General features: G+C 38.6%; 63 protein-coding genes and 1 riboswitch (1 of these 64 running past the window's edge). Of the genes, 41 read left to right on the top strand and 22 right to left on the bottom strand.

Going from position 1 to position 57,144, the window contains the following annotated elements; all coding sequences use genetic code 11:
• A protein-coding gene (locus ACQKN3_RS08345) for a bifunctional metallophosphatase/5'-nucleotidase (protein ID WP_427710726.1) crosses the window boundary here: on the bottom strand, positions 1–501 show its start. 942 nt of this gene lie to the left of the window's left edge; the window shows 501 of its 1,443 coding nt (coding positions 1–501); it begins with the start codon at positions 499–501; its stop codon lies beyond the left edge, outside the window.
• Between the two features lie 121 nt (positions 502–622).
• Between ACQKN3_RS08345 and ACQKN3_RS08340 the strand changes: the two genes are divergently transcribed.
• The 3 genes from ACQKN3_RS08340 (at position 623) to ACQKN3_RS08330 (ending at position 2,236) form a co-directional block, all read left to right on the top strand.
• Positions 623–952, top strand: coding sequence for a heme oxygenase (locus ACQKN3_RS08340; RefSeq protein WP_251689025.1), 330 nt, complete (start codon positions 623–625; stop codon positions 950–952).
• Between the two features lie 119 nt (positions 953–1,071).
• On the top strand, positions 1,072–1,776 hold the full coding sequence (locus ACQKN3_RS08335) for an O-linked GlcNAc transferase (RefSeq protein ID WP_251689024.1): 705 nt from the start codon (positions 1,072–1,074) through the stop codon (positions 1,774–1,776).
• Between the two features lie 28 nt (positions 1,777–1,804).
• Positions 1,805–2,236: an iron ABC transporter substrate-binding protein gene (locus ACQKN3_RS08330; RefSeq protein WP_251689022.1), complete on the top strand. Its 432-nt coding sequence runs from the start codon at positions 1,805–1,807 to the stop codon at positions 2,234–2,236.
• Positions 2,237–2,462: 226 nt separating this feature from the next.
• On the opposite strand, the gene ACQKN3_RS08325 is transcribed toward ACQKN3_RS08330, so the two are convergent.
• The 6 genes from ACQKN3_RS08325 to ACQKN3_RS08300 all read right to left on the bottom strand — a co-directional run bounded on the left by ACQKN3_RS08325 (position 2,463) and on the right by ACQKN3_RS08300 (position 6,170).
• Complete coding sequence (locus tag ACQKN3_RS08325; protein ID WP_427710723.1) at positions 2,463–2,780, bottom strand: acyl-CoA dehydrogenase; 318 nt, start codon at positions 2,778–2,780, stop codon at positions 2,463–2,465.
• 12 nt (positions 2,781–2,792) lie between these two features.
• Positions 2,793–3,422 (bottom strand): response regulator transcription factor, encoded by a 630-nt coding sequence (locus ACQKN3_RS08320; protein WP_251689019.1) that lies wholly within the window; start codon positions 3,420–3,422, stop codon positions 2,793–2,795.
• On the bottom strand, positions 3,415–4,440 hold the full coding sequence (locus tag ACQKN3_RS08315; protein WP_251689018.1) for a sensor histidine kinase: 1,026 nt from the start codon (positions 4,438–4,440) through the stop codon (positions 3,415–3,417). Before ACQKN3_RS08315 ends, ACQKN3_RS08320 begins: the two co-directional genes overlap by 8 nt.
• Positions 4,437–5,111 (bottom strand): cell wall-active antibiotics response protein LiaF, encoded by a 675-nt coding sequence (gene liaF / locus ACQKN3_RS08310; protein ID WP_251689016.1) that lies wholly within the window; start codon positions 5,109–5,111, stop codon positions 4,437–4,439. The genes ACQKN3_RS08315 and liaF overlap by 4 nt, the downstream gene beginning before the upstream one ends.
• A 66-nt stretch (positions 5,112–5,177) precedes the next feature.
• Positions 5,178–5,804: a PspA/IM30 family protein gene (locus tag ACQKN3_RS08305; protein WP_251689014.1), complete on the bottom strand. Its 627-nt coding sequence runs from the start codon at positions 5,802–5,804 to the stop codon at positions 5,178–5,180.
• Between the two features lie 12 nt (positions 5,805–5,816).
• Positions 5,817–6,170, bottom strand: coding sequence for an ABC transporter permease (locus tag ACQKN3_RS08300; RefSeq protein WP_251689012.1), 354 nt, complete (start codon positions 6,168–6,170; stop codon positions 5,817–5,819).
• Positions 6,171–6,407: 237 nt separating this feature from the next.
• Between ACQKN3_RS08300 and ACQKN3_RS08295 the strand changes: the two genes are divergently transcribed.
• Both ACQKN3_RS08295 and ACQKN3_RS08290 read left to right on the top strand, forming a co-directional pair.
• Positions 6,408–6,629 (top strand): YneF family protein, encoded by a 222-nt coding sequence (locus ACQKN3_RS08295; protein WP_008408061.1) that lies wholly within the window; start codon positions 6,408–6,410, stop codon positions 6,627–6,629.
• A 143-nt stretch (positions 6,630–6,772) separates the two neighbouring features.
• Positions 6,773–7,243: an S-ribosylhomocysteine lyase gene (locus ACQKN3_RS08290; RefSeq protein WP_350477421.1), complete on the top strand. Its 471-nt coding sequence runs from the start codon at positions 6,773–6,775 to the stop codon at positions 7,241–7,243.
• Positions 7,244–7,348: 105 nt separating this feature from the next.
• Here the strand turns inward: ACQKN3_RS08290 and ACQKN3_RS08285 are convergent, their stop codons facing one another.
• The gene (locus ACQKN3_RS08285; protein ID WP_251689008.1) at positions 7,349–8,302 is read right to left on the bottom strand and encodes an alpha/beta hydrolase; all 954 of its coding nucleotides are present in this window, start codon (positions 8,300–8,302) and stop codon (positions 7,349–7,351) included.
• 324 nt (positions 8,303–8,626) lie between these two features.
• On the opposite strand from ACQKN3_RS08285, the gene ACQKN3_RS08280 reads away from it, so the two are divergent.
• Positions 8,627–9,805: an acetyl-CoA C-acetyltransferase gene (locus ACQKN3_RS08280; protein WP_251689006.1), complete on the top strand. Its 1,179-nt coding sequence runs from the start codon at positions 8,627–8,629 to the stop codon at positions 9,803–9,805.
• 21 nt (positions 9,806–9,826) lie between these two features.
• Entirely contained in the window at positions 9,827–10,081 is a 255-nt protein-coding gene (locus ACQKN3_RS08275; protein WP_008408065.1) for a YqkE family protein, read from the top strand.
• 54 nt (positions 10,082–10,135) lie between these two features.
• Here the strand turns inward: ACQKN3_RS08275 and ACQKN3_RS08270 are convergent, their stop codons facing one another.
• Positions 10,136–10,618, bottom strand: coding sequence for a VanZ family protein (locus ACQKN3_RS08270; protein ID WP_427710718.1), 483 nt, complete (start codon positions 10,616–10,618; stop codon positions 10,136–10,138).
• On the bottom strand, positions 10,615–11,505 hold the full coding sequence (locus tag ACQKN3_RS08265) for an aldo/keto reductase (protein WP_427710716.1): 891 nt from the start codon (positions 11,503–11,505) through the stop codon (positions 10,615–10,617). Before ACQKN3_RS08265 ends, ACQKN3_RS08270 begins: the two co-directional genes overlap by 4 nt.
• Before the next feature lie 87 nt (positions 11,506–11,592).
• On the opposite strand from ACQKN3_RS08265, the gene ACQKN3_RS08260 reads away from it, so the two are divergent.
• The 3 genes from ACQKN3_RS08260 to ACQKN3_RS08250 all read left to right on the top strand — a co-directional run bounded on the left by ACQKN3_RS08260 (position 11,593) and on the right by ACQKN3_RS08250 (position 13,244).
• The gene (locus tag ACQKN3_RS08260; RefSeq protein ID WP_427710714.1) at positions 11,593–12,144 is read left to right on the top strand and encodes an NUDIX domain-containing protein; all 552 of its coding nucleotides are present in this window, start codon (positions 11,593–11,595) and stop codon (positions 12,142–12,144) included.
• Between the two features lie 58 nt (positions 12,145–12,202).
• Positions 12,203–12,712: a hypothetical protein gene (locus ACQKN3_RS08255; RefSeq protein WP_251688999.1), complete on the top strand. Its 510-nt coding sequence runs from the start codon at positions 12,203–12,205 to the stop codon at positions 12,710–12,712.
• A 64-nt stretch (positions 12,713–12,776) separates the two neighbouring features.
• A complete protein-coding gene (locus ACQKN3_RS08250; RefSeq protein WP_079525722.1) occupies positions 12,777–13,244 on the top strand; it encodes a Fur family transcriptional regulator in 468 nt (155 codons plus the stop codon).
• A gap of 143 nt (positions 13,245–13,387) precedes the next feature.
• Here the strand turns inward: ACQKN3_RS08250 and ACQKN3_RS08245 are convergent, their stop codons facing one another.
• From ACQKN3_RS08245 to ACQKN3_RS08235, 3 genes are all read right to left on the bottom strand, one after another.
• A complete protein-coding gene (locus ACQKN3_RS08245; RefSeq protein ID WP_427710712.1) occupies positions 13,388–13,732 on the bottom strand; it encodes a general stress protein in 345 nt (114 codons plus the stop codon).
• Positions 13,733–13,868: 136 nt separating this feature from the next.
• Positions 13,869–15,185, bottom strand: a complete 1,317-nt coding sequence (locus tag ACQKN3_RS08240; RefSeq protein ID WP_251688995.1) for a hemolysin family protein — start codon at positions 15,183–15,185, stop codon at positions 13,869–13,871.
• 36 nt (positions 15,186–15,221) lie between these two features.
• The gene (locus tag ACQKN3_RS08235) at positions 15,222–15,575 is read right to left on the bottom strand and encodes a MerR family transcriptional regulator (RefSeq protein ID WP_251688993.1); all 354 of its coding nucleotides are present in this window, start codon (positions 15,573–15,575) and stop codon (positions 15,222–15,224) included.
• Positions 15,576–15,808: 233 nt separating this feature from the next.
• On the opposite strand from ACQKN3_RS08235, the gene xerD reads away from it, so the two are divergent.
• From xerD to ACQKN3_RS08185, 10 genes are all read left to right on the top strand, one after another.
• On the top strand, positions 15,809–16,711 hold the full coding sequence (gene xerD, locus ACQKN3_RS08230; protein ID WP_427710709.1) for a site-specific tyrosine recombinase XerD: 903 nt from the start codon (positions 15,809–15,811) through the stop codon (positions 16,709–16,711).
• A gap of 141 nt (positions 16,712–16,852) precedes the next feature.
• The gene (deoB, locus tag ACQKN3_RS08225) at positions 16,853–18,031 is read left to right on the top strand and encodes a phosphopentomutase (RefSeq protein ID WP_427710707.1); all 1,179 of its coding nucleotides are present in this window, start codon (positions 16,853–16,855) and stop codon (positions 18,029–18,031) included.
• 14 nt (positions 18,032–18,045) lie between these two features.
• Positions 18,046–19,350, top strand: coding sequence for a pyrimidine-nucleoside phosphorylase (locus tag ACQKN3_RS08220; RefSeq protein WP_251688987.1), 1,305 nt, complete (start codon positions 18,046–18,048; stop codon positions 19,348–19,350).
• Positions 19,351–19,503: 153 nt separating this feature from the next.
• Positions 19,504–21,276, top strand: coding sequence for a SulP family inorganic anion transporter (locus ACQKN3_RS08215; RefSeq protein ID WP_427710705.1), 1,773 nt, complete (start codon positions 19,504–19,506; stop codon positions 21,274–21,276).
• Positions 21,277–21,507: 231 nt separating this feature from the next.
• Positions 21,508–21,870: an anti-sigma F factor antagonist gene (spoIIAA, locus tag ACQKN3_RS08210; protein WP_427710703.1), complete on the top strand. Its 363-nt coding sequence runs from the start codon at positions 21,508–21,510 to the stop codon at positions 21,868–21,870.
• Positions 21,855–22,295 (top strand): anti-sigma F factor, encoded by a 441-nt coding sequence (spoIIAB, locus tag ACQKN3_RS08205; protein WP_079525739.1) that lies wholly within the window; start codon positions 21,855–21,857, stop codon positions 22,293–22,295. Before spoIIAA ends, spoIIAB begins: the two co-directional genes overlap by 16 nt.
• Before the next feature lie 12 nt (positions 22,296–22,307).
• On the top strand, positions 22,308–23,075 hold the full coding sequence (locus tag ACQKN3_RS08200; RefSeq protein WP_079525741.1) for a SigF/SigG family RNA polymerase sporulation sigma factor: 768 nt from the start codon (positions 22,308–22,310) through the stop codon (positions 23,073–23,075).
• A 61-nt stretch (positions 23,076–23,136) separates the two neighbouring features.
• Positions 23,137–24,582, top strand: a complete 1,446-nt coding sequence (locus tag ACQKN3_RS08195; protein WP_251688983.1) for a spore germination protein — start codon at positions 23,137–23,139, stop codon at positions 24,580–24,582.
• Between the two features lie 103 nt (positions 24,583–24,685).
• On the top strand, positions 24,686–26,005 hold the full coding sequence (gene lysA, locus ACQKN3_RS08190) for a diaminopimelate decarboxylase (protein ID WP_427710700.1): 1,320 nt from the start codon (positions 24,686–24,688) through the stop codon (positions 26,003–26,005).
• A 194-nt stretch (positions 26,006–26,199) separates the two neighbouring features.
• Positions 26,200–26,559 (top strand): GNAT family N-acetyltransferase, encoded by a 360-nt coding sequence (locus tag ACQKN3_RS08185; RefSeq protein WP_251688979.1) that lies wholly within the window; start codon positions 26,200–26,202, stop codon positions 26,557–26,559.
• Between the two features lies 1 nt (position 26,560).
• Here the strand turns inward: ACQKN3_RS08185 and ACQKN3_RS08180 are convergent, their stop codons facing one another.
• Positions 26,561–27,061, bottom strand: a complete 501-nt coding sequence (locus ACQKN3_RS08180; RefSeq protein ID WP_427710698.1) for a DUF309 domain-containing protein — start codon at positions 27,059–27,061, stop codon at positions 26,561–26,563.
• 146 nt (positions 27,062–27,207) lie between these two features.
• Here ACQKN3_RS08180 and ACQKN3_RS08175 point away from each other — a divergent pair, with 146 nt between their 5' ends.
• The 13 genes from ACQKN3_RS08175 (at position 27,208) to brnQ (ending at position 41,338) form a co-directional block, all read left to right on the top strand.
• A complete protein-coding gene (locus ACQKN3_RS08175) occupies positions 27,208–27,990 on the top strand; it encodes a segregation/condensation protein A (protein ID WP_251688975.1) in 783 nt (260 codons plus the stop codon).
• On the top strand, positions 27,956–28,546 hold the full coding sequence (gene scpB / locus ACQKN3_RS08170) for an SMC-Scp complex subunit ScpB (RefSeq protein ID WP_251688973.1): 591 nt from the start codon (positions 27,956–27,958) through the stop codon (positions 28,544–28,546). The genes ACQKN3_RS08175 and scpB overlap by 35 nt, the downstream gene beginning before the upstream one ends.
• Before the next feature lie 12 nt (positions 28,547–28,558).
• Positions 28,559–29,533 carry a D-alanyl-D-alanine carboxypeptidase family protein gene (locus ACQKN3_RS08165; RefSeq protein ID WP_251688971.1) on the top strand — a complete coding sequence of 325 codons (975 nt, stop codon included), beginning with the start codon at positions 28,559–28,561 and terminating at the stop codon, positions 29,531–29,533.
• A gap of 357 nt (positions 29,534–29,890) precedes the next feature.
• A complete protein-coding gene (locus ACQKN3_RS08160) occupies positions 29,891–30,634 on the top strand; it encodes a pseudouridine synthase (protein ID WP_251688969.1) in 744 nt (247 codons plus the stop codon).
• Between the two features lie 107 nt (positions 30,635–30,741).
• Positions 30,742–31,275: a thiol-disulfide oxidoreductase ResA gene (gene resA / locus ACQKN3_RS08155; protein WP_251688967.1), complete on the top strand. Its 534-nt coding sequence runs from the start codon at positions 30,742–30,744 to the stop codon at positions 31,273–31,275.
• A gap of 13 nt (positions 31,276–31,288) precedes the next feature.
• A complete protein-coding gene (locus tag ACQKN3_RS08150) occupies positions 31,289–32,947 on the top strand; it encodes a cytochrome c biogenesis protein ResB (protein WP_251688965.1) in 1,659 nt (552 codons plus the stop codon).
• Positions 32,944–34,128 (top strand): c-type cytochrome biogenesis protein CcsB, encoded by a 1,185-nt coding sequence (gene ccsB / locus ACQKN3_RS08145; protein WP_251688963.1) that lies wholly within the window; start codon positions 32,944–32,946, stop codon positions 34,126–34,128. The genes ACQKN3_RS08150 and ccsB overlap by 4 nt, the downstream gene beginning before the upstream one ends.
• A gap of 189 nt (positions 34,129–34,317) precedes the next feature.
• Positions 34,318–35,034 carry a response regulator transcription factor gene (locus ACQKN3_RS08140; protein ID WP_353056557.1) on the top strand — a complete coding sequence of 239 codons (717 nt, stop codon included), beginning with the start codon at positions 34,318–34,320 and terminating at the stop codon, positions 35,032–35,034.
• Entirely contained in the window at positions 35,027–36,802 is a 1,776-nt protein-coding gene (locus tag ACQKN3_RS08135) for an ATP-binding protein (protein ID WP_427710693.1), read from the top strand. Before ACQKN3_RS08140 ends, ACQKN3_RS08135 begins: the two co-directional genes overlap by 8 nt.
• 162 nt (positions 36,803–36,964) lie before the next feature.
• Positions 36,965–37,498, top strand: a complete 534-nt coding sequence (locus ACQKN3_RS08130; protein ID WP_251688958.1) for an RNA polymerase sigma factor SigX — start codon at positions 36,965–36,967, stop codon at positions 37,496–37,498.
• On the top strand, positions 37,495–38,712 hold the full coding sequence (locus ACQKN3_RS08125; RefSeq protein ID WP_427710691.1) for a hypothetical protein: 1,218 nt from the start codon (positions 37,495–37,497) through the stop codon (positions 38,710–38,712). The genes ACQKN3_RS08130 and ACQKN3_RS08125 overlap by 4 nt, the downstream gene beginning before the upstream one ends.
• Before the next feature lie 104 nt (positions 38,713–38,816).
• Positions 38,817–38,990: riboswitch (FMN riboswitch) on the top strand.
• 242 nt (positions 38,991–39,232) lie between these two features.
• Complete coding sequence (locus ACQKN3_RS08120; protein WP_427710689.1) at positions 39,233–39,808, top strand: ECF transporter S component; 576 nt, start codon at positions 39,233–39,235, stop codon at positions 39,806–39,808.
• Positions 39,809–39,985: 177 nt separating this feature from the next.
• Positions 39,986–41,338 (top strand): branched-chain amino acid transport system II carrier protein, encoded by a 1,353-nt coding sequence (gene brnQ, locus ACQKN3_RS08115; RefSeq protein ID WP_251688952.1) that lies wholly within the window; start codon positions 39,986–39,988, stop codon positions 41,336–41,338.
• A gap of 50 nt (positions 41,339–41,388) precedes the next feature.
• Here brnQ and ACQKN3_RS08110 read toward each other — a convergent pair whose 3' ends face one another.
• Together ACQKN3_RS08110 and ACQKN3_RS08105 are read right to left on the bottom strand one after the other, a co-directional pair.
• Positions 41,389–42,246, bottom strand: a complete 858-nt coding sequence (locus ACQKN3_RS08110; RefSeq protein WP_427710687.1) for a YitT family protein — start codon at positions 42,244–42,246, stop codon at positions 41,389–41,391.
• A gap of 137 nt (positions 42,247–42,383) precedes the next feature.
• A complete protein-coding gene (locus tag ACQKN3_RS08105) occupies positions 42,384–43,802 on the bottom strand; it encodes a DUF6612 family protein (protein WP_427710685.1) in 1,419 nt (472 codons plus the stop codon).
• A gap of 564 nt (positions 43,803–44,366) precedes the next feature.
• On the opposite strand from ACQKN3_RS08105, the gene ACQKN3_RS08100 reads away from it, so the two are divergent.
• The 3 genes from ACQKN3_RS08100 to ACQKN3_RS08090 all read left to right on the top strand — a co-directional run bounded on the left by ACQKN3_RS08100 (position 44,367) and on the right by ACQKN3_RS08090 (position 46,690).
• Positions 44,367–44,762 (top strand): MerR family transcriptional regulator, encoded by a 396-nt coding sequence (locus ACQKN3_RS08100; RefSeq protein WP_008408113.1) that lies wholly within the window; start codon positions 44,367–44,369, stop codon positions 44,760–44,762.
• A gap of 40 nt (positions 44,763–44,802) precedes the next feature.
• Positions 44,803–46,149, top strand: coding sequence for a type I glutamate--ammonia ligase (glnA, locus tag ACQKN3_RS08095; RefSeq protein WP_427711643.1), 1,347 nt, complete (start codon positions 44,803–44,805; stop codon positions 46,147–46,149).
• A 130-nt stretch (positions 46,150–46,279) separates the two neighbouring features.
• A complete protein-coding gene (locus ACQKN3_RS08090) occupies positions 46,280–46,690 on the top strand; it encodes a VOC family protein (RefSeq protein ID WP_427710682.1) in 411 nt (136 codons plus the stop codon).
• A 178-nt stretch (positions 46,691–46,868) separates the two neighbouring features.
• On the opposite strand, the gene ACQKN3_RS08085 is transcribed toward ACQKN3_RS08090, so the two are convergent.
• Positions 46,869–47,045, bottom strand: a complete 177-nt coding sequence (locus tag ACQKN3_RS08085; RefSeq protein WP_251688944.1) for an aspartyl-phosphate phosphatase Spo0E family protein — start codon at positions 47,043–47,045, stop codon at positions 46,869–46,871.
• 375 nt (positions 47,046–47,420) lie between these two features.
• Between ACQKN3_RS08085 and ACQKN3_RS08080 the strand changes: the two genes are divergently transcribed.
• From ACQKN3_RS08080 to ACQKN3_RS08070, 3 genes are read left to right on the top strand one after another with little or no spacing between them, the layout of a single operon-like run.
• Positions 47,421–48,536, top strand: a complete 1,116-nt coding sequence (locus ACQKN3_RS08080; protein ID WP_427710680.1) for an ABC transporter — start codon at positions 47,421–47,423, stop codon at positions 48,534–48,536.
• 11 nt (positions 48,537–48,547) lie between these two features.
• Positions 48,548–49,762: an ABC transporter permease gene (locus tag ACQKN3_RS08075; protein ID WP_427710679.1), complete on the top strand. Its 1,215-nt coding sequence runs from the start codon at positions 48,548–48,550 to the stop codon at positions 49,760–49,762.
• Between the two features lie 13 nt (positions 49,763–49,775).
• The gene (locus ACQKN3_RS08070; protein WP_251688940.1) at positions 49,776–50,687 is read left to right on the top strand and encodes an ABC transporter ATP-binding protein; all 912 of its coding nucleotides are present in this window, start codon (positions 49,776–49,778) and stop codon (positions 50,685–50,687) included.
• 103 nt (positions 50,688–50,790) lie between these two features.
• Here the strand turns inward: ACQKN3_RS08070 and ACQKN3_RS08065 are convergent, their stop codons facing one another.
• Together ACQKN3_RS08065 and ACQKN3_RS08060 are read right to left on the bottom strand one after the other, a co-directional pair.
• Complete coding sequence (locus tag ACQKN3_RS08065) at positions 50,791–52,035, bottom strand: CynX/NimT family MFS transporter (protein ID WP_427710676.1); 1,245 nt, start codon at positions 52,033–52,035, stop codon at positions 50,791–50,793.
• Positions 52,036–52,101: 66 nt separating this feature from the next.
• Positions 52,102–52,839, bottom strand: coding sequence for an SDR family NAD(P)-dependent oxidoreductase (locus ACQKN3_RS08060; protein WP_427710674.1), 738 nt, complete (start codon positions 52,837–52,839; stop codon positions 52,102–52,104).
• Positions 52,840–52,975: 136 nt separating this feature from the next.
• On the opposite strand from ACQKN3_RS08060, the gene ACQKN3_RS08055 reads away from it, so the two are divergent.
• Entirely contained in the window at positions 52,976–53,857 is an 882-nt protein-coding gene (locus ACQKN3_RS08055; protein ID WP_251688934.1) for a LysR family transcriptional regulator, read from the top strand.
• Positions 53,858–54,373: 516 nt separating this feature from the next.
• On the opposite strand, the gene ACQKN3_RS08050 is transcribed toward ACQKN3_RS08055, so the two are convergent.
• Together ACQKN3_RS08050 and ACQKN3_RS08045 are read right to left on the bottom strand one after the other, a co-directional pair.
• The gene (locus ACQKN3_RS08050; RefSeq protein WP_251688932.1) at positions 54,374–54,883 is read right to left on the bottom strand and encodes a DUF3231 family protein; all 510 of its coding nucleotides are present in this window, start codon (positions 54,881–54,883) and stop codon (positions 54,374–54,376) included.
• A 314-nt stretch (positions 54,884–55,197) separates the two neighbouring features.
• Entirely contained in the window at positions 55,198–55,701 is a 504-nt protein-coding gene (locus ACQKN3_RS08045; RefSeq protein WP_251688930.1) for a CarD family transcriptional regulator, read from the bottom strand.
• Between the two features lie 175 nt (positions 55,702–55,876).
• On the opposite strand from ACQKN3_RS08045, the gene ACQKN3_RS08040 reads away from it, so the two are divergent.
• Positions 55,877–56,290: a MarR family winged helix-turn-helix transcriptional regulator gene (locus ACQKN3_RS08040; RefSeq protein ID WP_427710670.1), complete on the top strand. Its 414-nt coding sequence runs from the start codon at positions 55,877–55,879 to the stop codon at positions 56,288–56,290.
• An 85-nt stretch (positions 56,291–56,375) separates the two neighbouring features.
• Here ACQKN3_RS08040 and ACQKN3_RS08035 read toward each other — a convergent pair whose 3' ends face one another.
• Positions 56,376–56,939 (bottom strand): nitroreductase family protein, encoded by a 564-nt coding sequence (locus ACQKN3_RS08035; RefSeq protein ID WP_251688926.1) that lies wholly within the window; start codon positions 56,937–56,939, stop codon positions 56,376–56,378.
• Positions 56,940–57,144 lie beyond the last annotated feature (205 nt).

Raw genomic sequence — 57,144 nt, 5'->3', positions numbered from 1 at the left:
TAAAATGACAAGCTGTACCTGTTCCACATCGCGAACATATTTTACAGTGTTTTTCGCACTTTCAAATGCGTTTTCGAAATCCAGATACTTTGTTGATCCACATTCATCCCAGTTTTTTGTGAAATGTGTCACAACTCCTATGACAGCAATGCGCAACCCGTTTATTTCTTTAATGAAATACGGTTCGGCAAACCCTGGAATATTGGCGGCAATCCATGGGAAATTCGAGGCGTTGCGGATCGCTTGGATTTTTTCGGGAGAATAGTTGAATTCATGATTGCCGAAAACTGCAACATCATAGCCGAGTGTGTTTGCAAGTTCGATTTGCGGGTGCTGTTTTTGGACAATATAATCGTAATAATAGCTTAAATGACTCCCGTGCAAAAAATCCCCGTTATCGATTAACAGTGCGGGCTGCCTTGCGGAAACCATTTGCGCAAGCTGTGAAAAGCGTTCGGTATGTCCATGGATATCGCTTGTCGCAATAATAGTAAATTTCATTGAGAAAACTTCCTTTAATATTTCATTTTCCTTATTATAGCGTGAATTATTGCGCAACAGTTCTGAAAGTGATTAAATAAATATATAGGCAGTTTATGCTAAATTATAGGAGTTGGTAATTATGATAACAGTAACAAACCGTATCAAAGTAAAAAAAGGTTTTGCCGAAAAAATGGCCCCACAATTTGTACAACCAGGACCATTACAAGAATTCGAAGGTTTCCAAAAAGTGGAAGTACTAGTTTCTACACAATTTGAGGAATATGACGAAATGAGCGTTGTGATGTACTGGGATTCAAAAGAAAGCTTTGCAGTATGGCGTGAAAGTGATGCATTCAAACAATCACACAAACGTCCATCTCAAGGTGAAGGCGGAGGCCACCAAGGCGAATCTCCAATGCTAGGTTCAGAAATCGTAATCGCCGAAGTAGCAGGCACAATCTCAAAATAGTGTTAAGGGGTGTCCTAATGTATTCGTTAGGGCACCTTTATGCTATACATACTATTGGTTGAAATACATATAGGTTATGCTTTAATAAATTGTGAATGAAAAACAGAAAGGTGTTTTTAATGTCGAACATGGTGCAGTATTTTTATGATGGACAGTTTTTAAAATGCTATGAAGAAGCGAAACGCCAATTACAGGGCGGAGAAAATGAAGAACAGGCAACGCAATTCCTAAAGATCTTTGAAAAATACGAGTATGAAAAATTCCCGAAGCCGACAGAACAAATTTCGCAGAGTGTCGAACGTGCTAATGAAAGCTATCCGGAAAATGATGAAGTTGAACAACTACGGGCGATCAAAGATGAACAACAGTTTTCGGAAAAAGTGAAACAGCTTGAACATGATGCACGGACAGCGGATGCTGAACGGAAAGCACAGTCGTTTTATGTACAGGGACACCTTTTTTTAATGTCGCATCATTATGATGAAAGTGTGCACTGCTTTATGGAAGCGGTGAAGCATCATCCAAATAAGGCATTGTATTACGGGATTGCAGGGCAGACGATGAACCGCTTTAACTGGTCTCCGTTTGATGTGATGGTCTATATTGAGCGGGCGATCGACATGGATTCGGATAACTCAAGATGGTACTGGAATAAGGCGCTCGTTTTAACACAGTTGTACAAAGATTTAAATGCCGAGCCGTTTTTGGAAAATGCTTTAATTGCAATTGAGAAAGCAATCGAGACGAGCCGCGAAGATCAAGTATCACTGCGTTCAGGCATCGATTCAACATTGGAAAATTTGAAAGAATATCTTTTCAATTAATGAAGCACCGTTAAATGGAGGAAAAAGCATGAAGTTTTTATCTTGGAAAGGTATTTCGATATACTTAACGATTATTCTATTTTTACTCATTTTTATTCAGATTCTGGACTGGAATAAAGGGAATGACAAAGAGGGTCAATATGCGGTAGAGCTGGAAAAAGCGTATACGGATTTAGTTGAGTTCCAAACATATATTTTGAACGATGAAGTGCAGATCGATGACAATAAGCATGTGCTGACGATGTACGATAAAAACTTTCAATATCAGCTAAGCATGTTCATTGATATTTTCGGCAATAAAAAAGTGGATGATGCGAACCTATTTGATTCTTATAAACAAATTGAAGAAGCATTGGCAGCTTTTTATGAAGCGGAAAGCGCGGAACAGCAAGGGCAGGCACATGAGCAGTTACTCGACGCGAAAAAATCGCTGTTTACGATATTGAATGACCTGAAATAATATGGGCTCACGAACGCTTTGAGGGAAGCCGGACGTGGGCTTTTTTTGTGGGAGGGAGTGGGCTGCAGGGCGGAAAAGTTCTAATATTCTTGCCGGAAGTTCTAATAAACCGGAAAAACTTCTAATAATTCAAAGCCGGACACACTCCATAACAACCCCAACCCCAAAAAAAGCCATCCCAAAGTTATCTACCAACTTTCAGGACAGCCTCAGCTATTCACATTCCTTACTTTTTCTTCTTTTTCTCCTTCACAAACGCAAACACGATTAACGCAACCCAAATCATAACGATCGCTATAAAAATGTAAAAGTTTTTCGAGGAGCTGGATAAATTCAATTCATCTGCCAAAATTCCTGTAATCGACTGCAATTGTGCACTTAATAAAATAATCAGCGCGCCAATAAATAGCATGATTTTAGGATTGATCGCAAAGCGCAGCAGCACGATGATGAACAAAGCTGAGAAAATCAGCAATAGGGTGAACAGGGGATCCAGTAATGTAAGTGTCCCGTCGTTTGCAAAGTTTTCGTACGTAAATGTCATGAATAATTCTCCTTACTTTACTAAGCCATTTTGAAATGCATAGACGACAGCCTGTGTGCGGTCCTGCACTTCAAGTTTACTTAAAATGTTGCTGACATGGGTTTTCACTGTTTTTAATGCGATAAACAGCTCTTCCGCGATCTCCTGATTGGCAAGGCCGCGCGCCATACATAACAGTACTTCCATTTCCCGGTCTGTTAAATGGTTATGCAGGGCAGGGGCGGTACCGCGCATACGGGCCATTACCCGTGTCGTGGCTTCCGGCTCCAGAACGGTTTCCCCGGCCATCGTTTTCCGGATCGCGTCAGCAATTTGTTTGGCATTGCTCGTTTTCAGTATATAGCTGACAGCACCTGCTTCAAGTGCCGGGTATAATTTATCGTCATCGATAAAGCTCGTGACAATCATAACTTTTGCTTGCGGCCATTGTGCCAGAATTTCGGCAGTCGCTTCAGCACCCGTTTTTATCGGCATCACATTATCCATCAGCACAATATCCGGCTTTAGCGAAAGCACTGTTTCAATCGCTTCCTCGCCGTTTGTTGCTTCGCCGATGACTTCGATATCGGGTTGTGCCGATAAATAGGCTGCAACACCGATTCGAACCATTTCGTGATCATCTACTATGACAACTTTAATCATTCATTTGTTCCTCCTTTTTAAGCGGAACTTTCACTTCGACAATTGTTCCTTCATCCGGTACAGAGACAATCTTATACGTACAGCCAATTTCGACAGCGCGTTCGGCAATATTGCGCAGCCCGTACGATGTCGTTTTATCTCCCTCCAAATTAAAGCCAAGGCCATTATCCTGAATGCGCAAAATCGCAAGCTGATCACGTGCGATTAATAACAGCTCGACTTCTGTTGCTTTTGCATGCCGTAAAGTATTTGATAAAGCTTCTTGGGCAATACGGAATAAATGATCTTCCTCCGCTTTCGATAATCCGATTTCCTCGATCTGGTAATCAATATTGAAATACACTTTTTCCTGTAATTCTACAATTAGATCTTCTAAACCTTCTGCCAAGCTTTTATTATGCAAAGCAACAGGTCGTAAGTGAAGGAGAAGGGCGCGCATTTCGAGCTGTGCCTGCTGGACGATTTTCTCCACCTGCCCCAGCTGCTTTTGTGCAAGATCATCTTGACGCTGTTCTGTAAGCGCGGAGAGAAGCATGGATGCCGCAAACAGCTGCTGGGAAACAGAATCATGCAGTTCCCGTGCAAGACGCTGACGTTCTGCGAGAAGCCGCTCCTGGACGATGGCGTCATTTGTTTCCACCTTTTCATTGGAAAGTCGCTGTAAAGATGTCCGCTGTGTTTCAATTAATTCGTTCGTTTCGCGCAAGGCCTTTTTTAAGGAACCATTTGCTTTCTTGAATTTTTGTGCAAAATCTGGCTCTGCTACTTTTTTCACGATGCGGGTCATCTGATTTTCTTTTATTTTTAATGATATCGATATCCATAAAGAAATAAAGAAGCTGGTCGTTGTTGCGGTAATGGCGATAACAGCGACAATCGGTATTGAATACTCATCGCTTTCCCATAAAAAACGCCAAGTCTCTTCCTGGGGCTGACCGAGCAGGAAAACAAAAATATTCAGAGCAAATGTCGCAAAAACCATCATCAATATAAAAAATCGTATTATAAATGCAATCATCCGCGCTGCACCTCCACATCGCCAATCCAAGATGTCACATAAAGTACTAGGACACGTTTTGCATCCATTTCTCCATCCTCAAAATGGAGCTGTTCATTAATACACTGCTTTGGCGCATAGTGCAGGTATGCTGCTTCTCCGTATATAGTGGAGTAATGGAGCTGAATCGTCACTTCATAAGGTACAATAACCCGTACTTTACCTAAAGATTGATGGATAACAATAATCGATTTCCCGTTTGGTAAAATAGTTTCGGTCGTATCGATTGTAATATCGCCGATAAAGCGTTGAATATGAACATCTTTCCAATGATAGCTTTCTGTCGGAGCACTAGTTGTTCCGATCAACTGATTTTGATTTGATGTATTGGCAAAGTGGCTTTTGATTTCCATCACTTGCTCTTTTTTCGTTAAGTATTGGTATAAAAGAAAGACAAGAACACCAATGATTAATAGGCGCAGTGTCCAAATATTAATAATAGCAAAGAATAATAGAACGAGTCCCGTCCATAATAAGTAACGTTTCTTCTTTTTAAAGCTGAAAAAGAGAAACAGTGCACCTAAAATCAGTAAAAACACGGTGCCGTTATTGAAAAGTGTCAATTCGATCAATACGACAAGTGCCATACTAATCGTGATAATTGCAAGCTGATCAGATGTAATTTTCGGCATAGTGCCTCCCCCTATAACGTGCAAAATGGAGAAAGCACGATGCCTTCTCCTTTAAGCATTATATCATTATTTTGGTTGTTCTATGAGCTTTTGTTCTTTTTCAAGCTGTGCCAATCGAGCTTCAAAAGAGGTTACTTCATATTTACGCTCAATATTTTGAGATAATTCATCAATATAAGTTGATAGTTCATCGAAATTACCGGCATTGTCCGAAGTGAGAACTTTATCCATCTGGTGGTTGGCACGCACGACATTTTCTTTGCCCATCAGCTGTAGTTGGCGCACTTTCATGTCTTTGATTTTATGTTTCATCGTTTCGAATTTGCGTTCCAGTGCAAAATATTCTGTATTCGCAGCATCAATGCTTGAAAGAAGGGCATGCTTTCTGGCAGTGTAAGCCGTTACTTCTTCCTGTGCAAACGCAATCAGTTCAGACTCTTCAGTTGACTGAGCCAATAAAAGCTGTTTTTCACGCTTCTCAAGCATTTCGATTGTTTGTGAAAGCTGCAGTTCCAGCTCTTTTTTCAGCTGTGCCTGACGTGCAAGTAATTTTCCTGTTTCTTCCGTTTGTTTTTCTGCTTCACGAATATAGTGGTTCAGCATTTTAATCGGGTTTTTATCGACCTTTTTGTCAAACATATCATGTAAATCCGCCTGTATTGAATATTTAAATTTTGTCAATAAATTTCTCATTGTCCATCGCTCCTATTTGTTTAAATTTGCCCATTCACGTTCAAAGTTTGTAAATGGATCTTCTTCCTCTTTTTTGCCTGGTAAAAATTCAAGCTTTTCATTTTTACGTGCTTTGTATAGATAAAACAATCCACCGATTGCAGCTAAACCGATAAAGCCTGGGATGTTTGATAAGGCACTTACTAAACCGGCTAAAGCGACAACTAGGCTCATTACTTTTCCGAAAGTAGATTTACTTTCTGTGTAATAGTGAAGACCTGCTGCCAGAAGCGCTCCTGAGATTAATAAGCCGGCTACTGGTGCGAGCAGGCAAAGTGCGATGATCGCTGTGATAAAAGCCGCTGAATATAAGAAAAACTTTTTCATTATGTGTTCCTCCTTGTCGTTGATATGTTCATGTTACAGTGGATTTAAAAATCCGATAACGACCTGTTACTGTATTTTCATCTAGGTCTCGAGGCTGAGATGGACTCAGACAGCTATTTGTATGGCTTAACTTCTGTCAGGAGAAGTTAAAATATATAGAAACGTAATAACTTTTATTGTATAATGCTTGATGGAGAGTTTTTCTCGGTACATAAGTAGTGGAGGAGGTTGGACAAAATGGCTTTATGGTTAGGAATTACACTTATCGTCGTAGCTCTTATCGGGGGCGTGGCAATTGGGTTCTACGCAGCTCGTCAATATATGATGAAGTATTTAAAAGAAAACCCGCCAATTAATGAACAAATGATTCGCGTGATGATGGCACAAATGGGACGTAAACCGTCTGAAAAACAAGTGCGTCAAATGATGGCACAAATGAACAAATTCCAAGATAAATAATAAAAAGTTGGACTACCTTTTGCATTCTATTGAGTGAAGAAGGTAGTTTTTATTTTCTGTAAAAAAATTCAGAATATTTCGTTGAAAAGAACAATAATCTAGTCTATCCTTATATAGATTGTAAGTATTGGAGGGACGAAAAAATGGCAACAGAGAAAACGAATGTAGAGAGCTTTGATTTAGACCATACAATAGTGGTCGCACCGTATGTACGTTTAGCGGGTACAAAAGAAGGGGCGAAGGGCGATGTCGTGACGAAATACGATATCCGCTTTAAGCAGCCGAATAAAGAGCATATGGAAATGCCGGCACTTCATTCACTGGAACATTTAATGGCAGACCGTATTCGCAATCATAGTGACGCGGTTGTCGATATCTCGCCAATGGGCTGTCAAACAGGCTTTTATGTCTCCTTTATGAACTATGATGACTACGAAGGTGTGCTGGCGATTTTAGAAAAGACCGTTCAGGATGTGTTGGCGGCGACTTCTGTTCCTGCCTGCAATGAAGTTCAATGCGGTTGGGCGGCAAGTCATAGTTTAGAAGGCGCGCAACAGTTGGCAAAAGAATTCTTAGCCAAACGCGGTGAATGGCATATCGTTTTTAATGATTAATAAGAATGTGCAGTGCCCCCATTAAATTGGGGGCATTTTTATTCCCGACATCAAACCAAAAAGCACTTCCTGTTCAATGAAATGAACAGAAAGTGCGTATATCTTTTATATTAAAGAATCCGTTATATTGCGGTATGCCGGTACATAATCATGCAGGAACTTGGCTACCGTTTGCTCATAGTCACCCTGGTTATCGTTGAATGATTTCGCATGCTCTCCTTTTTCAAACAGTTTCAGCATTTTAGGTTCCGGTTTTTGTTCGTACAGTTCTTCGGTCATTGAGGAAGGAATGAAATCATCCGGTGTACTGTGAATAAAGAGGACGGGCTTTTGAATTTGTTTTACAGCATCAATCGGCATCACTTCTTTTACGGAATAGCCATCGCGGATTCGCATGAAAAAGTCGGCGAAAGGAAGTGTATATTTCGAATCAATCGGTACAACACTTTCAAAAATTTGTTTCAATAGCTCGGGGAAATTCGAGAAAGCACAGTCGGAAACATAGAAATCCGCATTATCTGCTAACGTTCCTGCATAGAGCAGTGTCGTTGCCGCGCCCATTGATTCCCCGTGAATACCGAGCAGGGCATCTTCCCCGGTCATATTTCGGATTGTCTCAACTACTGCCTGTAAATCGTATTTTTCATAATGGCCGTAGCTTGTTGTTTTCCCTTGGGATTCTCCGTGACGGCGGTGATCGTATACAAATGCATTAAAACCAAGCCGTTCAAACATTCGGGCATAGCGCATCGAGTTAATTTTATTTTCAGTGACACCATGACAGATGATGACTGTATTTTTCGTTTCCAAAGGTTTTAAATAGATGCCGCTTATTTTATAGCCATTTGGAGAATCGATCAATAAAATTTCTTTCGGACAGCCTTCATACCATGCTTCATCAAAGCGTTTTGCCGCAATTTCGCGCTCGCGGATGAAAGCATCGTCCTTTTTCTTTATATACATAATGTGATTTGTCATCACGACACCAGTGATCGTTGTAGCAGCTGCCAGCAGGGTTGTTACAATACTGCCAGATAAAAACAGGGTACGTTTTTTCATGAAAATCACTCCTTAATTAATTTAATATTCGATGAATTTTTGGGATAAATCAACTAATATGTATCTATTTATTATTGGAAACTTTTGTGTGAAAAATGCGAAATATTTGATAAAATCTTTGTAAGCAAGTAATTAATTTCAGCGGATGACAAAGATTCGGCAATGAGTTCTAAAAATGAAGTCAGCCAAATAACGTAGCATCGTGCGACAATGACTGACCCACATCGTGTGGACCTAAAGCCGAATCCTGACGCAATTACGCCAAGGCGTAATTGATTATATTTGCTCACAAAGGGACCATTCACAATAAAGGGGGATATATTCATGACAGAAGTTGTAATAGTAAGTGCAGTACGTACGCCAATTGGTGCTTTTCAGGGAGCATTAAAAGATATTTCGGCTCCGACTTTAGGGAGTATCGTAATAAAAGAAGCATTGAATCGTGTTCAATTAGATCCATCAACAGTTGATGAAGTTATTATGGGGAATGTTCTTGCAGCAGGTTTAGGTCAAAACCCGGCAAGACAGGCAAGTATACAAGCTGGTTTACCATACACAGTTCCAGCGATGACAATTAATAAAGTATGTGGTTCAGGCTTAAAGACCGTTCATTTAGCAGCACAGGCAATCATTGCCGGGGATGCGGAAGTTGTTGTCGCTGGAGGCTTTGAAAATATGAGTCAAGCACCTTATATTATGCGAAATGCAAGAGAAGGTTTCCGCATGGGAGATCAAAAGATTATCGATACATTAATTCAGGATGGCTTATGGTGCGCATTTAATGATTACCATATGGGGGTAACTGCTGAAAACCTATGTGATCAATATGACATTTCTCGTCAGGAACAGGATGAATTTGCAGCACGTTCTCAAGCCCGTGCATCGGAAGCAATTTCCGCAAATAAATTCGCTGAAGAAATTGTCCCTGTAGAAATTCCTCAACGTAAAGGGGAGCCGGTTATTTTTTCACAAGATGAATATGTAAAACATGGAACAACAGCAGAGAAATTAAATGGATTACGTCCTGCTTTCAAGAAAGATGGTTCGGTTACTGCTGGAAATGCTTCGGGTATTAATGACGGAGCTGCAGCAGTTGTCGTTATGTCAAAGCAGCGTGCTTTTGAATTAGGCCTTACACCACTTGCTACAATCGTCGCAAATGCCAGCGCAGGGGTTGATCCATCTGTAATGGGTATCGGACCGGTAACTGCAGTGAAAAAAGCCTTGGCGAAAGCGAATGTAACATTGGATGACATGGATTTAATTGAAGCGAATGAAGCATTTGCTGCTCAGGCGATTGCAGTTGATCGCGAATTGGCGTTCAATCATGATAAACTAAATGTAAATGGCGGGGCAATTGCACTTGGTCACCCAATCGGGGCAAGCGGTACACGCATTTTGGTAACATTATTACATGAAATGCAAAAACAAGATGCAAAATTAGGTCTTGCAACATTATGTATTGGTGGCGGGCAAGGTGTTGCAACAATTGTACAACGCTAAAATTAATTGTAGGTGAGAATGATGGCAAAAAAGAAACAGCAAAGAACGACGAATGAATTTGAGCTTCCAAAAGATAAGGCAGCAACATTGGCCGATCAATTAGGCGGCGATGTATTGGCCAAGCTAAAGGCAGCGAAGCAGGAAATGGTGGCAGACGAAAAGGCGAAAGAAGAAGAGCGTCTGGCGAAAGCAGCATTCGAACGCAAACAACGAGAAAAAAATATGAGCTTTGAAGAACTGTTAAATCAATACGGCGACAAAGGTTCGAAATTTTAACAGTAATCCAAAACGGATTATAAAGAAGCTTAATAAATATGAAAAGATAGCACACTATTTTTGTGTGCTATCTTTTTTAAATACAACAATAATAAGTTTTGCAACCACTAACAATGTGAACGCACCACATGCATCAAGCACGACATCTTCTACGAGGCCGCTGCGACCTGGTATCATACTTTGGCGGTATTCATCAAGGCTTGCGATTATTATGGCTGTAACAAAGGCAAGAACTATTGGAAAGTGCCATTTCAGTTTTCGGTATAAAGTATAGAATATAACCGCTAATAAACCGTATCCGAAGAAATGGGTTGCTTTCCGGATAAGAAACTCAAGAAATTGAAAATAGCCCCGTGTTTCGACCGATATAATTTTTCCCCAATAAGGAATTTCAAACTGACTTAACCATGCTTCAAAAGGTTTGTCTTTTAATAGATCTTTTAACGCCGGAACAATCGTTTGCTGTTCATAGCTCATATTGGACATTACCATCACAACGATTATCCCGATGATGACGAGAACAATCCATTTTTTCATCTATGCTCAGTGTAACGGTCGGTTTTTGTCCAGCTGTCGATCTCTGAAATATTTTGTATTGATTGCGCTTTTTCGTAAGCATCCAGATTTTGCTGCAGTTGCGCAACTGTACGCGCCCCAATAACAGTTGAAGCAACCGCTGGGTATTGTAAATTGAAAGCGAGGGCAGTTGCATGAACATCACCGAATTGCTGTTCAATTTTTTGCAGCACATCTTTTGCTGCCGCTTCATCATAGTTCATAAAGGACTTTAAGCGTGTGCGCCATTCATTCGTCAGCAAACCTTTTGCAATCGTTCCGCGTGTTACGACAGAAGCTCCTGTCTGTTGAATCGGTTCAAAAAATTCGCTTGCCCGTTCATCAAAAATATTAAACTGCATCATATTGCTGATTGCATTACTGTTTTGTAAATATGGCATGAAAACATTCGGTCGGATGGAGGAAATGCCATATTCGCGGATAAGTCCTTCTTTTTTCAAACTTTCAAATGTGTCGGTAATTTCCTCCCAATTATCTTCGGTCGTACCGCCATGTAACTGGTAAAGATCCAAGTAATCTGTCTGTAGTCGTTGCAGGCTGTCACGTACCGCCTTATTAATATAATTTGCGGATGTATCCCAGCTCCAACCTTCTTTTCCTTCTTCCCAACGATTCCCGACTTTAGATGCCAGGTAAATATTGTTGCGGTGTTGCTTCAGTGCCGCGCCAACAACCTTTTCGTTGTCTCCCTGATTATACAGATCGGCGGTATCATAATAATTAATGCCCGCGTCAATTGCAGCATGAATGACCTCTTCTGCTTCTGCTGGATTTGGAGGTAATGACATACAGCCTAAACTAATTTCAGAAATATGAAGATTGCTTGTACCTAATTGTCGTTTTTTCATGTGAATTCCTCCCTGGTTCAATATTTTAGAAAAGCTCTTACTAATGGTACAATGAATATAAGCAAGAGAACAAGTGGAGGCATGGTCATGAAAAAATTTGAAGAGAAAACAATTCAATCCCAACCCATCTATTCAGGGAAGGTTATTTCATTAAAAGTAGACGATGTATCGCTTCCGAATGGTGAAACAGGGAAGCGTGAAATTATTAATCATCCAGGAGCAGTTGCAGTAATTGCCATCACAGACAACAATAAAATTTTACTTGTTGAGCAGTACCGTAAAGCTCTTGAACGTTCCATTATAGAAATCCCTGCCGGTAAGCTGGAAAAAGGGGAGGAGCCAATTGTAACGGCCCGCCGCGAATTGGAGGAAGAGACAGGGTATACGTCTGATCATTTCGAATTTATTCAGGCTTTCGCTACTTCACCGGGTTTTGCGGATGAAATTATTCATATTTACGTAGCAGAAAAGTTAAAAAAATTAGACATTCCTGCTGAATTAGACGAAGATGAATTTGTGGAGTTAATGGAAGTATCACTGGAAGAAGCAGAAGCGATGGTTGCGGACGGCCGTATTTACGATGCCAAAACGGCTTTTGCGATTTTATGGCTGAAAATTAAAATGAAATTAAATCAATAATTGTTTACGCATAAGGACAATTTATGTGCATAAGTTGTATGGACAAGGAGGCGTCCAAATGCGTAAATATCTATATATTCAATATACTTCGATGATCGTCGTATGTTTCATTTGTGGTGTAGTTTGTTATCAGTTATTCGATATTGGACAAGTGCAGCAAATTATTAAATATAGTGATCGTAGACTGCTCCAAATGGAAAAACCAGAATTGCTTTGGAGTGTAGTTCCTTTCATAGTTGCCTTAAGTATTGTATTATTCTTTTCGACACATAAATATTTGCCGCGTATAGGCCTTATTTTTATTGCAATAAAAGTAACGTTTTTAGGCTTTAGCTCGGTTTATTTACTAGTACAGCATGAATCTATTAAACTCTATGCATTTTGGTGGTTTCCATTTCAGTTAATATATTGTGTATTATTAATTATGCTCTATCAAATAACTACTAAAACTACGAGTAGACGAGCCTTGAAAACGGTGATGCCATGGAAAAAGATTATGTTCCTGATAGTCGTGATGATAATTGTTTTTGCAGTCGAAAATTTAGCAATTACTTATTTATTTAAATAATCATTGTCTTGTAATGAGATTTACTCATTTGGTATAATGAAAAGAGTTTAGGAGGGCGTCACATATGGAGAGCCGTATTGATCGAATTAAAAAGCAACTGCATAGTGCGAGCTATAAGCTGACGCCACAGCGAGAAGCAACAGTAGCGGTTTTACTGGAGCATGAGGAAGATCATTTAAGTGCTGAGGATGTTTACTTATTAGTAAAAGAAAAGGCACCAGAGATTGGACTAGCTACTGTATACCGTACATTGGAGCTTTTAACAGAGCTGAAAATTGTCGATAAAATAAATTTTGGTGATGGGGTGTCCCGTTATGATTTACGTCAAGAGGGCGCGAAGCATTTCCATCATCATCTAGTTTGTATCGAATGTGGCGCAGTAGATGAAATTCAAGAAGATTTACTAGAAGATGTAGAAGAAATTGTGGAGAAACGTTGGAACTTTATAATCAAAGATCACCGTCTTACATTCCATGGCATCTGCTGGCGTTGTCATGATAATAATGACAACTCTGGAGACAGCAATGCATAATCTATAATCAAAAAAAGGGACAGCATATTTTGCTGTTCTTTTTTTGTGCGCTATTTTGTTATTGCCGGGCAATTATTAGCGAGCATTGCACAAAAAAACTCTATTTCCCTCAGTTGAGAGAAATAGAGTTTTACTATTTTTAATTATTTCCCCGGATGATGGGCAACAATTAGGATCTTACCTGCATCCAGATCATTCTTTGCAGTTGCATGTTCATTTTCGCCTACACCGATGTCAGCAAGCTGATGGTGAAGATCTTCCGGAGTACTTTGGAAGAAATTTTTAATTGATGCCAAGAAGCCTTTATCATTTTCTGTTGTTCCAGGTGTTTTGCTCGCATCAACATCGAAAAAGTCAGCAATATCTTCCGCACGTTTATTGCTGTTTGCGAAAATATGAATATGATCGCGTTCATAGCCCTCTGTAATAAATGATTCGATTACTGATTTTGCTTGCACACCGTTTTCTACTGATTTGATAATTGCCATATATATACACTCTCCTTTGTTTGAATACTTATGTTATTCCCGAACTCATACAATTAAAACGTTAAGAGATTCATACAGTCGTAATTCAGCTTTCAGGAGAACGTGCATACAGATGAGAATTATCTTGTTTAGACGGCTACTGTTCTATAAGATCATGCATTTTTTTGATTTCTAAAAATTGCAGCTGATGGCCGTCAATTTCATGGATTTTAAACGCATAGTTTTCAAAAATAAATGTATCTTCAATATTCAGGTCCGGCATGTTTGTGAAGTACCAGCCCCCGATTGTATCAACATTCGGATCTTCAATATCAAGAAACAGCAATTTAGAAATATCTTCAAGCAATACTTTTGAATAGACTAAATAATGGTCTTCACCGATTTTACGAATATCTGAAACTTCATCATCGTCAAACTCATCGCGAATTTCACCGACAAGCTCTTCCAGAATATCTTCAACGGTAATCATACCGCTCGTTCCGCCGTATTCATCAAGCAGGATCGCAATATGAATACGCTTTTTCTGCATAATTTGAAGCAGACTTTGAATTGGTGTTGTTTCAATTGTGCGAACGACCGGATTAATATAGTCTTCCAATTTAAATGTTGCCGGATCGATCCGGTTATTCATGCCAAGTGTTAAAAAGTCTTTAATATTTAAAAAACCTAATATATTATCGCGGTCCCCATCGTAAACCGGGTAGCGTGTATAGCGTTCCTCTGAAACTTGTGTTAAAACTTCTTCGAACGTTGCAGTCACATCAAAGCCGATAATATCTGTACGGGGAACCATAATTTCGCGGGCGATTTTATCATCGAATTCAAACACATTGTTTACATATTTTAATTCGTTGACATTGATCTCACCGGATTTATAGCTCTCGGATAGAAGCAGGCGCAATTCCTCTTCCGTATGAGAGAGTTCATGTTCGCTCGCTGGTCGCATCCCGAACAATTTCAATAATAAACGTGCTGAACCATTTAATAGCCAAATTAACGGGAACATAAGTTTATAGAATAATTGAATAGGCTTCGCGAATGCCAGAGTAATCGCTTCTGCTCTTTGAATAGCAATCGTTTTAGGTGCAAGTTCACCTACTACAACGTGGAAGAAAGTCGCTAAAAAGAATGCGCCACCTAATGTAAACCAATGAATATATTCTGTGCCAATTCCCATAGATTCGAATAGCGGGTGAAGTATAAACTCAAATGTGGATTCACCGACCATCCCGATTCCCAGGGCTGTTACCGTAATACCTAATTGACAGGCAGATAAATATTCATCAAGGTGGGTTGTTACATTTTTAGCTGAAATGGAACCGGCTTTACCTTCAGCTACAAGTTGGTCAATACGGGATTGACGTACTTTTACGATCGCAAATTCCGTTGCAACGAAAAAGGCCGTAAAAGCGATTAAAACCGAGAAAATAATTAAGTTAATGATTGTGGTCAAACGAGCGTCCTACTCACGAAGTAGAACGTTCACCTCCTAGTTATTTAAAATTAATAATAGTGATTGCATGAGAGCAACACTTTCAGGCGAAACTTTTTTGCGGAGTTTCTGCCGCTCTTTGTCATCTAAGTGTTCCATTAATACCGTTACATCATGTTCAAGCTTGCGCATTTGCAATCGAATATCCTGAACATCGATTTCTTCGGGTTCATCTTTTGAAGGGCCAAGCGAGCGGTGAATTTCTTCAAGGCACTTGCCAAGCTTCTTTTGCTCTTCAATCCAGTGTATACGTTCAATCATCTCTTTATCATAGTAGCGATAATTGGATGCCGAACGTTCAACTTTTAGAAGGCCCAAATTCGTATAATAATCAATAGTTCGTTTTGTCACGCCAGTTGCTGCAGCAAGCTCTCCGATTTTTAGTTTGTCGATCCCAAATTATCACCCCAATCTGTCACGTTTTACTTTCAAGAATACCGTATATAGTACGTTTTGTAAATGGGATGCTATCATGTGGGGATGCTGAGCGGCATTGAAAAAATGAATGAACGAAGGATAAAACGTCACTTCAATTGTACGAAAATGGTAATATAAATGTATAGAATGCAAGAGGGGCGATTAATATGCAAGCTTTAAATGATTCAATAGAAGATTATCTACATTTTATTAAAGTCGAACGTCAGCTATCTGATAATACATTACAATCCTATAAGCGTGATTTAGTCGCATATGCCCGTCACATCCATCATGAGCAGCAGATCATGGAATTTGATAAAGTTATGCGCGAACATATTTTGCTTTATTTGGACAGCTTAAGGTCTGTAGGAAAATCATCGAAGACGATATCGAGACAGATTTCATCGATCCGTTCATTTCATCAGTTTTTATTGAGGGAAAAAGTGACGAATCAAGATCCTACCGTTCATTTGGAAATGCCTAAAAAAGAACTGTCTTTACCAAAAGTATTATCAATAGAAGAAATTGATGCACTTTTAACAGCACCATCTGTCGAAAAACCACAGGGAACTCGGGATATTGCCATTTTGGAAATGATGTACGGTTCCGGAATGCGTATAAGTGAACTGATTGAACTGAACTTGGAGGATGTCCATATGACAATGGGATTCGTCCGTGTATTTGGTAAAGGCGGAAAAGAACGTATTATACCGCTTGGGAGAAGTGCGATTTCTGCATGTGTAAATTATTTGGAGCAGGCGAGACCTCAACTTTTAGGCAATGCACCTAAAAATGATGCGTTTTTCATTACGCAGAGAGGGAAAAGATTCACGAGACAAGGCTGCTGGAAAATCATTAAGGAACATGCAGCAGAAGCTGGCATTTCCAAAGAAATTACACCGCATGTTCTGCGCCATTCCTTTGCGACACATCTGATTGAAAATGGTGCCGATTTGCGTGCAGTACAGGAGCTTTTAGGACATGCAGATATATCAACGACACAAATTTATACACATGTAAGTAAAATTCGTTTATCGGAAGTTTATAAACAATTCCATCCGCGTGCTTAAAATCAGCATAATCGCGTAAGACTAATGGGGTGCTTAACTTTTTTCTATTAAAAATAAATCTTTTGAAATCGGATGTCTGACCTTTACTTTGTTTAGACGTTTTATGTAAAATAGAATGGAAGAAGAGGAGTTGAAAGCATTATGCAACCGTTTAAGAAAGTACATGTAATTGTAATGGATTCTGTTGGTATCGGTGAAGCACCGGATGCCGATAAATTTGGCGATGCTGGCTCAAATACATTAGGACATATCGCAGAAAAAATGAATGGCTTAAATATGCCGAATATGGAGAAAATGGGTTTATCGAATATCCGTGAACTTCAAGGCATTAATAAAACTGAAAAACCTGCTGCATTTTACGGCATGATGCAAGAAGCATCTGTTGGTAAAGATACAATGACAGGTCACTGGGAGATCATGGGGCTGAACATCGATACTCCGTTTAAAGTATACCCGGAAGGCTTTCCCGCAGAACTGATTTCTAAGCTGGAAGAAGCAACTGGCCGCAAAGTACTATGTAATTTACCTTACAGTGGAACCGCTGTCATTGACGATTATGGTCCGGAACATATGGAAACAGGTGCAATTATTGTGTATACATCGGCAGACCCGGTTATGCAAATTGCAGCACATGAAGAAGTTATTCCAGTAGAAGAACTTTATAAAATTTGTGAAATTGCACGAGAATTAACATTGGATGCTGAATTTTTAGTAGGTCGTGTTATTGCCCGTCCGTTCGTTGGCGAACCAGGTAACTTTACACGTACATCAAACCGTCATGATTATGCATTGACGCCATTTGGACGCACGACAATGGCTGAAATGAAGGACGCAAATCTTGATGTCATTGCGATCGGTAAAATTTCGGACATCTTTAATGGTGACGGGGTAACGGAAGCGATTCGTACGAAAGACAACACGGATGGCATGGACAAAATGGCGGAAGTTGTTCGTCGTGATTTCCATGGTATCAGCTTCCTGAACTTAGTGGACTTTGATGCGAACTTTGGACACCGACGTGATCCGATTGGCTATGGTCAAGCATTGGAAGAATTTGATCGTCGTTTACCGGAAGTTATGGAAGCGTTATCAGACGATGATTTGCTGATTATTACGGCAGACCACGGGAACGATCCGACATTCCCTGGTACAGACCATACACGTGAATACGTACCGTTAATTGTTTACTCACCGCGCTTTACAGCAGGATCAGAATTGCAGTTACGTGAAACATTTGCGGATATTGCTGCAACAATTGCAGATAATTTTAATATTGCAGCACCGCAATTCGGAAAAAGCTTTTTATCAGAGCTGAAATAAGGGGGATTTTCCACATGAGAATGGTAGATATTATTGAAAAAAAACGTAACGGCGAAGAATTGACAACAGCTGAAATTCGTTTCTTTGTAGAAGGATATACAGATGGCACGATCCCTGATTATCAGGCAAGTGCGTTATGTATGGCAATTTACTTTAAGGATATGACAGATCGCGAACGCGCGGATTTAACAATGGCGATGGTTGAATCAGGTGACCAGATTGACCTTTCTTCAATTGCAGGCGTAAAAGTGGACAAACACTCAACAGGCGGAGTTGGCGATACAACGACATTGCCGTTAGCTGCAATGGTAGCAGCTGTCGGTGTTCCGGTAGCAAAAATGAGTGGTCGTGGTTTAGGGCACACAGGCGGTACGATTGACAAGCTTGAAGCGATTGAAGGTTTCCACGTTGAATTAACAAGTGAAGAGTTTTCAAAACAAGTAAATGAAATCGGCATGGCTGTTATCGGTCAATCGGGCAACTTAACACCAGCGGATAAAAAGCTATATGCGCTACGTGATGTTACAGGAACAGTTTCAAGCATTCCGCTAATTGCCGGCTCTATTATGTCGAAGAAAATTGCTGCAGGTGCAGATGCCATTGTTCTTGATGTTAAAACAGGTGACGGCGCATTTATGAAAACGATTGAAGATTCAATTAAACTTGCTGAAGCGATGGTGAAAATCGGAAATAACGTTGGCCGTAAAACGATGGCAATTATTTCGGATATGAGTCAGCCTTTAGGTTATGCAATCGGAAATGCTCTTGAAGTTCAAGAAGCAATCGATACATTAAAAGGTAAAGGTCCGGCTGATTTAAATGAACTTTGCTATACATTAGGATCTCAAATGGTTGTTGTTGGCGGCAAAGCAAAAACAATCGAAGAGGCTCGAAAAATGCTGGAGGAAGTTGTAGATAACGGGGCAGCATTGGAAGTACTGAAAAAATTCATCGCTGCACAAGGCGGAGATGCTTCAGTCGTTGATGACCCATCTCGTTTACCTCAGGCGAAATTCAAATTTGATGTACCGGCAAAACAGGCTGGCTATGTCTCAAAAATTGAAGCGGATGATATCGGAACAGCTGCAATGCTTCTTGGTGCAGGTCGTGCAACGAAGGAATCTGAAATTGACTTAGCGGTAGGGCTTGTCCTTCATAAAAAAGTAGGCGATCAAGTCGAAGTAGGCGAATCGCTAATGACAATCCATGCTAATACAGAAAATGTCGACGCAGTATTAGAAAAGATTTATGCACATGTATACATTTCTGCTGAAAAAGTCGAATCACCAAAATTAATCGAAGCAATTATTACACAATAATAATAATTAGGAGTCTTCCGCAATCAAGAATGGATTGCGGAAGACTTTTTTTGTTCTTTAAATATTTTAAGAATATGTTACACTAGGAAGTGTATTACTGCCTAATGTAATAAAAATTCTGTTTTATGAATATTTATAAGAAGAAGGGATACTATGAAAGTTAAGTGGTCTGGAAGATTTGAAGGCTATTCATTCGCCCATTTCAAAAAGGATTTATTATCTGGGACGATTGTCGGGATTATTGCTGTACCGTTGGCGATGAGTTTTGCCATTGCCTCAGGGGTCAAACCGGAATACGGAATTTACACAGCAATTATCGCAGGTATTTTAATTTCCTTACTAGGAGGTTCAAAATTCCAAATTGGCGGTCCGACAGGTGCATTCGTTCCGATTTTGCTTGGAGTTGTGCTCGTTTACGGGTATGAAAACTTGCTCATCGCAGGTTTAATGGCGGGGGTTATGCTGCTGCTGATGGGGATTTTCAGGCTGGGGTCCCTGATTAAATTTATCCCGAGGCCCGTTACAGTCGGTTTTACAGCAGGGATTGCCGTCATTATTTTTACCGGACAAATCGGAAATTTTTTAGGGTTAACAAATATGGAGCAGCATGAGAAGTTTCATATGAATGTTCTTGAAATTGCTTCCCATATTGAAAGTGTTAATTTTTATAGTTTATTCGTTGCAATTATAAGCTTCGCATTAATACTTATGGCACCGAAAGTTTTACCGAAAGTGCCCGGTGCCCTTATTGGAATTCTTGTGTCATCCGTTGTAACGGTGCTTTTTTTACAGGGGCATGTTGCGACAATTGGCTCCACATATGGTGCAATACCGAATACACTTCCTCAGTTCCATATTCCGGAAATTACATTTGAGCGAATTTATATGCTAATCGGGCCAGCGTTTGTCATTGCAATGCTCGGCGGAATTGAATCGCTGCTATCGGCGGTTGTTGCAGACGGCATGACGAACAGCAAACATAACAGTAACCGGGAATTGATCGGGCAAGGGGTTGCCAATATTGTGACACCGTTTTTTGGAGGAATACCTGCTACCGGTGCAATTGCACGAACGGCTACTAATATTAAATCCGGTGCTGTTTCGCCAATGTCAGGGGTAATCCATGGTATCTTCGTTTTAATCACGTTATTATTGCTCGCGCCATTAGCGGTACATATTCCACTTGCGAGTTTAGCACCTGTACTCATGATGGTCGCATGGAATATGAGCGAACGTCACCATTTCGTACACATTCTAAAATTGAAATCCGGAGATTCGCTTGTTCTATGTATTACATTTTTATTGACTGTATTTATGAGCTTAACGGTTGCTGTAATGGCTGGACTCATTTTAGCGGTGATTCTTTTTGCGAAAAGTATGAGCGATAGCCTGACTGTTTCCAAAGTGCTGCCGAATATGGAGAGAGCGAACGGAAAGTTGCAGCCTCAGATTGTATCGGATTTTCATGATTGTCCACAAATCAGTATTTATACAATAGAAGGTCCTCTATTTTTCGGTGCTGCTGAAAAGTTTGAACAGACGCTGCTGAATACAATACAGGAACGTCCGAAAGTGTTTATCCTTCGAATGCGAAAGGTACCGTATATCGATTCGACAGGGGAAGAGTATTTCCGCAATATCCTTCAACATATAAAGTCATTTGGCGGTAAAGTTTTCGTAACAAATGTTCAGCCGGGATTAGAGCAGATGCTAAAGCGAAGCGGGTTATATGATTTAATGGAAGCGGAACATTTTTATCATACGACAAGTGACGCAATATCAGCGGCATGCCAGTATATCGAGTTAAATAAATGTATTGGATGCACGCACTATGCGTTTAAAGAATGCCAATTGCTAGCAAATGGCATCCCACCATCGGAGCATGAAGTGCAGGTACAGAAAAAATTGACCGAAGCAACAATATAACATGTATAAAAGTAAAAAAAAGAACAAAGAATAAGAGACTGAATGGAAAGGTAAAACTTTCTGTTCAGTCTCTTTTTTCATGTTAGGAATGATTAAAAATAGACCGCGCTACCTATACTGATTTTAGTTGTCGCACGAGCACTACTTTTAACGAATGAGCACTAGTTTTGTCAGCTAGATAGGATTATTTCTCAACTTGCCGAATTTGCATGCAAGAAGGAGGCGATGTAGGTGAACTTTAATTTAACGATGTATCCAAATGATGTATTGATTGTCCAACTATTTGGCGAACTGGATCATCATGAGACAGAAAAAGTGAGAACACATATATCGAAAGCTATTTTACAAGGAAATGTAAAATTACTCGTTTGGAATTTAGAGCAATTGCATTTTATGGACAGTTCCGGAATTGGGTTAGTGCTTGGCAGAATGCGAGAACTCCGAGCTGTCGATGGACAAACAATTTTGTTAAATCCGTCAAAAACGATGCAAAAAATATTCCAGTATTCCGGTTTAGGAAATCTCATACAATTTGCATCTGAACAGCAAGTTATTTCACATAGCGAGGGGGATTGTCAATGGATAACGAAATGACGCTAACTTTTTTGGCGCGCAGTGAAAATGAAGGGTTGGCACGTATTGCCGTTACAAGCTTTATGGCACAACTCGATCCGACAATTGAAGAACTATCGGAATGTAAAACAATCGTATCAGAAGCTGTATCGAATGCCATTATTCATGGTTATGCCGATAATCCGCATGGCATCATTACGGTTTATGCGGTTCGTTACGGTTCAGAAGTAAGTGTGACAATTAAAGATGAAGGTTGCGGAATTGAAGATATCGAACAAGCACGTGAGCCATTATTTACAACGAAGCCGGAGCTAGAACGTTCCGGAATGGGCTTTACAATCATGGAAAGTTTTTCGGATTTCCTGCAAGTAGAATCCGTACTAGGAAAAGGCACAGTCGTAACATTCACAAAACAAATTTTGCCAATAGGGACACTCGTGACATAACGAAATAAGGGGATGGGGAACATCGAGCAGTCATCTGAAACGTTATTAACGCAAGCTTATATGCGTGAACTAATCGCAAAGTCACAACAAGGCGATCAAGTTGCGAGAAAAACGATGATTGAAGGAAATACTAGACTTGTTTGGTCTATCGTTCAACGCTTTGCGTCAAGAGGTGTTGAACTGGAAGATTTGTTTCAAATTGGCTGTATTGGCTTAATGAAATCGGTTGATAAATTCGACTTGTCCTATGAAGTGAAATTTTCCACATATGCAGTGCCGATGATAATTGGGGAGATTCAACGTTTTTTAAGAGATGACGGCATGGTAAAGGTAAGTCGTTCTATCAGGGAATTGAATTACAAAATTCGTCATGCGACTGATGACTATTTAAAAACGAATGAAAAACCTCCATCTGTTGCAGAATTGGCTGAAATATTGCAAGTTTCACAAGAAGATATTTTATTGGCAACTGATGCAATGCGTGATCCGGCAAGTTTGCATGATCAGCTCTTTGAAAATGATGGAGATTCCATTACATTAATGGATCAGATGCGTGACGATAAGTCTGAGCTTGCATTTGATTATGTGCCATTGAAAGACATGTTGAAGAGACTAGGGAAACGGGAACAATCGATTATTTATTTCCGCTATTATCTGGATTTAACCCAAACGGAAATTGCCGATCGTCTCGGTATCTCACAAGTACAAGTATCACGATTGGAAAAGAAAATACTAGCCCAGTTGAAATCATGGATGGATCAGTCTACATTAAGCAGATAAGTTAAGTGACCCGCAATTACTCCATGGTGCATTAGACTAAATATGAATAAGCGGTGAAAAAATGACAAATCAGCTTTTTACATCAATGAAAATTGCAGAAGGATTTTTTAATTCACAATTTGAACCAGATAAAAATTTTGATTTATGTATTAAAGAAATTATGATCAAAAATTTGCCGACATTAACGGTATATGTGAGCGGGCTCGTAAATGGAGACAGTTTGACAGAAATTCTCTCGGAATTACAGCGTGACAATGAGGAAGAAGAAATTCTGGATGAACAGGACTATTTTCACGCCCACTTCAATTATTATGGGGTAGATTTAGCGAAATCGATTGATGACTTTATGCTCGGCGTATTAAGTGGCCGGGTAGGCTTTGTAACGAAGAGCGGTTATTGTTATTTGGCGGAATTCCGGAATTATCCGGGTCGGAATCCGGAAGAGCCGGATAATGAAAAGGTTATTCGGGGTTCGCGCGATGGTTTTGCCGAAAATATTATTTTGAACACGGCATTAGTTCGTCGACGAATTCGAAGTGAAAAGCTGCGATTTCAAATGCACCATGTAACGACCTATAGTCAAACAGATGTCGTTCTTTCCTATATGAGTGATTTAGTCAATGATAAGCATCTTAACTGGCTTGTTGAACGACTTCAGCAAATTAGGCATGATGGGTTAACGATGAGTGACAAATCGCTGGAGGAATGGCTGTTTAAACAGAAATATCACCCGTTGCCTTTTGTGCGTTATACGGAGCGGCCTGACATTGTAGCTGCCCATATTTTAGAGGGGCATATTGCGATAATGGTCGATACATCGCCTTCTGTAATGCTTATTCCTGTCACCATGTTCCATTTGCTGCAGCATGCGGAAGAATATCGCCAGGCGCCGTTAGTCGGTACGATGATGCGGTTTCTTCGTTTTGGAGCGGTTATTTTAAGTTTTCTTTTACTTCCTTTTTGGTATTTACTCGTTACACATCCAGAGTTACTCCCCGATAAGTTAGCATTTATCGGGATAAATGAAAGTGGTGAAATTCCTATATTCCTGCAAATATTAATTGCGGATATCGGAATTGAATATTTGCGAATTGCTGCGATTCATACACCGACACCGTTATCGACTGCAATGGGTTTAATCGCCGGTATTATCATCGGACAAATTGCGATTGACGTTGGACTATTTTCAAGTGAAATTGTTTTATATACCGCGATTACCGCAATTTTTACATTTGCTATTCCGAACTACGAATTGAGTATTTCAGTGAAAGTTTTCCGTTTGATGTTGTTAAGTGCGACGGCGTTATTTGGTATCAATGGATTCTTTATTGGCGGATTCCTGATTTTTACGTACTTATGCTCATTAAAGCCGATGAATGTTCCGTATTTATGGCCTCTTGTTCCGTTTTTCCCAAAGGCGTTCGCACGTGTCATTATTCGGACACCTATGTCGGAGGATGCTCCAAGACCATTTATAGTGAACGCAAAAAAGCGAAAACGTGTATAAACATGAATTGCATCACTTTGACACCTATGTTAAAGTTCTCATATAATATTTTGTGATTTTTGAGAATATTAGCGAGGATTAGCTAAAGTCAGGGGAGAATACGATGCATTTATATGGAACACAGCAAATTAATGAACTCGGCCATTTAACAATTGGCGGAGTAGATACAATTGAATTGGCAAAACAATACGGGACACCGTTATTCGTTTATGATACAGCGTTAATTCGTAAACGTTCACGCGACTTTATCGATACATTTGAACAATTAGGTGTAAAAGCGCAAGTTGCTTATGCCTCTAAAGCATTTGCCTGTGTTGCGGCATATCAGTTAGCTGCGCAGGAAAACCTGTCGCTGGATGTTGTATCAGGAGGAGAACTTTATACAGCGATTAAAGCTGGATTCCCGGCAGATCGCATCCATTTCCATGGCAATAATAAATCGGTTGCCGAACTTGAATTGGCGTTTGAAACGGGAATCGGTTGTATTGTAGTCGATAACTTTTACGAGATTTCGTTAATTAAAGAAATTGCACAGCAGAAAAATCAGCAAATGAAAATTTTATTACGTGTAACACCAGGTGTTGAAGCACATACACATGATTTTATTACAACAGGTCAAGCAGATTCTAAATTTGGCTTTGACTTAAATAATGGACAAGCTGATGAGGCATTTAAGCAAGTAGTAAACGATGAACATATCGAACTATTAGGTTTACATTGCCACATCGGCTCTCAAATTTTTGAAACAGAAGGCTTTAGTTTGGCAGCAGGTAAAGTAATGCAAAAAATGGGTGCATGGAAGGAACAGCACGGTTTTATTGCACAGGTACTGAATCTTGGCGGTGGCTTCGGAATCCGTTATACAGAAGAGGACAAGCCTTTAGAACCTCATGAATATGTTGCGGACATGATTCGAACAGTGCAGGATGAAAGTAAAAAACTTAATTTGGCAATGCCGGAAATTTGGATAGAGCCAGGCCGCTCTCTAGTTGGAGATGCTGGTACATCACTGTACACAATCGGTTCTCAGAAAACAGTACCAAATGTGCGTGAATATATTGCTGTTGATGGCGGGATGAGCGATAATATCCGTCCAGCACTTTACGATGCAAAATATGAAGCGATAATTGCCAATAAAGCAAATGATCCAAAAACAAGTACATACACTGTTGCAGGTAAGCTATGTGAGTCAGGAGATAAGTTAATTATTGATGCGTCATTACAAAATGCACATACCGGTGATATTTTAGCGATGTTCTGTACAGGGGCATACGGTTATTCGATGGCATCAAACTATAACCGTGTTCCAAGACCGGCAGTTGTGTTCGTTGAAAATGGAGAGCACCAATTAGCGATTAAACGTGAAAGCTATGAAGATTTAGTGACAAATGATTTGCCGTTAACATTTACAAAGGGTGAATAGCCGTTGAAATTATCAAAGCAAGCTAAATGGGGTTTCGGTCTATTAATTGGAATTGTGATTTGGTCGCTCTTGTTTATTTACATTATTAGTCCGCTAATTTACAAATTTTCAAACTGAACGTTGGAAAATTGTGTTATTGCATTTCGGTCGATCTTTTGATAGGATGTGCAATGGTAGAATTGAGGGAATGTAAAATGTTAGTTCGATATAAAAAAGCACTTGAAAAAATTGCAATGGGATTAATTTCGTTAATGCCACAAGAAAAAGATATTAAACGCTTAATGGAAACCATTCAACATTATGATCAAAATGAAAATTGGACACTTTTCTTATGGAAAAATGGCGAAGAATATGTAGGGGCTATTGGGATTGCAGAAGAAAAAGATGCTGCAATCGTCCAACATATTACAGTCATCCCATCGTATCGGGGTGAAGGTGTCGCATTAAAGATGTTACATGAACTGCGGAATATGGGGTATGAGCATATTCAAGCGAATGAAGACACAAGTGCATTTGTCCAGAAATGTATACCTATATTAAAAGAAGTCGACTAATTTACTGTCGACTTCTTTTTTTTAATTCTCTAGCTTCAAGTATTTCAGTCCGGTCCCGAAGCATATGTTTATTGAAAATAAAGTGTGAATCCATTAGAGGAATCGACTTTATTCTTTCATGTACCAATTCTTGAAGCTGTCGATCTGTAATAGGCAGTGTAAAGTGTGCGAATGGTTCATTTTCCTGCATTTTTCGAAGTTGGTTTTTCATTAGGCGAAGCAGTTGTCTTACATCGATAAACTCGAAAAATTGACTATTATCATTCAGCTCAAAGTTAACAATGGCTTTCTCCATTATGCGTGCAGCGCCAGTAACATTTGCCCGCCGAAAGTGGTACATACCTGTCGCAAGCTGGACATAGCCTACTAACGGATGGAGCTTTTCTTTTGGTGCAATTTCTTTCCAATATTCTTCTAAAACTTCATGGCATTCAAAATAGTCATTATTGCCATTAAAATAGGCGCAATAATCGATAAATAGTGGATGAAACAAAGGATGCATTGTTGTCCCCTTTCCTCTATACTAATTAGATAGGTTCTGCTATATTTTGTTGAATTTTGACGAATAAAGTAACTAGCAAAACGTAAAATTAATCATAGCGAATTAGATGCTAATGATAATTTCCGATTAACGATAGGTGGTATTTTATGTCTTACGAAGTGAAACTAGACGCCTTTAGCGGGCCACTAGATTTATTATTGCATTTAATTCATCGTTTGGAAATTGATATATATGATATTCCAATGGCGGAATTAACGGAACAGTATATTGATCATATCCATGCGATGCAAACATTGGAACTGAATGAAGCAAGCGAGTATTTAGTAATGGCCGCAACATTATTGGCGATTAAAAGCCGTATGCTCATTCCGATTAATGAAAACGAAATCGATGCAGAGGAGCTCGAAATAGATGAGGTCGATCCACGGGAAGAGCTTGTTGCACGTTTAATCGAATATAAAAAGTATAAAGAAGCAGCTGTTCAACTTCAGGAATTGGAAACAGAACGCGGGCAAGTGTTCACGAAAGCGCCGGCAGACTTGTCGGAATTTATGCCGGAAGAACAATTAGCGCTTTTTGATCAAAATGTAAATGTTTACGATATGTTAAGTGCGTTCCAAAAACTGATGCGTCGTAAACAGTTGAAAAAACCATTGTCAACGCGTATCGCAAGACAGGAAATTTCAGTGAAGGAACAAATGCGTTCCGTTGTGAACATTTTAAAAAATGCAGGCGGAAGAGTGATGTTCTCGCAATTGTTTGAAGCAGAGGATAAGCCAATGCTTGTATTGACGTTTTTAACATTACTGGAATTAATGAAGCGCCAAGTGATTTTTGTCGAACAGCAAAATAACTTCGATGATTTATCTGTATTACTGACAAAAGAGGAGATCAATGATGAATTCGAACAACTTACTGAGCCGAATTGAGGCACTATTATTCGTAGCTGGTGATGAAGGTATGACCGTTAAACAACTTGCACAATATATAGAAGTAGAACCAATGGATATTGAAGCGGGATTAAGCGAGCTCCTGTCTCATTACAATGAGGAGGAAATGCGGGGAATTACATTAAAACAGCTTGCCGGTACATATCAGTTAACAACAAAACCGGAAGTGACGGACACATTGAAAAAATTAATTGAAAACCCGACAAATCAAGTATTAACCGCAGCTTCATTAGAGGTTCTGGCAATTATAGCGTATAAGCAGCCGATCACGCGCGCGGAAGTGGAAGATCTGCGAGGGGTGAAAAGCGAACGCCCGATTGCGACACTCGTTTCTAGGGCGCTCGTACAGGAAGTTGGCAGGGCGGAAGGAACAGGACGGGCAATCTTATATGGTACGACAAAAGAGTTCCTAAATTATTTTGGCTTAAAAAATATTAAAGAATTGCCGCCTTTACCGGAAGAAGTCGATCAGGAAGATGATCAGCCGACTGATTTATTTTTAACGAAGTTCCAGGAAACATTTAACCAAAACTAAAGGAGTGGCCTGTTGAAAAAGTGGTTTGTTTCTATTGTTGTATTGTTCGTATTTTTGAGTAGTTCGTCACAAATTCAGGCGGCGTATAATAGCTATGTTGTTATCGATGCGGAAAATGGACGGACATTAATGGGTGTGAATGAACATGCACGCCTGCCGATTGCCAGCCTGACAAAAATCTGGACGGCCCTGGTTGTTTTAGAAAATAGTGAGCTTACCGATGAAGTTGTCATTTCGAAGGAAGCCTCGCTTGTTGAAGGCTCATCAATTTATTTATTGGAAAACGAGACGTATACGATTGATTACTTGCTTCATGGTTTAATGATGCAATCAGGAAATGATGCCGCTACTGCGCTGGCGGAACATATTGGAGGATCTGTAGAGGGCTTTGTTCAGCTTATGAACGAGAAGGCAGAGCTTTATCAATTGAATGAAACAACTTTTACAAATCCTACAGGGCTGCACAATGAAGCCCATTTATCCTCTGCCTACGATACGGCAAAGATGCTGCAAATTGCGATGATGAATCCACAGTTCAGAAAAATTGCATCTACTCAAAATTTTTCGGATGGCAGGCAGTGGAGAAATAAACACCGGCTTATGCATGAGAAGATAGGAGCCGTTGCAGGGAAAACAGGCTATACAAAAGTGGCTGGAAGAACATTGGCAACTTATTTTGAACGGGAACAAAAGTCATTTGTTGTCGTTACTATTAACGAAGGAAATGATTGGAATATCCACCGGAACTTGGCGGATTTTGTCGACAATAATTTTGAACATAAAACGATTGTGAAAAAAGGGAAATATAATGCGAACGGGTTGGCAATCGAGTTAGATGAACCGTTCCAAATGCTGCTTCATAAGAAAGAACGACCGAATTTTGAGCATATTGTTAAAGTTTCACGGCTGAAAGGGTCGGATCGAGGGGTTTGGCTTTTATACGCAGATGAATCGCTCGTATCATCAAAACTCGTTACAGTAAAATAATCCATAAAGTGAAATACTTTAACTTCAGGATTGAAGTTAAGCCCCCGGAGATGTCATGGATTCGAAAAAGAGTTCTTAAAAGGAAGTCAGCTTTAAAGCGTCGCATCATGAGACAACGGCTGACTGACCCACATCCTGTGGGCCTCAAAGCCGAACAAGACGCAATTACGCCAGAGCGTAATTGATTAAGTTCTAAAAGTATGACATAATTTTTATTCGTTAAGGATTTATTTTCGCTCGTATTTGTGGATTACAGCAATAGTATTTAATAATTAACAGAGCAGTAAATGAAAAGTGCAGGGACGAATGCTGAAGAAGTATGCGTCTTTGCAGTTTATCAATCAATGAGGTGAACTTATGGAAAGATTACAAAAAGTGATTGCCTATGCAGGCGTTGCATCACGACGTAAAGCAGAGCAATTAATCGTAGAAGGTAAAGTAAAAGTAAATGGAGTCGTAGTTAAAGAGCTTGGTACAAAAGTATCCAACTCGGACACGATTGAAGTTGAAGGCGTAAAGCTGGAAAAAGAAGATAAAGTTTATTTCCTGCTATATAAACCACGTGCCTATATTTCAGCAGTAACTGATGATAAAGGTCGAAAAACAGTAACTGATATTTTTAAAAAGCATGTTCACCAACGTATTTTCCCGGTAGGTCGTTTAGATTATGATACGACTGGATTATTGCTTTTAACGAATGACGGCGAGTTTTCAAACTTAATGACACATCCGAAATTCAAAATCGATAAAACATATATTGCACGTGTTAAAGGGATTCCAACAAAACAAGGTTTAATGAAACTACAAAACGGAATTAAGCTGGAAGACGGAAAAACGGCTCCTGCAAAAGTTAGCATGACAAGCTTTGATGAGAATGCTGGTAAAGCGATTTGTGAGATTACCATTCATGAAGGGCGAAATCGTCAAGTCCGTCGTATGTTTGAAGCAATCGGTACACCTGTCGTGAAATTAAAACGTGAGCGCTTTGCATTTTTAGATTTAACTGGACTTAGCCCAGGCGAATACCGTCAGCTGACAAAACATGAAGTAAAACTACTACGTGTATTAGCTGAAACAGGAAAAATTGAGTATAACAATTAATAGTTTAAGAAATTCATAAATCATTCTGAAAGAAAAGAATTTAAATTTTGTAATAATTTGCTATAATAGGCAACAGTAGTTGCTGAAGTGGAAGGGGGTTTTTTATTTTGGAAAAAAAGAAACAACGTTCTGTGACTCGCGGTATCATTTTAACCATTTTAGCAATCGCAATCGGATATACAGTTTACGCTGCCGTAACGAAAGATAAAATTAATATTGTACAAGCCGGGGCACAGGCGCCTGATTTTGAAGTAGTAGATTTGCATGGTGAAAAGCATAGATTGAAAGACTACGAGGGAAAGGGTGTCGTACTGAATTTCTGGGGTACATGGTGTGAGCCGTGTGAACGCGAATTCCCTGCAATGACTCGTCAATATGCGGAATTTAAGGGCCAGGATGTTCAAATTATTGCCGTTAACTTCGCACAGTCTGAATTCGAAGTAAAAAAATATGTCGCGAATATGGGGATGACGTTCCCGGTTGCGATCGATAAAACGAAAAGTGTTTTCACTGCCTATAATATTGGACCCCTGCCTACATCAATTTTCATTAAACCCGACGGTACAATAGACCGTATTATTACTGGAGAAATGACCGAAGGAGAAATTGTGCAATATATGGGGTCAATAAAGCCGGAATAGGAGTTTTTACGCAATGAATAAACTACTTTGTGAATGCGGGCATGAAAATCCTGAAGGTACAACACTCTGCCAAAAATGCGGTTCTCCATTATCCGCAGAGGAAAAAAGCAAAAAAATTGCAGATATGCGGTACGAAGGGACAGCCATTCGTTCAAAAACTTATAACAAGTCAGTTATTGATAAGGTTTGGAATTTTTTCTCAAGTGTAAAAGTCGGAATTACGCTCATTATTATCAATTTAATAGCAGCATCAATTGGTACAATACTGCCTCAGGAGTTTTACATAAGCGTAGCAACAGACCCGGAGAAGGAAAAGTACTATTCAGATGTTTATGGATGGTTCGGTGAAATATACTACGCGTTAGGTTTATCGGATCTTTATTCATCCCTATGGTTCCAATTACTTGTATTAATGTTAGGTGTGTCCATTATTATTGCAAGTATTGATAGAGGAATTCCATTACATAAATCTTTAAAAAATCAACGAGTGAAACGACATACAAACTTTATGAAGCGTCAGCGAATTATCGGTGAAGGGAAACCAAGTGAAACGCCTGAACAAACGCTCCAGCTCGTTGAACAATCTTTAAAAAATTTAAAATACAATGTGCGTCGTGAAAATGATTCCATTTTAGCGGAACGCGGGCGTTTTTCCCGCTATGGTGCTTACGTAAACCATGTTGGATTAATTGTCTTTCTGATTGGGGTCATGCTCCATCTAGTACCGGGCATGTACGTGGATGAATCGATGTGGCTTCGTGAAGGCGAGACACGTGCTGTACCAGGTATGGACGGGTACTTTCTGAAGAATGACAAATTTATTCTTGAAACTTACGACAATGTTCCCCAGGGCGAGCAGATCAAACAAGGGGTCAATGTAGTCGCGAAAAACTTCCAGACAGACGTGACATTGTATAAACAGAAAGAAAACAGTGTGCCGGGACAGGCGGAAAACCTGGAAGAAGTAACGAAATACGGAATTCAGGTAAACCATCCGCTGAAGCATGAGGGTTATGCATTTTATCAGATGGATTTCCGTTTAAATGAGATTAAAACAATGGTGTTTGATTTAACGAATAAGGAATCGGAAGAATCGCTTGGTCAAATTAGCATTGATTTAACGAACCCGCAGGAAGTGTATACGCTCGAAAATGGCGCACAAGTCGAATTAATGGGTTATTATCCGGACTTTTCAGGTTTTAAAGAAGGCGTACCGCAAACTGTGTCCCAAACACCGAATAATCCGGCATTTATTTTTAAAATGATTACTCCTGAAACACCTGAAGGAGAAACAAGCTTTGTTGCGATTCAGCAAACACTTGAGCCTGAAGGTGACAATATTTATAAAATGAAGTTTTCAAATGTGGAAACACGCCATATGTCTGGTTTAACGATCCGTTATGATCGGACAATCCCTATTCTAATCGTAGGGGGTATTATCTTTATGATTGGTGTTGCAATCGGTTCCTATTGGAATCATCGCCGTATATGGATTGAACAGTTGGCGGATGGAACAATACGTCTGGCGGCACATACCAATAAAAACTGGTTTAGTATGAAAAAAGATTTAGATGCATTAACGAAGCATGCTCATTTACCGCAATACGTAGATCAACAGGAAATAGAAAACAATGAACATGTTGAAACAGAAAAGGATGGTAAAACCTTATGAGTTTAATCGATTTAAGCGGTTATTTACTGTATGCTGCATTCATTTCTTACTTAGTTGGTACATTTTTATTTGCAGGCGCAATTAAAGTGAAAAATGACACGGCAGCAACACGGGCGGATAAATACGGTAAAATTGCCCTTGTTGTTACAATTATCGGTTTTGTTGCACAGTTAGGTTATTTCATTACGCGTTGGGCGTATACAGGACATGCACCGGTTAGTAATATGTTTGAATTTACTACAGCATTCGGTATGTTCATAGTACTATCGTTTATCGTCATTTACATTACGTATAAAGTTGCGGCATTAGGTGTTGTTGCTTTACCAATTGCATTATTGATAATTGCCTTTGCCTCTATGTTCCCGACAGAGGTAAGTCCTTTAGTACCTTCACTGCAAAGTCATTGGCTGACGATACATGTTACGACTGCAGCACTAGGGCAATCGATTTTTGGGATTAGTGCGGTAGCCGGACTTATTTACTTGCTCAGAAATGTGAATATGGACGAGCGCTCAAAAGAAAGCTTTTGGCTGGAAACAGTCATGTTCTGCTGTGTACTAGTCGTAGGATTTGTTGCAGCAACGGTTACATTCAACGCCATGGGTTATGAAGCAAAGTATGAATACGTTGATACATTGGATCAAGTCAATACATCTACGTATTTGATGCCGGCTGTTTTCGGTATGAATGAATATGTGGAACTGTCTGAAGACCGTATGACACCATTATTTGAGTTGCCTGCATTGATTGATGCACGAAAGCTAACAACTGTTTTCTGGTCTGTTCTATTCGGTACAATCATTTATATCTTGATTCGACTGATCTTTAGAAGAAAGATAGCGAAAATGTTCCAGCCATTAGTGAAACGGGTGAACTCGACGCTGATGGACGAAATCGCCTACCGTTCAATCTTAATTGCTTTTCCGATTTTTACATTAGGCGCGCTTATTTTTGCGATGATTTGGGCACAGGAAGCATGGGGCCGATTTTGGGGCTGGGATCCAAAAGAAGTATGGGCACTTATTACATGGCTGTTTTATGCAGCATTTTTACACCTTCGCCTCTCAAAAGGTTGGGAAGGAAGAAAGAGTGCATGGCTTACGGTAATCGGTTTCCTTATTATTTTATTCAATTTAGTCGTAGTTAATCTAGTTATCGCTGGATTGCACTCTTATGCATAATGTGACAACAATTTGCTTTTTACACTATTTTTAAAGCAATTTTGATAGTTTCCAATTCTATGCAAAATAAATAATAAACTGTCATAAAGTTAGAAAAGTTCAATCAGAATGATTGGGCTTTTCTTTTCAATCGTTCGCTAAAAAGGTACAATAGAGAAGAGAAATAGAGTTTTGAAAGGGGCAACACCAGTGTCTGAAAATATTTCTGTGTTAATTGTGGACGACGAGGATCGAATTCGTCGTTTGTTAAAAATGTATTTAGAGCGTGAGGGCTATACAGTAGAAGAAGCGGAAAATGGAGAACAAGCACTTTCGATGGCACTTGAAAAAGATTATCATTGTATTTTGTTGGATATTATGATGCCTGAAAAAGATGGTTTGGAAGTTTGTGCTGAACTGCGCGAAAAGAAAACAACGCCTATTATATTGTTGACGGCAAAAGGTGAAGAAGCAAACCGTGTACAAGGTTTTGAACTTGGTGCGGATGATTATATTGTGAAACCATTTAGTCCGCGAGAAGTCGTATTACGTGTAAAAGCAATATTACGACGCTCAGCAGTATTTTCACCTGTTTCAAATGCTTCATCTTCTAAAGATTTAGTTGTGTTCCCGCATTTAACAATCGACCATGATGCACATCGTGTGACAGCAGATGGAACGGAAGTAAATTTAACACCGAAAGAATATGAATTATTATACTTTTTGGCGAAGTCACCCGATAAAGTATTCGACCGTGAGCAATTATTAAAAGAAGTATGGCATTATGATTTCTTTGGTGACCTGCGCACAGTTGATACACATGTAAAGCGCCTGCGTGAAAAGCTGAACCGTGTCTCTGAAAATGCAGCAAAAATGATTGTTACGGTTTGGGGAGTAGGCTATAAATTCGAGGTCGTAAATGATTAGAATAGCAACAAGTATTGTCGGGAAGCTATGGGTAACCATTTTGCTTCTCGTTTCATTTGTCCTGTTTATTTTTACAATTTTCATGTTGGAGTTTCTTGAAAACTATCATAACGAACAGTCCGAGATTTCATTAAGGCAAACAGCCGCAGCCATTGCGAGTATTATCGATGAAGAAGAGATCGATGATAAGCAGTTTGCAATCATCTCGGAGTTATTGACGGAAACGACAAACGTACTTATCGCCAAAAGTTCAGATGAAATATTGTATGCAAGACAAGAAGGCATTAATAAAGAAGAAATTCAGCAAAAAATTATAAGCAGCAAAGCATTTGAAGAAGTATATGCATCAGCAGAGCCAATAGTAAAGGAACTGACGCTACCTTCGAATCGAGAAGAAGCGAACAGCTCCAATTATATTGTATTAGGCTTCCCGCTTAAAAGTGTTGAAGATCTACATGGGGCCGTCTTTATTTACAAAAACCCCGATGCTTTACACCAGACTAGTAATGAAACGACGAAAATTGTTGTGTTAGCTGCGGCTATTGCATTTATATTGACGACAATTTTTGCATTTTTCCTTTCTTCTAAGATAACGCTTCCATTGCGTAAAATGAGAGAGCATGCATTTGAATTGGCAAAGGGGCGTTTCGATTCAAAAATTGAAACGAAGCAAAATGATGAAATTGGTCAGCTTGCCGTCGCCTTTAACCAGATGGGCCGTCAATTGAAGCATCATTTGGAAGTGATCAACCAGGAAAAAGAACAATTATCGAGCATTTTAACATCGATGACCGATTCTGTTATTACATTTAATCGCGATAAGACGATTTTAGTGAGCAATCCTCCTGCAGAGCGACTACTGCAAAAATGGTTCGTCGAAAAAGGATTGGATAGCTCAAAGCCGATACCGGATGAACTTTATCAAATGCTTGACCATGTGTTGAATTTCGAGGATCAGCTGGACGAAGAGTTTGAAATGGGTAAATCCTATTACAGTATAACGATTAGTCCTTTGTACAGCAGAGACTCCATTCGTGGTGCAGTCGCTGTTATACGCGATAAAACCGAGGAAACGAAACTGGAAAAACTGAAATCGGATTTCATTGCCAATGTTTCACATGAGCTCCGGACACCAATCGCGATGCTACAAGGCTATTCGGAGGCAATTATTGATGGGGTTGTGACAACAGAGGAAGAACGTATTGATATGATCCGGGTAATTTACGATGAATCACAGCGTATGAGTCGTCTCGTAACAGATTTACTTGACTTGGCGCGGATGGAATCAGGACATATGAGTCTGTATAAGGAAGACGTGCCATTAGTAGCGGTTATTGAACGGATGACACATAAGTTTGACCAAACAGCGAAAGAAAAGCATGTGCAACTGCAGATTGAAACTGACTTTTCGGATGAAACGCTTATTTCGATTGATGAGGACCGTATCGAACAAGTATTAACGAACTTGATCGACAATGCGATTCGCCATACACCAGCCGATGGATCGGTAACTGTTTCTATGGCAAATGAGCAAAACTATGCAAAAATTCAAATTAGGGATACAGGGCAGGGCATTCCGCAAGATGATTTGCCATATGTATTCGAACGGTTCTACAAAGCAGATAAAGCACGTACTCGTTCGAAAGGCGGAACGGGCTTAGGCTTGGCCATTACGAAAAACATTGTGGAAGCACATAACGGCAGAATCTCTGTTGATAGTGTGGAAAAGCAAGGAACAACCTTTACATTTTACTTGCCATTATCTTAAAAAAGTGGGGTAATGGAATTATGAGTATAAAAAAGTTTATCATTTTGAATCGTTCAAAGTGATAAACTTTTCTTTTTAATAGACTAATTCGTTCGTAAAAGGATGATTACTGTAACTTTTCTGTTTCGAAAACGACAAATTACGTGAATGGAGGTGGGATGGGTGCAGCAATCCATTTTCCATCGATTATACGATACGTATCATCAGGATGTTTTTAATTTCTTATTTTACTTAGTGAAAAATCGTACCGCAGCTGAGGATCTTGCCCACGAAGTATACGTTCGTGTATTAAAATCATACGAGCGATTCGAAGGGAAAAGCTCGGAAAAAACTTGGCTGTTCTCTATAGCAAAAAATGTGGCGATTGACTATTTCAGAAAAAAACAAGTTCGAGATAAACATGCATTTACAGCTTTTGATTGGGAGACAGAGCAACTCGTAAGCCCAATCCCTTCACCTGAACAATTCACCGAATTAAATGACCAGCTCCATCAATTACTGGTTGCATTGGAGGAATGTTCAGGTGATCAGAAAATGGTGATTATTATGCGGTATATTCAGGAACTTTCAATTCAGGAAACAGCGGAGATATTAGGATGGACGACAGGAAAAGTTAAAACGACACAGCACCGTGCTTTAAAGAATCTGCGGCTGCTATTGGAAGCGCAAGAAGGAAGGGAGGCGAATCCATTATGAAAAAGGAGCATTGGGATGAAAAAGAGATTGAAATTTTTCTGAAAAAAGCACCGAAAGTAACTGATCATCGTTCAAAAGATGAGGTATTTAATCGTTTAATGGATGAAGGAGCATTTAATGAAGATCCGCCTCACATAGAGCAAAACAATCAAAAAGGTATACGTTGGGCGCCATTATTCGTCTCGATTGCATCAATATTTATTATTGTTTTAATCAGCGCGCAATTTATAGGTAATAATGAATCGGTTACTATGCAGAATGAAACATTCGATCTTGCCACTCCGGAATCGGAAGAAAGTATGACAATGAGTGCGAAGGAAGATGCATCTACACAACGCTCCATGATTAATAGTTTTTCGACGGAAGCTCAACCGGAGCAAACATTAGTTTATGAAAGCGAGCTAGAGGAAAACACATTATTTGCAATTGGTCTTGCAGGGGATGATGCAGAAAGTGTACCTGTAAGCATATTGATTCCAAATGAGATTGTTGCCGAAAAAACGGGTACAGAAAATCCGACGAAGCTGGAACTTTATAACACGTTCAGTCCGTTGCTTGACGAACAGTCGTTAGGCTTTAATGAATACCATCCTTACAAGGGCGAATTGCGTGAGGAAGGGAACAGGCTTGTTCATATGTTGCCGGAAGATCACCAATATGATGCGGGAACTGCTTCCTTATCAAATTATCTCGGTTCCCTTGTCGACACTTTCAGAGATGAATATATGGAAGTAGAAATACAAAATACGGCCGGAAAACCAATTTACTTTGACCATATTGGCGACGTAAAAGAGCCGTTTTTATTAAATGATGAGAACGCTCAATATAATTATTTTATGTATCAGATGCGGAATGGAGCGGTATATTTAAGTCCCAATTTCCGAATGAGCTTTAAAGATGTGCAAGAAGCAATCAAAAATATGACGGTGGAAGCGAATGATATATACAGAACGGTTATATTGCCGGGTGTATATTTAAAAGTTGAAGACGCTAAGTCGATCGTAACAATTACATTTGAAGAACCTTTAAACTTGGACAATTATGAACCAGCTCAAGGAATGCGAATGATTGAAGGATTAATAATGACAGCAGCAAGTTTTGATAAACAGGTAAAATTTGAAAATATCGTACAGGAACAATGGGGCGGTTATGACTTCACAAAACCGGTAGATAAGCCGATCGCGGCGAACCGTATTCATTATGAATTTCAATAATTCAAATAATTTTACTAGGAATTGTAAGCAATGGGCTTTACAATTCCTTTTTTTTATATATAATAATAGTTATAGCAAGGTAATTGCTACATAATTTCATATTGATTCATCTTCGGGGCAGGGTGTAACTCCCGACCGGCGGTAATAAAAGTTATAACTTCTGACCATTTACTTGGAGGAATTTATGTCGAACTTTTCGAGCCCGCGAGCCACTTTTGTGTGCAGGATTTGGTGCAATTCCAAAGCCGACAGTATAGTCTGGATGGGAGAAGGTGAAGGTACGGTCGTCATTTTTTGAAAATGCCGTGCTTTGCAGTACTTATTTCTAATTCCTTATTTGTAAACGGAATATTTTTCGTATACAAAAAACAGGAATTGCTGCAAATGCACAGATAGACCCTTTATTTAAGTGTGCCTATTTCTCCCTTATGCTCTAGTTTAGCATAAGGGTTTTTTCATGGAATGATTTGATACGTCCTTTCTTCTTGCGAGATGGAATCAGCAAAGAGGAGAGATTTATATGCAAAAAAGAAGTTTAAAGTTACGATCATTCGTAACAATCGCAATGCTGAGTGGGGTTTCATTTGTGCTAATGTTGTTAAACTTCCCACTACCATGGTTCCCGGTGTTTTTACAAATTGATTTCAGTGATGTGCCAGCATTGATTGCGGCAATTACGATGGGACCTGTTGCAGGTATCCTAGTTGAACTTGTTAAAAATGTGCTTGACTGGATTTACACAGGGGCTCCTGAAGGAATTCCGGTAGGTCATATGGCTAACTTCGCTACAGGTGTATTATTCATTTTACCAGCTTACTATATTTATAAAAAATTCCCTTCTGCAAAAGGGTTAATGACAGGCTTAGTTGTTTCTACAGTTGTAATGTCACTTGGAATGGCGGCATTAAACTACGTGGCGTTCTTACCGCTGTACACGTACTTACTAGGCTTCGAATATAATATGTACGAAACAATCGTGTTAGGTATTTTACCGTTTAATATTGTTAAAGGAATTATGATGTTTGTGGTCGTGACGATGCTTTACCGTTCAATGCGTGTATGGATTGAAAATCAGCGCAGACAATATTTAGCTTAATTAAATAATAAATTATGGAGCGATGTCATAAAAGTGTTAACTTTATGACATCGCTCCTTTTATATTTACTCTTACTATTGTCATTCTGTTATAGGGCTGATATGATATTGTACATTGTTAAGAAAATTAGGACGTTTCATTAAAACACCATGAAATGACATCTTGGGAGAGAATATGATGGACAAGAAAATACCATTTTCAACCTATGCAGTAATCGGAACGATGCTGTTTGGGATGTTTTTTGGAGCAGGAAATTTAATATTTCCGATTCAAATGGGGCAATTGGCAGGGACAAACTATTGGTTTGCGCTAATTGGCTTTTTAGTTACGGCAATTGGTTTGCCGTTTTTAGGAATTCTGGCAATCGGATTGTCGGGAAGTAATGGATTGCGCGATTTGGCAAGTAAAGTACATCCGATGTTTGGATTGTTTTTTGCATTGGCTTTATACTTAACGATTGGGCCATTTTTTGCAATTCCGCGTACAGCAACAGTACCGTTTGTTGTTGGATTTGAACCGTTTATCGATCCTTCACAGGCGACATTGTGGCTTGCGGTATTCAGTTTTATTTTCTTCGCGATCGTTTTTTATTTTTCACTAAATCCGGCGAAGATCATGGACATTATAGGGAAGTACTTAACACCGGCATTTTTAGTATTTTTATTTGTGCTAATCGGTATTAGTCTGTTTTCTCCAATGGGGAAATTCGTTGAGCCTGCTGGAACTTATATTAACGAGGCGTTTATGACAGGTTTTAAAGAAGGCTATAATACGATGGATGCACTTGCTTCGCTTGCGTTTGGTATTGTTGTCATCCATGCGATAAAGCGAACAGGGATTACAGATAAGAAAGAAATTGCAAAAGCGACTTGGAAATCAGGTATTTTCGCAATGGCATTAATGATGCTGATTTACGGTCTGATTGCTTACATGGGAGCATCGAGTATAACGGCGATTGGTACATTTGACAATGGCGGTCAAATTTTTGCTGCGGTTGCCGATCATTATTTCGGCTCATACGGAGCAATTTTGTTGGCGATTATTATTGTACTTGCATGTTTAAAAACGAGTATTGGGCTCATTACTTCATGCAGTGAGTTTTTCCATGAAGTGTTTCCGAAAATCAGCTATAAAACATTTGTAGTCCTATTATGTGTTGTTTCATTTATCATTGCAAACTTTGGATTAACAAATATTATTACATATGCAATTCCAGTGTTGATGTTCCTTTACCCTCTGGCAATAGTGTTAATAATACTGGCGCTTCTAGGACCGCTATTTCACTACAAAAGGACTGTATTTGCAGGGTCAATTTTACTCGTATTCTTTATTAGTATAATTGATGGGTACAATGCGTTAATCGGAAGTGTGCCGGCATTTGAAGTGAGTGTGCTGTCTTCTATTTCAGCTTTTTACGCAGATTACCTACCGCTCTATTCCATTGGTTTAGGGTGGATTGTTCCGGCGTTAGTAGGAGCGGTTATCGGATTATGTATTCCGAATCGCACGAATGAAATCAATACGGATTAAAAAATGGTTGTGTAAAAGGAAAATTTCCTTTTACACAACCATTTTCTGTTTTAGTGGATATTTTGCTTTTTAAAGCTTCCACCTTTAACTTCGACTACTTCGTATACTGTCACAAAGGCATTCGGATCGATTTCTCGAATAATACCCTTTATCTTACTTTCTTCCATCCGGTTGATTACACACGTAATTTCTTGAAATTCCTGATGGGAGTATGCACCGTATACTGTGCTGAAAGTCGCGCTTCTTCCTAAACGATCTCGAATTGTTTCGACCATTTTAAGCGGCTCTTTTGTAATGATTTTATATGTTTTAGAGCCGCTAAGTCCTTCTTCAACAATCAAGATAACTTTTGATGCGATATAATAAGCAATTGCCGATAACAAAGCACCTTTAAAGCCGAATACAAACGATACAATGATGAAAACGAAAAAGTTTAAAAACAAAATGAGATCACTTGTACCGAAAGGCAATTTTCTCGATAGTAACACTGCAAGCATGTCTATCCCATCAAGAGCGCCACCATTACGAAGCGCTAACCCCATACCAATACCTAAAATAATTCCCCCTACAACTGTAATAAGCAATGCATCGCCAGTAATAATAGTTGGAACATGGTGCATAAGCGAAGTACCAATTGCTAATGATGTGATACCGATAACGGAGTTGATTGCGAAGGTTTTTCCAATCTGTTTATATCCTAAGTAAATAAACGGAATGTTTAGTATGGCGATCAGCAGGCCTAATGATACTGGTGTTAGCTGAGAGATGACAATACTAATCCCCGTGATTCCACCATCCGATACGTTATTTGGTATTAATACTGCTTCTAATCCGTAAGCAGCGATTAAACCGCCAATAATAACGATGATTTTTTGTCCGATTGACTTTGCTATGTGTTGCTTTGACATAAAATTCCCCCTCAATATACGGTAACAATTATACATGAATAATAGCGATATTACTTTTCATTGCCCCATTTTTTCAAAAAAAAGCTATCGGGAAAAACAATGCTTTTTCCTGACAGCTTTTATGGGAATTTTGGGAATTATTTATTTCCTATTTCTGATTCAATTAAATCCTCCAAAGATTTTGCGTTTTCCAGAGCTTCGGCAGGGATTGTTATTGTTGGTACTGTATTAAAATCTGAATATTTCATAGTTGATTTACTTTTTATATTCATTACAACACCTTCCAGGTTCATGCCGAATCCGAAGTCCATTACCATTTCTTCTATATCAAATGTTTCCTTATTAATTTTGATTTCATAAGAAAAATTATCGTATTTTAAATTTTTCATATCGGCCAGTACTTCCTCGTCCAAACCTAAGTTCATGGCAGACATTTGTTCTTGTATAAGAGCGGTAAAGTTATCTCCAGTACCTTTCAAATTTAATGTATAATACCCATCCGTTTCTTTGATATTGAAATCGGTTGCAAATTTCTGCAACATTTCTAATTGATCAGCAGCATTAATTTGTGCGCCAGCTTGCGTTAATATTTCTTCAAACATGTCGGCAGGATAATTAATCCAAGTTTCTGACGTGCCTTCATACATATACATGCCATCTTTTTCTGTCATATACATTTTTAAAGGCATATCAATCGATTCGCCTGTTGTTGGCTCGACCATAGACATTGTTCCTTCAATGAAGAACTGCATAGGTTTATTGACAATTGACATATCCATTTTTCCGTTAGTATCGATTTTTATACGTTCTTCCCCATCTTGGATATCCATCGATTGTGTCATTGTCATTTTTGCTTTCATGCTAGTTGTAGCTTGTTGTTTTTCGATTGCCTTTGTGAAAATGGTTTTTAATAGCGCTGAATCCGTTGAAGACGCTTCTGTATCACTTTCTGTGAATTCGTGTACTACATTGAAAATGAATGTTGCTAGTTGACCGCGTGTTATCGATTTCTCTACACCAAATTCCGTATCACTTATGCCTTTTGCAATACCGTATTCATATAAAGCTGTAACGACATAAGCGTATTCATTATCCCCAGTCACATCATGAAAAGGGCTGTCGCCTTCAGCTTTTAAATCCAATGCTTTAGCGAGCATATAAGCAAATTCCCCACGCGTAATTGTTTCATTTGGCTTGAAAGTGTTATCTTCATACACTTTAATTGCATCGAGTGCAGTCAATGCTGCGATAGAACCGTAGTACTGATGTGATGCCGGAATATCGGTGAACTTAGGATTGACCACATTTTCCGTATCAAGACCAAGTGCACCGGCAATAATTTTAGCTGCCTGTCCACGTGTCACATTCTGCGCGGGTTTAAATGTTCCATCTGGATAACCACTAATAATTTCGGCTGCATGCAATTCTGTAATCGCCTTAAAATGTATGTTGTTTTCAGCGACATCTGTGAAATTTACGGCAGCTGAAGCTGGGGCTACCGTTGCTGTTGTCATTGCTAATGAAGCAACTGCAAATGTGTAAAACTTCTTTTTCATACTAAATATCCTCCTTGTCCTAAGCAAATATTCATATGTGTCATGCGTAATTTGCAAAAGACTTTATCTTAATTCGGCAGCTGTTTTCGTGCAGCTAATGAATTAGAAACAAAGTAAGTGACCGGCAGGAAAGATGGATAAGCTTCCGGGTAACGGAAAGTTAATTTCTATTATTTGTAAGAGTAGTTAAGTATTTTTTTAGTATGCCAGATCACATATATCCATTATATATTAATATCTTATAATTATTTCAATAAAGTCCATAATTTTGAAATATATTTGTATTTTAATTATGACTGTGACATGGACTGTAATAATCAGGTGGAACTAACTTAAATGTAAACAACTTTTAAAAATAGAGGAAAGCTCACATAAAAAAGAATGAAACTTCGGTGACCGTATGCTAATTGCTGTTCTTGGCGTACGGTTCTTTTTGTGGAATTAAAATGTTCGAATTATGCGATTAAATTATTCTAAAAACGATATGTTAGTTTTTATAACATTAGATTGACAAAGAACATTACATTGATTTAAAGTAAATGGTAAGAAGAGGGAGGCGAGATAATGAGTCGAGAGTTTCGAAGAGCGATGCCGTTACTGCCGATTAGCATGGTTATGCAATTGACGGAATTAACGGCTAGACAAATTCGTTATTATGAAGAACATGAATTAATCGTCCCTGCCAGATCAGAAGGGAATCGAAGGATGTTTTCTCTTGATGATATTGATGCATTGCTGGAAATAAGAGAGCTACTCGACCAGGGCATTAATATGGCGGGTGTCAAAAAGGTATTTGCAATGAGATCGAAAGAGTATGTAAAGAAACCTGACGTGGTACGCGTGACAGATACAGAATTGCGGACTATATTGCGTGAAGAAATGCTGCAGGCGCAGCGCATGCAAAAAACATCGCTACGTCAAGGCGATTTATCGCGTTTCTTTCAATATAAAACTGAGTAGGACCAACTAAAAAGGAGAGTGTTGAAGTATGGCAAATGTAATGGTGAATGGAACAAGCAAAGCAACGAAAGAAAGCATTAAAAAAATTGTAGCCGATAAAAATGTTAAATTTATTCGTCTGCAATTTACCGATATTTTAGGAACAATCAAAAACGTTGAAATTCCGGTAAGTCAGTTAGATAAAGCGCTGGATAACAAAATGATGTTTGACGGTTCTTCAATTGAAGGTTTCGTGCGTATTGAAGAATCTGACATGTATTTGCGTCCGGATTTAGATACTTTCATGATTTTCCCATGGACTGCAGAAAAGGGAAAAGTTGCCCGATTAATTTGTGACATCGCACGTCCGGACGGCTCTCCTTTTGAAGGGGATCCGCGCTCTAACTTAAAAAGAATGTTAAAAGAAATGGAGGAATTAGGTTTTACAAGTTTTAACTTAGGACCTGAACCAGAATTTTTCTTATTTAAATTAGATGAAAAAGGCAACCCGACATTAGAACTAAATGATGATGGTGGTTACTTCGACTTGGCACCAACAGATTTAGGGGAAAACTGCCGTCGCGATATCGTATTGGAACTTGAGGAGATGGGCTTTGAAATTGAAGCATCACACCATGAAGTAGCTCCGGGTCAACACGAAATTGACTTCAAATATGCCAATGCGGTGGAAGCATGCGATAACATTCAAACGTTCAAATTAGTAGTAAAAACAATTGCGCGTAAACATGGCTTACATGCGACATTTATGCCAAAACCTTTATTCGGTGTGAACGGTTCAGGAATGCACTTCAACTTATCGTTATTCCAAGGAAGCAAAAATGCGTTTTGGGATGAAGGGGAAGACTTACAGTTATCAAAAACAGCGAAACATTTCTTAGCAGGTGTATTAAAGCACGTTCAAGGATTTACAGCGGTGACGAATCCGACTGTCAACTCATACAAACGTTTAGTACCAGGCTATGAAGCACCTTGTTATGTGGCATGGTCACCAAAAAACCGTTCACCATTAGTACGTATTCCGGAATCTCGTGGTCTATCAACTCGTATTGAATTAAGATCAGTTGACCCATCTGCAAACCCGTACTTAGCAATGGCTGTTATTTTGGCTGCAGGATTGGATGGCGTGAAAAATAAAATCGAGCCACCAGCACCGGTTGACCGAAACATTTACGTGATGGATGCTGAAGAGCGTGCAGCTTATGGTATTGCAAGTTTACCAGGTTCATTGGATGCAGCATTAGCTACTTTAGCGAAAGATGAAGTAATCATTGATGCATTAGGTGAACATATTTATGCAAACTTCAAAGAAGCAAAAGAAGTGGAGTTTGATATGTTCCGCACATCTGTACACCAGTGGGAACGCGACCAATATATGAAGATGTACTAAGAAGAAAGCGTTGTGGCTGCATGCTCCAACGCTTTTTTCATTAAACAATATTTAAGATTTTTATTTCATCCTAATGTTGTAGAGTTTTTTTCTCCTTTTCTCTCTAAAATGTGGTAAGGAGGGGATGTAAATGAAACAGTGGACAGAAACATTACATGTAGCACAATTTCGTATCGCACGGCCAACTGATCAAATAGAACAGATTGAACGTTTTTATTGTGAAGGTCTTGGTCTTAAAAAACTTGGCGGCTTTAAAGGACATCGAGGGTACACTGGTATTATGATTGGTTTACCGGATGCATCGTATCATCTGGAATTTACTGAACATATTGATGGGAGTCCATGTCCTGCACCAACGGAAGATAATTTGCTCGTATTTTACATGCCTAATGCCGAACAAATTCAAGCAGTGAAGTCTCGACTCGCTAGTATGGGCTACTACGAGGTGCCGCCTGAAAATCCGTATTGGGAAGAAAAAGGTGTGACGTTTGCGGACCCGGATGGCTGGCGAATAGTATTGATGAACACAGAGGGGATTTAATATCTGGGTAAACAGTATATAGGTCAAAACCTGCACTACGAGGACGCACCACTAAATGAAAATATATTAAAAAGAAAGCGTTGGGGCTGTATGCTCCAACGCTTTTCATTAATAAAACATAAATATGGCAGATCCATATTACGAACCTGAACAACATTATTTATGTATTCTCTCTATTTTACGCAGCAGTATCTGAATACTTATTAAGTAATTCATCTAATTCTTGACTGCAATGTACTACTTCAGGGTGTGTGAATCCTAGATCATTTGCTTTTTTGTACATGTCTTTTCTTTTAGATTCAATTCTTATTCTCAATCTTAGTCTAAATATTTTTTTGAAAAATAAAAATTTCATTGCTAAATTTATGTTCCTTTCTGAAGTATTACGCTGTTTTATATTTTCGAATTAAATATAATAGCGCTTATTCATCGTATCCTATTAAGAAATAATAAAGTGTCGAATCGTGGTAGAAATATAAAGTTCATAAATTTGTAAAAATTAGGTGTATTATACAAAAATAATTTCATCTCATATTGACTTCAATTATGAAACGAAATAGTTAAATTAAAGTGTTGATTTAAAGCGTTTATTTTCCTGTTTTTTGAAAATTTACCTTTTAGTTTGTAAAATATTAATTGATAGATTATTCTAATAAAGTACCCAATAAATCGAAATTTAGGTTTGTAACCGTTTTCAATGTCGATATATAGAAGGGGGAGGGGATTACATATGTTGCAGGCATTAAAAGTTGGATTTCTCATCGAACGCTCTAACCGAAAAAATATTGTTGCGTTACTCGCAGTGATCGTTATTGTGTTTGGATGTATGTTTTTTATTAAGGCAGAGTCAGTAGGGGATCAGCTCAATGAAAAAAGAGGCGACTACTATAGTTCGCGTGCTGTATTATCCAAGTTCCAAGTTCAGGATGCCTCAAGGGACGGGGATGGCAGTGATTTATTTAAAAATCTGACACAGCAGAAAAGTGCCGTGGCCTTACAAATTGCTTCATTAACTGTAGAAAACTATCCGATGTATTATGAAGCTTCCTATCGTATTGCTGAGTTGCGGCAACAGGCTTTTGATATGGAAGAGTACGAAAAAGTGAAGGATTTGCTGCCTACAAAGTTTCAAAATTCAATGAATTACTTATATTTTAAAGTGATGTACGAATCGGGCAAAAATACGATTAGCGATCTATCTCATTACATACCGTTTTTGTTGTATTTCTTTAGTTTAGTAGGTGTTGGCTGGTACATATTTATGAGTTTCTATACGAGTTCGATTTTACTGGATGATTTTGAGCATTCAAGCATTATTAAAGGTTACCCGGTCCGATTTGACCAATATGTAATATCCAAATGTATCATTGCCTTTTTGTATGTTGTCGCATTTATTGCGCTCATCTTTATTAGTGCTTCACCCTTGTTATTCAATGGATTGGGTGAAGGCTCTGAACAAGTGGCCGTTTATTTCGGAGAGCCGACATTAATTTCAAGTGTGTACTATATTGTACTTTGCATTGTCTATATGTTTGTCATTTCGATATTTGTAATGCTTTTGTCCATTATTTTAAATGTACTGCTGAAAAATATGTATTTGACATTGTTTGTTCATTTGATTCTATTTTTTTTACCGGTTATTTTCCCTTCAATTATTAGTGTGTTCCCGTACAATCCGTTCCATTTCATGAACTTCAATGAAATTTTAAATGGAATGCCGTTGGATTTAGTGCGTCCTGTGGATGTAACGATGAATATCGGGTTACTGATTATGAGTATTTGTATTTTAATCATGTTATTCGTCATTAAAACATTCTTCTCTACAGGAAAAATAAAAAGGGCCTAGGGGGGAAAGAAATGTACGGATATTTTAAATTTGAACTGAAACAGTTTTTTACGAATAAGAAAAACTTGGCGATCTATTTTCTGCTGGCATTTGCTGCGATATTTTATGCGTTTAAGATTGCACCTGCCTATGATCCTATTGAAAAGGTCGACAGGGAGGAAATTGAAGCCCGCTATTTAACGCGTCAGGAATTTATTGATGATTTAAGTAAGAGGGATTTAAGGGAAATACATCCGACATCAGTTAGAGCATATTATGATTTTGCTGATATCAACCCGCTGGATAAGGCAAGAATGGATGCCCTTGATGCAAATGATCTGAAAAAGTATGCGGAAGTAACAAGCGACTGGTATATTCAAATGAACTATTTGACATTTTATAATGAAAACCTTTTCTATAATGACCGATATTATGTGGCAGACAGGGAATTTGCAAATGTTGAAGGTGCTTTAAATGCGATGGATCAACATTTCCGGTACGGTGCTTTTAATGAGGCTAATTACGAATTGTCGATTGGTGTTTTTGAACAGCGTACGGCATTGCAGACGTTTGAGCGACTTCTGAAAGGTCCGCTTCCTTTAATATTAATTATTTGTACCTTATTACTGGCGATCGATATTGTGACGAAGGATCGTCGTCACCCGTCTGTGCTGAAAGGCTTTCCGATTGCCGACTGGAAGAAGCTGCTCGTAAAAATAGGTATTGCTTTTATCGGCAGTATCACATTATTTGTACCTTTACTTATTGGTTTTATGATAATCGGGGCTCAATCAGGTTTCGGCCATCTTAAACTGCCATCACCCGAGTATGCTTTTAATTTCTTGCAATGGGGGAATGAGAGTTTAGCTAATATGATGACATTAGGCATGTTTTTGGGTCGGTCTTTATCATTACTGATTGTATGGTTCATTGTCATAATCAATGTTGTAATTTTATGCAGTGTACTGTTCCGCCAAGAAATGGTGAATTTGGCAGTCGGACTATTGGTCAGTTTTGGCGAAAAGTTTTATATAAGCCGCGGTATCGGATATTTTTGGGAAGTGGAAAAAGTTCCTACTACGTATATCCATGTCGGAAAAGTTGTATCTGGTTATCAGAACTATTATTTAGGAAGTGAGAATGTAGATTATCAATACGGCCTGCTATTATTGACAATATGCGCGGTTATTCTATTGGTGATTGTGTTGCTCATTTCACTTATTAAACGTTTCAAGCTTGTAAAATAAGGGGGGACAACGAATGATTGCTATTGAAAATATTACCGTTCAGTTTGCTGATAAAAAAGTGCTAAACGATATTTCGATCAAGTTTGAACAAGGCGAAATGATCGGGCTAGTTGCACCGAACGGAACCGGTAAATCTACTTTGATGAATGTCATTATGAACTATTTGCCGCCAACAAGCGGAAAAGTATCATTTAACGATAATCTTAGCTATTCAAATAAATCCAGTGAGGTAAAAATCCACAAGTTTGTGTCGATGATGCCGGATCAAAGCGATTTATATAATCATTTAAGCGGACGTGCCCATTTAAAAATGTTCGCAACGATGTGGAAGTCTGATCCGAAACTGATCGACGAAACAATTGAAGCGCTGAATATGGGCCATTATGTAAATAAGAAAACTGGGACTTATTCACTCGGCATGCGTCAGCGGCTTTGTTTTGCGATGCAAATTGTGGCGAATACAGACATTATGATGATGGACGAAGTAATGAACGGACTTGATCCGAATAATATTGAAGTGATTTCTAGGATTTTAATGAAGAAAAAGGCTGAGGGGAAAATGATCATTATCGCTTCGCACTTGCTTGATAATCTGGAAAAATATGCGGACCGGATTTTCCTGTTTAATGAAGGGAAGCTGGTCGATACAAATGAAATCATTGAAGGGTTCAGTCAGGCGAAAATTAAAACAGTACGGGTAAAAAATATGGAAGAATCCGTAAAAGCGCTCCTAAAGGAGAAATATCCGCTAATCGAGCAGCAAACACTCGTTACGGATATGACACTGCTGCATCTCCCTAGTTCGGAACCGATGCTGTTAAGCGATCTGACTGAATTTTTGGTGGATAACAATGTAATGGACTTTGCATTTGGCAAAGTGACATTGAATGATTTATATGCCCTTTACTATCATGAAGTTATATAATAAAAAGCCTTCGTCAATCAATTTTGACGAAGGCTTTATTTATAACGAACAACAAGTTTGAATGGTATGCTTGTAAGTTATAAAAGAGTATAAATTTTACTTTTTAAACATTTAATTTTTTCTTCCAGTTCAATGAGAAGATACTTGAAGAAATAACAACTACGAATAACGTAATTACCGTAATAAATACGATGTAGTAAGAACCAGTTGTATCGAAAATATAACTGAATAAAGTAGTACCGACCGCAACACCTAATGTTGAAGCAGACATGATTGTAGTATAAATGGATGCATAGTCTCTACCGCCAAATACTTCACGAATAACCATTGGAGGTAAAAGGGTAGACCCTGAGAAACCGATACCGAATAATAATGCACCTAAATACATCATACCGATGCCGAATGAATCAGAGAACAGTAGCGCAATCGTACCTAAAATACCACTGCCGATACCTGTCAATAATGCTAATTTAACGCCAAATTTATCGTTAACCGCACCGATCAGGAACTTCCCGCCCGTTTGGCCGATCGTCACACATGTAACACCTGTAGCGGCCATTGCAGCAGAGAAACCAACTGACTGGATAAAGTTTGGTACGTGGAAGCCAACTGTAGATGCTAAACCAAATAAACCTGTAAATCCTAAAATTAAATAGAATGGAATTGTTTTGATGGCAACTTTCTTCATTACCCCAGTTTCAGGTTGTGCTTGTACAGCCTCTTTATTTGTTGTTTCTTCAGCACCATAAGGCTGTTTGTTCATATCTTCGGGTTTTGAACGAATAACGAATAATGTAAACGGCAAAATTAATAGGGCAATACATACACCTAAAATCATGTATGTTGGACGCCAGCCGATTGATTCGATTAACGCACCAGTGATTTGAGCGAAAATCGCACCACCAATACCCATGAAAGCCATTGCAAAACCTAATGCCATACCGGCTTTTGCTTTAAACCAATTGTTGATTAGTAATGGAATCGTTCCATAAATTAAGAATGTACTACCGATACCAAGTGCTACACCTGAGATGTAGAAATTCCAGGCAGATGTATAGAAGCCCATTAATCCGAATGCGAGTGCATTTATAATACCAGCTATTGTTAAAATATAACGAACATCGAATTTATTTAGAAACTTCCCAGCGAACGGTAAGAAAATTGTTACCGTTAAATACATAATTGATGTATACAAACTAATATCAGATACACCAACACCGAAATCTTGTGCAACAGCGCGATATAATAGACCAGCACAGCTTACGATGATCCCGACACTTGCCGCATAAATCGCAGCACTTGCGATCATGATCCACCATGCATAGTGCGTTTTTCCTTGTTTTTTCATGCTATCTCCTTTGATGTATAAGAGAAGCAAGTGAATTGCTTCTCCTCTTCATTTTTGTAAAATCATTTATTGAATTGTGAAACCGCCATCAATTGTTACCGCAGTACCGCTCATAAATTTCGCTTCATCAGATGCTAAAAATACAGCTAAGTCTGCTACTTCTTCAACTTGACCAAATGTACGTGTCGGTACAGCTTCTTTAGAAAGACCAGCTAAAACGTCTTTTACTAAAGGTGTTTCAATTGTACCCGGGCAAATTGCATTGATTTTAATACCGTAGCGAGCGTATTCGCTAGATAAATGTTTTGTGTAACCGATTGCACCATGTTTAGAAGCTGTATATGCTGCTCCACCTTTACCTGCAACTAAACCGGCAACTGAACAAATATTTACGATTGCACCAGTTTGACGCTCAATCATGCTTGGTAATACAGCGTTACAGAATTCGAACATGCTTGTTAAATTAATATCAATTAAAAATTTCCATTGATCTAATGTAGTTTCAAGCGATTTTTGATACTTGTCGAATACACCTGCATTGTTTACTAGTACATCAACTGGACCGAATGTTTCTTCTGTCACTTTAATGCAGTTTAAAATGTCTTCTGTTTTCATGACATTTACCGGTACAGCGATTGCTTCGCCGCCAGCTGCTTTAATCTCTTCTGCAACAGCTTTTGCCCCTTCCAGGTTTAAGTCTGCAACAACGACTTTTGCCCCTTCTTTAGCAAAACGAATTGCTTCGCCTTGACCCATTCCTGATGCTGCACCTGTAATTATGGCAACTTTATTTTGTAATCGCATAGTAGATCTCTCCTTAAGTCAATTTTTTAATAATTGCTTGCGCGCAATTTATATCTTAAACTTATGGTACATATAATTAAAAATACTTATTTCTTATGTTGATATAACTTAAAGTTATTTAGAGGAGGCAATTTGAATGGATTTAGTGAAACTGCGCTATTTTTATGAAACAGCGAAAGTACAAAATATGTCACATGCCGCAAAAGAACTTTTAATTTCACAACCGGCATTAAGTAAGGCAATTGCGCAGCTGGAGGAAGAATTGGAGATGGATCTTTTTTACCGTAACGGCAAACGCATTACACTTAATTCAAATGGTGAATTTTTATTTAAACGAGCGGAACGAATTTTTGCGGAAATCCTGGATCTGGAGCGAGGTTTACGTGAATTTCGTGAGCAGGGCAATGGGGAATTGTCCATTGTTACAACGTTACCATATACATTTACGAATATATTAAATGAATTTTTAAATTTTTATCCATCCATTAAATATAAGCAAGTGCCTTTATCGAAGGATAATCTTGAACAATTTATCGAATATGGAAAATTTGATTTGTGTATCACAACGGAAAAGTTGAATCACCCGAATGTGGAGTGGCTTCCTTTGTTCAACGAGGAAATATTTTTAACGGTACCTTCGACATACCCGGAAGCTGAATTGGAGTCGGTTAACCTTTCCGAATTGCGTTCTTTACCATTCATTGGTCTGACTGCTGAATACCGTTTTCGGCAGCTGACGGATGATTTTTGTCGGGAGAACGGTTATACACCTGAATACCAAGTGGAAGTAGAGGAAGCGACGACGATACTTCAGCTTGTAAAGAATGGTCGTGGTGCTGCCTTTACACCTGAAACGTCGATGAGTATGTATGATGATAAAATCAGGCATATCCGAATTGAAAATGGAGAATTTACTCGGACAATTGGATTATTAAAACATAAATATACGTATACTACAGCCATTTCTAAAGCATTTATTCAGCATTGTTATAATTATTTTGAGAGTACACATAAATAACCCTTTAAAAGACGAATTCCCCGCCTATTGAACATAGACGGGGGACATTTTATTAGGGGGAGTTGATTGTTTTGTCGAACAATGTATTGTAATAGTTTAGAAGTCATTCGTTGAGCAGAACTTAATAAACTATAATTCGTCCAAATTTCCTCCCAGAAATTTGATGGCTTTGAATTTTAAAGTTGGAGGCTGTAAAATCCTAAGATAGACTGAGTAAAAGTCCTGAATTACAAAATCGTAACTTAAATTCGAGAGTGAAACGAATTTAAATTAGGTTATTTATGCAGAGACAAATATCTTTTGCACAAGTAAAATATACATGGATTTTTTTATTATGAAAAATACTTATTTTTTATTCTGATATAACTTTTGGTTATTAAGGGAGCACTATATAAAATCAAAACGCCATTTCCTATTAAAGAAATGGCGTTATTGATTATATGATGAATGGGGGATTGTATCGTAGTGCAATATAAAATGACAAATAATTTTTAAGTTAAATGATTCAATACTTCATCAATGCAATGGATGGTGCAGATGCAATGGTGGAGGGATGAGCCAGCCTTTTGATTTGTTTAGGCGCAATAGCTTTGCTCCAAGCTGTGCCTTAGCCGTATGGAATTGACCATACATCATTCCGATATCTTCTCGCATTGTCATACCCATAGCCTGACTGCAAGCAACTAAACCGGCAGCGACATCTACAGATAATGCTGCACTTATTTCAGGATCATTGAATCTTGCTCCTGGCGGGATATTTTCGATTCGTGCTTCAGGACGTTCTGGTGGTGCAGGAGGAAGTCCAACTCCATTTAATTTAAGAATTTTTTCTAATTGCTTAACTTCATCTCTTGCAAATTGGATAAAGTCTTCAATTATTTTTTTCAAGTCCTGGTCACCGGCATGATTATAAAAAGTCTGATACCCTGCAATCATACTGTAACCTGCAGCCAAACTTGTCCAAATGTTAAAAACTTCTCCATAATGTAACGGTTCGTCTTTTGGGTTACCCGTTAATATTCCCATCATTACACTTCCTTTCAAAATTAGGTGAATTTCATACAACGGTAGTATGAGCAACTAAAGTGTTTTAATTCATTTTTAATTGAAAAAAATACTATACATCACCTGACTTTGAAAAACGAAAAACAATTCATCATTAGAATGAAAAGTTTGATAAATGACAAAAAAATAAGACGCTTGCTACTGAAATAGAATAGCAAACGCCTTATTTGAATGTAATTAATATGTATAAAGTGGTAAGTCAATCAGTAACGAGTAATGTTGAAGTAAACGGGATTTACTTCAACTCGTTAATAAAATAAAGCTATTTTTATAAATTAGTTAGTAGGACCTTGAACTCTTTTGTAAATTTCTTTTTCGATTTCTTCTTTTGGCTTTTTAAGCGCAATTTCCAAGACATCTAATATAATTGTTGAGAGTTGCTGTAAAATTTGGGAGTCTTGAGATGTAATTTTTTTCTCTTCTTTTTGTAATTCCAAATCTTTTCGTAGGAGTGTATTCATTAATTGGGCAGCTTCTAAATGATTATTCGCACCTAAGATTTCTGCGTGATTTCTTTGGCGGTTTGTACTGCGGTCATTCCATTCGCTTGGTTCATTCGAAAAACAATCCATAATTTGAACTGCTTCATCATAGCTCAATAATTTTTCAAGTTGTGAGTTTTTACTCTCAACTGGATGATATAGTGTTACTCCCGGTCTGATTTTTGATTGCATAACATAGTAAAGCATAGGTTCTCCTGTGAAGTTTTGTTCTATAATACCCTCAATCTGGCAAATACCATGGGATTTATAAAACGTTAAGTCACCAATTTTATACATATATACGCCTCCGGAAAAAGTTATACATTTAATAATAAAGTAAATTACCGTTCAAGTCAACTAAGTTGACTTGAATATCCTATTAGTATTATGAACTTGAATTAATATATTAGCTTTAGTATGATGCTTGAGACTATTTAAGAATTATGTTGACAGAAAAAAGGGGGGAGAAGCAATGATTGACTTTATCGAATTATTGTATCGCCAACATAAACAATTACGCCAAAAGGCAGAAATTATGTGGAATGAAAATAATGACCTTCATATAACGAGTTCCGAATGGTTTGTACTGAAAAACATATATGAGGGCTACGTATCGGTACCCGAATTAGTAAAACAGTTAGACATTTCAAAGCAGGGGGTTCATAAATTTGTGACTTCCTTACAAGAAAAAAAATTAATTACGACCGAATTAATAAAAGGCTCGAAAGTTCAAAAGATGGCACATTTGACCGAGAAGGGAATCGTTATTTTTAATGAAAGCAAAAAGATGGAGCTTGAAATAGAAAAGATGGTAAGGGACACGATCGGGGATAAAGAATATGAACTGCTGCTGGAAATGCTCAAAAAGCCGCTCCTGAAAATTTAAATCCGATAATTTGGAAATGAAGATAACTGAAAAACCGCACGAAAGAATATTTCCTTCATGCGGTTACTTTAATATAGTATAAATCTTATTTAAAAGAACCTTCAAAAACAATTTCGTTTAACGGACGTCGACCTGATGGTGTTTCACGTGCCTGTAATTCAGGAGACAGCATTTCTTTGTCGCCTTTGTAACCAATTGCTATTGCTAAATGCACATCAAATGTATCCGGAATGTTAAACGTCTCTTTTGCCACATCTTTATGAATACCGCTCATTGGATGTGTGATTAAACCTTCCTTAGCTGCCTGAAGCGACAAGAAGCCCCATGCTGTCCCTGCATCAAACTCATGTGAACCTTTTGTATTGTCAGAAACGACTAATACTAAAACAGGTGCACGTTTTGCCCATACTAAATTACCTTCCATTAAAACAGGGTGGAATTTTGCTAAATCCTCTTCTGTTTTCGCTACGATAAAACGCCAAGGTTGGTTATTGCCTGCTGAAGGAGCCCAACGAGCTGCTTCAAATAAACGGTTTAATACATCTTCTGCAACAGGTGTGTCTGCATAAGCGCGCGGTGACCAACGATTTAAAAATACGTCAGAAATGTCGTGTTCCGCTGTTCGAAATTCTTTTGCTTGTAATACCATAAAAAAATCCTCCTAGTTCTATGTAATACATCTCCTATAATAACCAACGCTAAAATACAATTGCAAACAAAACGATTACAAAAAGTAAGTAAATAATTTTTAGTTAGCTAATGTGGCTAGTTATTGAAAATATGCATCTACCCATAAATATTTGTTAAGGCAGATAAAGTTGAGTTTATAGTAGACAAAACCGATTTTTTGCTAT

It is taken from the genome of Solibacillus sp. NPDC093137, from assembly GCF_050280445.1.
GTDB lineage: Bacteria > Bacillota > Bacilli > Bacillales_A > Planococcaceae > Solibacillus > Solibacillus isronensis_B.
This window is presented reverse-complemented; position numbering and strand designations above follow the sequence as displayed.

Coding starts and splice junctions, on each gene's coding strand:
- ACQKN3_RS08330 (WP_251689022.1), top strand. CDS start 1,805: ATGAAGTTTTTATCTTGGAAAGGTATTTCGATATACTTAACGATTATT.
- ACQKN3_RS08275 (WP_008408065.1), top strand. CDS start 9,827: ATGGCAAAAAAGAAACAGCAAAGAACGACGAATGAATTTGAGCTTCCA.
- ACQKN3_RS08035 (WP_251688926.1), bottom strand. CDS start 56,939: ATGGTATTACAAGCAAAAGAATTTCGAACAGCGGAACACGACATTTCT.
- ACQKN3_RS08150 (WP_251688965.1), top strand. CDS start 31,289: ATGAATAAACTACTTTGTGAATGCGGGCATGAAAATCCTGAAGGTACA.
- ACQKN3_RS08305 (WP_251689014.1), bottom strand. CDS start 5,804: ATGAGAAATTTATTGACAAAATTTAAATATTCAATACAGGCGGATTTA.
- ACQKN3_RS08135 (WP_427710693.1), top strand. CDS start 35,027: ATGATTAGAATAGCAACAAGTATTGTCGGGAAGCTATGGGTAACCATT.
- scpB (WP_251688973.1), top strand. CDS start 27,956: ATGATGAATTCGAACAACTTACTGAGCCGAATTGAGGCACTATTATTC.
- deoB (WP_427710707.1), top strand. CDS start 16,853: ATGCAACCGTTTAAGAAAGTACATGTAATTGTAATGGATTCTGTTGGT.
- ACQKN3_RS08200 (WP_079525741.1), top strand. CDS start 22,308: ATGGGGAACATCGAGCAGTCATCTGAAACGTTATTAACGCAAGCTTAT.
- ACQKN3_RS08090 (WP_427710682.1), top strand. CDS start 46,280: ATGAAACAGTGGACAGAAACATTACATGTAGCACAATTTCGTATCGCA.
- ACQKN3_RS08085 (WP_251688944.1), bottom strand. CDS start 47,045: ATGAAATTTTTATTTTTCAAAAAAATATTTAGACTAAGATTGAGAATA.
- ACQKN3_RS08340 (WP_251689025.1), top strand. CDS start 623: ATGATAACAGTAACAAACCGTATCAAAGTAAAAAAAGGTTTTGCCGAA.
- ACQKN3_RS08265 (WP_427710716.1), bottom strand. CDS start 11,505: ATGAAAAAACGACAATTAGGTACAAGCAATCTTCATATTTCTGAAATT.
- ACQKN3_RS08315 (WP_251689018.1), bottom strand. CDS start 4,440: ATGATTGCATTTATAATACGATTTTTTATATTGATGATGGTTTTTGCG.
- ACQKN3_RS08260 (WP_427710714.1), top strand. CDS start 11,593: ATGAAAAAATTTGAAGAGAAAACAATTCAATCCCAACCCATCTATTCA.
- spoIIAB (WP_079525739.1), top strand. CDS start 21,855: ATGGATAACGAAATGACGCTAACTTTTTTGGCGCGCAGTGAAAATGAA.
- ACQKN3_RS08110 (WP_427710687.1), bottom strand. CDS start 42,246: ATGTCAAAGCAACACATAGCAAAGTCAATCGGACAAAAAATCATCGTT.
- ACQKN3_RS08125 (WP_427710691.1), top strand. CDS start 37,495: ATGAAAAAGGAGCATTGGGATGAAAAAGAGATTGAAATTTTTCTGAAA.
- ccsB (WP_251688963.1), top strand. CDS start 32,944: ATGAGTTTAATCGATTTAAGCGGTTATTTACTGTATGCTGCATTCATT.
- ACQKN3_RS08325 (WP_427710723.1), bottom strand. CDS start 2,780: ATGACATTTACGTACGAAAACTTTGCAAACGACGGGACACTTACATTA.
- ACQKN3_RS08250 (WP_079525722.1), top strand. CDS start 12,777: ATGGAGAGCCGTATTGATCGAATTAAAAAGCAACTGCATAGTGCGAGC.
- ACQKN3_RS08055 (WP_251688934.1), top strand. CDS start 52,976: ATGGATTTAGTGAAACTGCGCTATTTTTATGAAACAGCGAAAGTACAA.
- ACQKN3_RS08060 (WP_427710674.1), bottom strand. CDS start 52,839: ATGCGATTACAAAATAAAGTTGCCATAATTACAGGTGCAGCATCAGGA.
- ACQKN3_RS08180 (WP_427710698.1), bottom strand. CDS start 27,061: ATGCATCCTTTGTTTCATCCACTATTTATCGATTATTGCGCCTATTTT.
- ACQKN3_RS08320 (WP_251689019.1), bottom strand. CDS start 3,422: ATGATTAAAGTTGTCATAGTAGATGATCACGAAATGGTTCGAATCGGT.
- ACQKN3_RS08295 (WP_008408061.1), top strand. CDS start 6,408: ATGGCTTTATGGTTAGGAATTACACTTATCGTCGTAGCTCTTATCGGG.
- ACQKN3_RS08175 (WP_251688975.1), top strand. CDS start 27,208: ATGTCTTACGAAGTGAAACTAGACGCCTTTAGCGGGCCACTAGATTTA.
- ACQKN3_RS08160 (WP_251688969.1), top strand. CDS start 29,891: ATGGAAAGATTACAAAAAGTGATTGCCTATGCAGGCGTTGCATCACGA.
- ACQKN3_RS08245 (WP_427710712.1), bottom strand. CDS start 13,732: ATGGCAATTATCAAATCAGTAGAAAACGGTGTGCAAGCAAAATCAGTA.
- liaF (WP_251689016.1), bottom strand. CDS start 5,111: ATGCCGAAAATTACATCTGATCAGCTTGCAATTATCACGATTAGTATG.
- ACQKN3_RS08300 (WP_251689012.1), bottom strand. CDS start 6,170: ATGAAAAAGTTTTTCTTATATTCAGCGGCTTTTATCACAGCGATCATC.
- ACQKN3_RS08040 (WP_427710670.1), top strand. CDS start 55,877: ATGATTGACTTTATCGAATTATTGTATCGCCAACATAAACAATTACGC.
- xerD (WP_427710709.1), top strand. CDS start 15,809: ATGCAAGCTTTAAATGATTCAATAGAAGATTATCTACATTTTATTAAA.
- ACQKN3_RS08290 (WP_350477421.1), top strand. CDS start 6,773: ATGGCAACAGAGAAAACGAATGTAGAGAGCTTTGATTTAGACCATACA.
- lysA (WP_427710700.1), top strand. CDS start 24,686: ATGCATTTATATGGAACACAGCAAATTAATGAACTCGGCCATTTAACA.
- ACQKN3_RS08185 (WP_251688979.1), top strand. CDS start 26,200: ATGTTAGTTCGATATAAAAAAGCACTTGAAAAAATTGCAATGGGATTA.
- ACQKN3_RS08215 (WP_427710705.1), top strand. CDS start 19,504: ATGAAAGTTAAGTGGTCTGGAAGATTTGAAGGCTATTCATTCGCCCAT.
- ACQKN3_RS08120 (WP_427710689.1), top strand. CDS start 39,233: ATGCAAAAAAGAAGTTTAAAGTTACGATCATTCGTAACAATCGCAATG.
- brnQ (WP_251688952.1), top strand. CDS start 39,986: ATGGACAAGAAAATACCATTTTCAACCTATGCAGTAATCGGAACGATG.
- ACQKN3_RS08270 (WP_427710718.1), bottom strand. CDS start 10,618: ATGAAAAAATGGATTGTTCTCGTCATCATCGGGATAATCGTTGTGATG.
- ACQKN3_RS08045 (WP_251688930.1), bottom strand. CDS start 55,701: ATGTATAAAATTGGTGACTTAACGTTTTATAAATCCCATGGTATTTGC.
- ACQKN3_RS08065 (WP_427710676.1), bottom strand. CDS start 52,035: ATGAAAAAACAAGGAAAAACGCACTATGCATGGTGGATCATGATCGCA.
- ACQKN3_RS08195 (WP_251688983.1), top strand. CDS start 23,137: ATGACAAATCAGCTTTTTACATCAATGAAAATTGCAGAAGGATTTTTT.
- ACQKN3_RS08100 (WP_008408113.1), top strand. CDS start 44,367: ATGAGTCGAGAGTTTCGAAGAGCGATGCCGTTACTGCCGATTAGCATG.
- ACQKN3_RS08070 (WP_251688940.1), top strand. CDS start 49,776: ATGATTGCTATTGAAAATATTACCGTTCAGTTTGCTGATAAAAAAGTG.
- ACQKN3_RS08050 (WP_251688932.1), bottom strand. CDS start 54,883: ATGGGAATATTAACGGGTAACCCAAAAGACGAACCGTTACATTATGGA.
- ACQKN3_RS08335 (WP_251689024.1), top strand. CDS start 1,072: ATGTCGAACATGGTGCAGTATTTTTATGATGGACAGTTTTTAAAATGC.
- ACQKN3_RS08075 (WP_427710679.1), top strand. CDS start 48,548: ATGTACGGATATTTTAAATTTGAACTGAAACAGTTTTTTACGAATAAG.
- ACQKN3_RS08255 (WP_251688999.1), top strand. CDS start 12,203: ATGCGTAAATATCTATATATTCAATATACTTCGATGATCGTCGTATGT.
- glnA (WP_427711643.1), top strand. CDS start 44,803: ATGGTGAATGGAACAAGCAAAGCAACGAAAGAAAGCATTAAAAAAATT.
- ACQKN3_RS08105 (WP_427710685.1), bottom strand. CDS start 43,802: ATGAAAAAGAAGTTTTACACATTTGCAGTTGCTTCATTAGCAATGACA.
- ACQKN3_RS08080 (WP_427710680.1), top strand. CDS start 47,421: ATGTTGCAGGCATTAAAAGTTGGATTTCTCATCGAACGCTCTAACCGA.
- ACQKN3_RS08280 (WP_251689006.1), top strand. CDS start 8,627: ATGACAGAAGTTGTAATAGTAAGTGCAGTACGTACGCCAATTGGTGCT.
- ACQKN3_RS08285 (WP_251689008.1), bottom strand. CDS start 8,302: ATGAAAAAACGTACCCTGTTTTTATCTGGCAGTATTGTAACAACCCTG.
- ACQKN3_RS08220 (WP_251688987.1), top strand. CDS start 18,046: ATGAGAATGGTAGATATTATTGAAAAAAAACGTAACGGCGAAGAATTG.